Annotated in this window: 44 protein-coding genes and 1 tRNA gene (1 of these 45 cut by a window edge); 27 read left to right on the top strand and 18 right to left on the bottom strand. The window is 69.0% G+C overall.

Translation table 11 applies throughout. The features are described from left to right. The 4 genes in view from bamA to lysS are tightly spaced (at most 7 nt apart) and all read right to left on the bottom strand, a layout consistent with a single transcriptional unit that may run on beyond the window. A protein-coding gene (bamA, locus tag Q1K70_RS21495) for an outer membrane protein assembly factor BamA (RefSeq protein ID WP_300164605.1) crosses the window boundary here: on the bottom strand, positions 1–1,939 show its 5' portion. The gene continues 674 nt to the left of window position 1, outside the view; 1,939 of the gene's 2,613 nt are visible here — the first part of the coding sequence; its start codon is at positions 1,937–1,939; its stop codon lies beyond the left edge, outside the window. 7 nt (positions 1,940–1,946) lie between these two features. Then, on the bottom strand, positions 1,947–2,645 hold the full coding sequence (locus Q1K70_RS21490) for an ABC transporter ATP-binding protein (RefSeq protein WP_300164601.1): 699 nt from the start codon (positions 2,643–2,645) through the stop codon (positions 1,947–1,949). After that, on the bottom strand, positions 2,638–3,867 hold the full coding sequence (locus Q1K70_RS21485) for a lipoprotein-releasing ABC transporter permease subunit (protein ID WP_300164598.1): 1,230 nt from the start codon (positions 3,865–3,867) through the stop codon (positions 2,638–2,640). The genes Q1K70_RS21490 and Q1K70_RS21485 overlap by 8 nt, the downstream gene beginning before the upstream one ends. Further along, on the bottom strand, positions 3,864–5,453 hold the full coding sequence (gene lysS, locus Q1K70_RS21480) for a lysine--tRNA ligase (protein WP_300164595.1): 1,590 nt from the start codon (positions 5,451–5,453) through the stop codon (positions 3,864–3,866). The genes Q1K70_RS21485 and lysS overlap by 4 nt, the downstream gene beginning before the upstream one ends. Positions 5,454–5,637: 184 nt before the next feature. On the opposite strand from lysS, the gene Q1K70_RS21475 reads away from it, so the two are divergent. Further along, a tRNA-Asn gene (locus Q1K70_RS21475) sits at positions 5,638–5,713 on the top strand. A 128-nt stretch (positions 5,714–5,841) separates the two neighbouring features. On the opposite strand, the gene Q1K70_RS21470 is transcribed toward Q1K70_RS21475, so the two are convergent. Together Q1K70_RS21470 and Q1K70_RS21465 are read right to left on the bottom strand one after the other, a co-directional pair. Continuing rightward, entirely contained in the window at positions 5,842–7,020 is a 1,179-nt protein-coding gene (locus Q1K70_RS21470; RefSeq protein ID WP_300164592.1) for a BMP family ABC transporter substrate-binding protein, read from the bottom strand. A 75-nt stretch (positions 7,021–7,095) separates the two neighbouring features. After that, the gene (locus tag Q1K70_RS21465) at positions 7,096–8,178 is read right to left on the bottom strand and encodes a heparan-alpha-glucosaminide N-acetyltransferase domain-containing protein (protein WP_300164589.1); all 1,083 of its coding nucleotides are present in this window, start codon (positions 8,176–8,178) and stop codon (positions 7,096–7,098) included. 342 nt (positions 8,179–8,520) lie between these two features. Here Q1K70_RS21465 and Q1K70_RS21460 point away from each other — a divergent pair, with 342 nt between their 5' ends. Together Q1K70_RS21460 and Q1K70_RS21455 are read left to right on the top strand one after the other, a co-directional pair. Further along, a complete protein-coding gene (locus Q1K70_RS21460; RefSeq protein ID WP_300164586.1) occupies positions 8,521–9,312 on the top strand; it encodes a class I SAM-dependent methyltransferase in 792 nt (263 codons plus the stop codon). A gap of 371 nt (positions 9,313–9,683) precedes the next feature. After that, on the top strand, positions 9,684–9,929 hold the full coding sequence (locus Q1K70_RS21455; protein ID WP_300164583.1) for a hypothetical protein: 246 nt from the start codon (positions 9,684–9,686) through the stop codon (positions 9,927–9,929). Positions 9,930–10,014: 85 nt separating this feature from the next. Here the strand turns inward: Q1K70_RS21455 and Q1K70_RS21450 are convergent, their stop codons facing one another. Beyond that, positions 10,015–11,304, bottom strand: coding sequence for an Nramp family divalent metal transporter (locus Q1K70_RS21450; protein WP_300164580.1), 1,290 nt, complete (start codon positions 11,302–11,304; stop codon positions 10,015–10,017). Between the two features lie 155 nt (positions 11,305–11,459). Here Q1K70_RS21450 and Q1K70_RS21445 point away from each other — a divergent pair, with 155 nt between their 5' ends. The 5 genes from Q1K70_RS21445 to Q1K70_RS21425 all read left to right on the top strand — a co-directional run bounded on the left by Q1K70_RS21445 (position 11,460) and on the right by Q1K70_RS21425 (position 17,224). Next, positions 11,460–11,918 (top strand): MarR family transcriptional regulator, encoded by a 459-nt coding sequence (locus Q1K70_RS21445; protein ID WP_300164577.1) that lies wholly within the window; start codon positions 11,460–11,462, stop codon positions 11,916–11,918. Positions 11,919–11,927: 9 nt separating this feature from the next. After that, a complete protein-coding gene (locus Q1K70_RS21440; RefSeq protein WP_300164574.1) occupies positions 11,928–13,136 on the top strand; it encodes an HlyD family secretion protein in 1,209 nt (402 codons plus the stop codon). A 214-nt stretch (positions 13,137–13,350) separates the two neighbouring features. Next, a complete protein-coding gene (locus Q1K70_RS21435) occupies positions 13,351–14,907 on the top strand; it encodes a DHA2 family efflux MFS transporter permease subunit (RefSeq protein WP_300164571.1) in 1,557 nt (518 codons plus the stop codon). A 322-nt stretch (positions 14,908–15,229) separates the two neighbouring features. After that, positions 15,230–15,721 carry a hypothetical protein gene (locus Q1K70_RS21430; RefSeq protein WP_300164568.1) on the top strand — a complete coding sequence of 164 codons (492 nt, stop codon included), beginning with the start codon at positions 15,230–15,232 and terminating at the stop codon, positions 15,719–15,721. A 303-nt stretch (positions 15,722–16,024) separates the two neighbouring features. Then, positions 16,025–17,224: an iron-containing alcohol dehydrogenase gene (locus Q1K70_RS21425; RefSeq protein ID WP_300164565.1), complete on the top strand. Its 1,200-nt coding sequence runs from the start codon at positions 16,025–16,027 to the stop codon at positions 17,222–17,224. 30 nt (positions 17,225–17,254) lie between these two features. Here the strand turns inward: Q1K70_RS21425 and Q1K70_RS21420 are convergent, their stop codons facing one another. Continuing rightward, positions 17,255–17,689 carry a hypothetical protein gene (locus tag Q1K70_RS21420; RefSeq protein WP_300164562.1) on the bottom strand — a complete coding sequence of 145 codons (435 nt, stop codon included), beginning with the start codon at positions 17,687–17,689 and terminating at the stop codon, positions 17,255–17,257. A gap of 178 nt (positions 17,690–17,867) precedes the next feature. Further along, on the bottom strand, positions 17,868–19,244 hold the full coding sequence (locus Q1K70_RS21415) for an SH3 domain-containing C40 family peptidase (RefSeq protein WP_300164559.1): 1,377 nt from the start codon (positions 19,242–19,244) through the stop codon (positions 17,868–17,870). A gap of 130 nt (positions 19,245–19,374) precedes the next feature. On the opposite strand from Q1K70_RS21415, the gene Q1K70_RS21410 reads away from it, so the two are divergent. After that, a complete protein-coding gene (locus tag Q1K70_RS21410) occupies positions 19,375–20,169 on the top strand; it encodes a SprT family zinc-dependent metalloprotease (protein ID WP_300164556.1) in 795 nt (264 codons plus the stop codon). Here the strand turns inward: Q1K70_RS21410 and Q1K70_RS21405 are convergent. Further along, the gene (locus Q1K70_RS21405; RefSeq protein WP_300164553.1) at positions 20,150–20,500 is read right to left on the bottom strand and encodes a hypothetical protein; all 351 of its coding nucleotides are present in this window, start codon (positions 20,498–20,500) and stop codon (positions 20,150–20,152) included. The genes Q1K70_RS21410 and Q1K70_RS21405 overlap by 20 nt on opposite strands. 123 nt (positions 20,501–20,623) lie before the next feature. Here Q1K70_RS21405 and rnr point away from each other — a divergent pair, with 123 nt between their 5' ends. Genes rnr through Q1K70_RS21385 form a run of 4 tightly spaced genes read left to right on the top strand, consistent with a single transcriptional unit; the run spans position 20,624 to position 26,322 of the window. After that, positions 20,624–22,846, top strand: coding sequence for a ribonuclease R (gene rnr, locus Q1K70_RS21400; RefSeq protein WP_300164550.1), 2,223 nt, complete (start codon positions 20,624–20,626; stop codon positions 22,844–22,846). Between the two features lie 5 nt (positions 22,847–22,851). Beyond that, the gene (locus tag Q1K70_RS21395; RefSeq protein ID WP_300164547.1) at positions 22,852–23,262 is read left to right on the top strand and encodes a hypothetical protein; all 411 of its coding nucleotides are present in this window, start codon (positions 22,852–22,854) and stop codon (positions 23,260–23,262) included. Beyond that, on the top strand, positions 23,259–24,113 hold the full coding sequence (locus Q1K70_RS21390; RefSeq protein WP_300164545.1) for a substrate-binding domain-containing protein: 855 nt from the start codon (positions 23,259–23,261) through the stop codon (positions 24,111–24,113). The genes Q1K70_RS21395 and Q1K70_RS21390 overlap by 4 nt, the downstream gene beginning before the upstream one ends. Positions 24,114–24,117: 4 nt before the next feature. Continuing rightward, entirely contained in the window at positions 24,118–26,322 is a 2,205-nt protein-coding gene (locus Q1K70_RS21385; RefSeq protein ID WP_300164542.1) for an ATP-binding protein, read from the top strand. Between the two features lie 120 nt (positions 26,323–26,442). Here the strand turns inward: Q1K70_RS21385 and Q1K70_RS21380 are convergent, their stop codons facing one another. Next, positions 26,443–27,732, bottom strand: a complete 1,290-nt coding sequence (locus tag Q1K70_RS21380; protein WP_300164539.1) for an ABC transporter substrate-binding protein — start codon at positions 27,730–27,732, stop codon at positions 26,443–26,445. A 201-nt stretch (positions 27,733–27,933) separates the two neighbouring features. Here Q1K70_RS21380 and Q1K70_RS21375 point away from each other — a divergent pair, with 201 nt between their 5' ends. From Q1K70_RS21375 to Q1K70_RS21355, 5 genes are all read left to right on the top strand, one after another. Then, positions 27,934–30,441 carry an ATP-binding protein gene (locus Q1K70_RS21375; protein ID WP_300164537.1) on the top strand — a complete coding sequence of 836 codons (2,508 nt, stop codon included), beginning with the start codon at positions 27,934–27,936 and terminating at the stop codon, positions 30,439–30,441. Between the two features lie 145 nt (positions 30,442–30,586). Continuing rightward, positions 30,587–31,264: a response regulator transcription factor gene (locus Q1K70_RS21370; protein WP_300164534.1), complete on the top strand. Its 678-nt coding sequence runs from the start codon at positions 30,587–30,589 to the stop codon at positions 31,262–31,264. Continuing rightward, positions 31,251–32,624, top strand: coding sequence for a HAMP domain-containing sensor histidine kinase (locus Q1K70_RS21365; RefSeq protein WP_300164531.1), 1,374 nt, complete (start codon positions 31,251–31,253; stop codon positions 32,622–32,624). The genes Q1K70_RS21370 and Q1K70_RS21365 overlap by 14 nt, the downstream gene beginning before the upstream one ends. A gap of 787 nt (positions 32,625–33,411) precedes the next feature. Continuing rightward, complete coding sequence (locus Q1K70_RS21360) at positions 33,412–33,666, top strand: type II toxin-antitoxin system HicA family toxin (protein WP_300164528.1); 255 nt, start codon at positions 33,412–33,414, stop codon at positions 33,664–33,666. Continuing rightward, a complete protein-coding gene (locus Q1K70_RS21355) occupies positions 33,663–34,010 on the top strand; it encodes a type II toxin-antitoxin system HicB family antitoxin (RefSeq protein ID WP_300164526.1) in 348 nt (115 codons plus the stop codon). The genes Q1K70_RS21360 and Q1K70_RS21355 overlap by 4 nt, the downstream gene beginning before the upstream one ends. A gap of 42 nt (positions 34,011–34,052) precedes the next feature. Here Q1K70_RS21355 and Q1K70_RS21350 read toward each other — a convergent pair whose 3' ends face one another. From Q1K70_RS21350 to Q1K70_RS21340, 3 genes are all read right to left on the bottom strand, one after another. After that, on the bottom strand, positions 34,053–34,667 hold the full coding sequence (locus Q1K70_RS21350; protein WP_300164523.1) for a class I SAM-dependent methyltransferase: 615 nt from the start codon (positions 34,665–34,667) through the stop codon (positions 34,053–34,055). A gap of 32 nt (positions 34,668–34,699) precedes the next feature. Then, positions 34,700–35,227, bottom strand: coding sequence for a YchJ family metal-binding protein (locus Q1K70_RS21345; RefSeq protein WP_300164520.1), 528 nt, complete (start codon positions 35,225–35,227; stop codon positions 34,700–34,702). A gap of 67 nt (positions 35,228–35,294) precedes the next feature. Continuing rightward, entirely contained in the window at positions 35,295–36,632 is a 1,338-nt protein-coding gene (locus Q1K70_RS21340; RefSeq protein ID WP_300164517.1) for a glutamine synthetase family protein, read from the bottom strand. A gap of 260 nt (positions 36,633–36,892) precedes the next feature. Here Q1K70_RS21340 and Q1K70_RS21335 point away from each other — a divergent pair, with 260 nt between their 5' ends. The 6 genes from Q1K70_RS21335 to Q1K70_RS21310 all read left to right on the top strand — a co-directional run bounded on the left by Q1K70_RS21335 (position 36,893) and on the right by Q1K70_RS21310 (position 50,610). Next, positions 36,893–39,226 (top strand): tetratricopeptide repeat protein, encoded by a 2,334-nt coding sequence (locus tag Q1K70_RS21335; RefSeq protein WP_300164514.1) that lies wholly within the window; start codon positions 36,893–36,895, stop codon positions 39,224–39,226. A 94-nt stretch (positions 39,227–39,320) separates the two neighbouring features. Beyond that, positions 39,321–42,788 (top strand): tetratricopeptide repeat protein, encoded by a 3,468-nt coding sequence (locus Q1K70_RS21330; protein WP_300164511.1) that lies wholly within the window; start codon positions 39,321–39,323, stop codon positions 42,786–42,788. Between the two features lie 627 nt (positions 42,789–43,415). Next, positions 43,416–45,422, top strand: coding sequence for an adenylate/guanylate cyclase domain-containing protein (locus tag Q1K70_RS21325; RefSeq protein ID WP_300164508.1), 2,007 nt, complete (start codon positions 43,416–43,418; stop codon positions 45,420–45,422). A gap of 73 nt (positions 45,423–45,495) precedes the next feature. Then, on the top strand, positions 45,496–46,245 hold the full coding sequence (locus Q1K70_RS21320) for a hypothetical protein (protein WP_300164505.1): 750 nt from the start codon (positions 45,496–45,498) through the stop codon (positions 46,243–46,245). Between the two features lie 129 nt (positions 46,246–46,374). Beyond that, positions 46,375–48,699, top strand: coding sequence for a bifunctional diguanylate cyclase/phosphodiesterase (locus Q1K70_RS21315; protein ID WP_300164501.1), 2,325 nt, complete (start codon positions 46,375–46,377; stop codon positions 48,697–48,699). Between the two features lie 87 nt (positions 48,700–48,786). After that, complete coding sequence (locus Q1K70_RS21310; protein ID WP_300164498.1) at positions 48,787–50,610, top strand: 6-hydroxymethylpterin diphosphokinase MptE-like protein; 1,824 nt, start codon at positions 48,787–48,789, stop codon at positions 50,608–50,610. Here the strand turns inward: Q1K70_RS21310 and Q1K70_RS21305 are convergent. From Q1K70_RS21305 to Q1K70_RS21290, 4 genes are all read right to left on the bottom strand, one after another. Continuing rightward, entirely contained in the window at positions 50,592–51,548 is a 957-nt protein-coding gene (locus Q1K70_RS21305) for a glycosyltransferase family 1 protein (protein WP_300164495.1), read from the bottom strand. The genes Q1K70_RS21310 and Q1K70_RS21305 overlap by 19 nt on opposite strands. Before the next feature lie 43 nt (positions 51,549–51,591). Then, complete coding sequence (locus Q1K70_RS21300; protein WP_300164492.1) at positions 51,592–52,731, bottom strand: N-acetylneuraminate synthase family protein; 1,140 nt, start codon at positions 52,729–52,731, stop codon at positions 51,592–51,594. Then, positions 52,728–53,357 (bottom strand): winged helix-turn-helix transcriptional regulator, encoded by a 630-nt coding sequence (locus tag Q1K70_RS21295; protein ID WP_300164489.1) that lies wholly within the window; start codon positions 53,355–53,357, stop codon positions 52,728–52,730. The genes Q1K70_RS21300 and Q1K70_RS21295 overlap by 4 nt, the downstream gene beginning before the upstream one ends. A gap of 168 nt (positions 53,358–53,525) precedes the next feature. Then, positions 53,526–54,908, bottom strand: coding sequence for an FAD-binding protein (locus Q1K70_RS21290; protein ID WP_300164486.1), 1,383 nt, complete (start codon positions 54,906–54,908; stop codon positions 53,526–53,528). Between the two features lie 102 nt (positions 54,909–55,010). On the opposite strand from Q1K70_RS21290, the gene Q1K70_RS21285 reads away from it, so the two are divergent. The 3 genes from Q1K70_RS21285 to ribH form a co-directional block, all read left to right on the top strand. Beyond that, positions 55,011–55,442 carry a DUF4019 domain-containing protein gene (locus Q1K70_RS21285; RefSeq protein WP_300164483.1) on the top strand — a complete coding sequence of 144 codons (432 nt, stop codon included), beginning with the start codon at positions 55,011–55,013 and terminating at the stop codon, positions 55,440–55,442. 308 nt (positions 55,443–55,750) lie between these two features. Continuing rightward, positions 55,751–56,962, top strand: coding sequence for a bifunctional 3,4-dihydroxy-2-butanone-4-phosphate synthase/GTP cyclohydrolase II (locus tag Q1K70_RS21280; RefSeq protein WP_300164480.1), 1,212 nt, complete (start codon positions 55,751–55,753; stop codon positions 56,960–56,962). Positions 56,963–56,972: 10 nt separating this feature from the next. Then, positions 56,973–57,274, top strand: a 302-nt coding sequence (gene ribH, locus Q1K70_RS21275; protein ID WP_300164477.1) for a 6,7-dimethyl-8-ribityllumazine synthase, incomplete at its 3' end; no start/stop codon positions are given.

Here is a 57,274-nt window from a genome sequence, read left to right as displayed (position 1 = left end):
CCAGGCGGTAATCCCAGGACAGCACCGTGTACTCGCCCAGGGGATAGGCGAAGCGCACCTTGCCGCCGGAGGTGCTCTTGCGGAAGTCGTCGTAGGCCTTGTAGATCTGGTAGACGTCCGCGCCGACGGCCAGGTTGGAGTCGTAGAGCCTGGGGTTGGTGAAGGACAGGATGCCCCGGCTGGACTTGCCGCTGAACATGCCCTGGAACTTGGCGTGGTAGCCCTTGCCGAAGAGGTTCTTCTCCTCGACCGAGCCACCGAAGAAGACGCTGTCCGAGGTGGAGTAGCCCGCACCCAGGCTGATGGAGCCGGTGTTCTTGTCCTTGACCTTGACCTTGATGTCCACTTCGCCGGGGTTGTCCGTGGGCACGGTCTCGACGTCGACCTTCTCGAAGTATTCGAGCTTGTCCAGACGTTCGTTGGACCGGCGCAGCTTGGAGCCGGAGAACAGGTCGCCGTCGGCCAGCTTGACCTCGCGGCGCACGACGTTGTCGCGGGTCTTCTCGTTGCCTTCGATGGACACCCGGCGCACGTAGACCTTGCGGCCCTTGTTGACGACGTAGGTCAGGTCGATGACCTTGGTGTCGGGGTGCTTTTGCATGTCCACGTCGGCCTCGGCGAAGGCGTAGCCGTCGTCGGCGTAGAGCTCGGCCAGGGAGTTGAGGTCGTCGCGCACCACGGAGCGGTTGAAATAGCTGCCCTTGGCCGCCAGGTCGTCGAGCTTGACGCGCTCGAGGAGCTTGGGCTCGTCGTAGAGCAGGTCGCCGGAGAAGGCCACGGAGCCGATCTTGTAGCGCTCGCCTTCCTCCACCCGGAAGACCACGGTGATGCCGTCGTCGCCGTAGACGACGTCGGGCTGGCCGACCTTGGCGTCCACGAAGCCGCGGTTGGCGTAGTAGGCCTCGATGGCGGCGGCGTCGCGCTCGAGCATCTCTTCCTTGAGCACGCCGGAGCCGGTGATCCAGGACCAGAAGTGGCGGGTGGACGTGGCCAGCTCGGATTCGATGTCGCCGGCGGGAATCTGCTTGGCGCCCTCGATCTTGACTTCCTTGATGTAGAGCTTCTTGGGCTCCTTCACGATGATGTTGAGCCGGGCCACCCGGGGGTCGGTCTGTTCGAGCTCGTAGGTGACTTCGGTCTTGTAGTAGCCCTTCTTGCTGTAGAGTTCGCGGATCTTGCCGAGGTCGTCGGCCAGGACCTTGAGGTTCAGGACGCCGCCGGCCTTGGTGCTCATGGCCTCGAGAATGTCGTCCTTTTTCACGTCCCCGTTGCCGGTGACGCCGATGGCCTGGATGCGCGGCTTCTCCTTGACCACGAAGGTCAGGCGCTTGCCGCCGGGCACGTTGTCCAGGCGCACCTGGACATCGTCGAAATAGCCCATGTCGAAAAGTTTCTTGATGTCGTCGTTGACGGCCTTGGGATCGTATTCCTGGTTGACCTGGCTTCTGATCTTTAAGAGGACGACTTCCTTGTCGAGGATGGAGTTGCCCTCCACATCGACTTCGACGACGCGGCTCGAAGCCCCCGAGGCCGAAACGCGCGGGACGATCTTCTGGGCCAGCTCGGCCGCGGCGGCGTCCAGGGCCATGGCGCTCTTGGCCGAGGCGAAGACGGTCTCAGGCGTGCCGCCGGAGGTGCGGGCGATCCGGGCGTCGAGGCTCAGGCCCTCGCCCACCTTGGAGATGCTGCCGAACACGACGTAGTCGGCCCGGGCCCCGGCGGCCAGCTTGCGGGCGGCGGCCACGTCGGTGATCGCCTTGCCGCCCTCGGCCGAGGCGGACACGCCGCCGGCCTTGAGCTTGTCGGCCAGCATGTGGGGCAGGCTTCCCTGGACGGACTGCAAGGCGTCAGCCGCATTGACCTCAAAGGGCAGCACCAGCACCTTGCCGGACTGGGCCAGGGCCTGGCCCGCCAGCATGGCGAGGCAGGCGGCAAGCATAAGCCCCCTAAGAGCGTGACGTTTCATTGCGCGCATAGAGTTCTCCACCCTGCAGCTCCAGTCTCCGGCCCATGAGAGCGGCCAGGTTATGGTTGTGGGTGACCACAACCAAGGTCATGCCAAGCTCGGCATTGAGTCGGGCGAGCATGTCGCCCACCTTCGCGCCGGTGGCTTCGTCAAGATTGCCGGTGGGTTCGTCGGCCAGAAGCGCCGCAGGCCGCAACAAAACGGCCCGGGCTATGGCGGCCCTCTGTCTCTCTCCCCCGGAAAGCGTTGTTACCCTGTGTTCTACCCTTTCATCAAGCCCCACAAGCGACAAAGATTCCCTGGCCCGCGCAAAAGCCTCTCGACGGGGGATCCCGGCGATGAGCGCGGGCATGGCCACGTTTTCCAGGGTGGTGAATTCCGGCAGCAGGTGGTGGAACTGAAAGACGAAGCCGATGTCGCGGTTGCGCACCCGGGCCGCCTCGACCGGGGCCAGGGAGGCCAGGTCCCGCCCCTTGAAGCGGATTTCCCCGGCCGTGGGCCGGTCGAGAGCCCCAAGCAGGTGCAGGAGCGAGGATTTCCCCGAGCCCGAGGCCCCGAGGATGGCCATGGAATCCCCGGCCGGGATGTCGAAATCGAGGCCCCGCAGCACCACGACTTCCTCCGCCGGCCCCTGGTGGACCTTGCGCAGCCCCCGCAGGGCGTAGAGCGGCTCAGTCATGACGCAGCGCCTCCGTGGGCTGCAGTCGCGCCGCCTGCCGGGCCGGGTACAACGTGGCCAAGAAACACAGGGCCAGGGCCGTCACGCCGATGACCACCATGTCCGGCCAATCCAGGCGCACGGGCAGGTGGTCCATGGGGTAGACGTCGCCGGGAATCTTGATGAACTGGTATTTTTCCAGGGCCAGGGCCACGCCCAGGCCCAGCACGTAGCCGAGCGCCGTGCCCACCAGGCCGATGATGGCCCCCTGGAGCATGAAGATGTCGCGGATGTTTTTCGCCGTCGCGCCCATGGACATGAGGATGGCGATGTCGCGGGTCTTTTCCATGACCAGCATGACCAGTGTGGTGATGATGGAAAAGGAGCCCACCAGCACGATCATGACCAGGATGACGAACATGGCCGTCTTTTCCAGACGCAGGGCCTTGAACAGGTTGCCGTTCATGTCGATCCAGGTGCGCACGTAGACCGGCGGCCCGCCCAGCGCCTGGCGCACCTTGGCGGCCAGGGCGTCCACGGCGTCCACGTCCGCGACCTTGAGCTCGATGCCCGTGGCGATGTCGCGCTTGAATCCCAGCAGGTCCTGGGCGGCCGGGATGGAGACGTAGGCCAGGGTGGAGTCGTATTCGTACATGCCGGTCCGAAAGAACCCGCGCACGGCGAAGGTCTTGACCTTGGGCGAGAACCCGGCGGCGCTCTCCTTGCCGGCCGGCGACATCAGATTCAGCGAGTCGCCGAGCGACAGCCCCAGGCGGTCGGCCAGCTCCCGGCCGACGATGATGCCCGGGAAAAGGCCCGGCGCGGCCAGGTCGTCCAGGCTGCCGGCGGTCATCTCGCCGGGCAGGGCCAGCACCTTGCCGGCCGTGGCCGGATCGACGCCGCGCAGCACCACGCCCTTGACCCCGCGGGGACTCGACAGCATGACCTCGGTGTAGACGAAGGGCGTGGCCCCGAGCACGCCGGGCACGGCCTCGGCCTTTTCCATGTCGGCCCGGTAGTCGTGCAGCGCCCCGCCGGCCACGGCCGCCACCATGTGAGCGTTGATGCCGAGGATCTTGTCGCGCAGTTCGGAGGAAAAGCCGTGCATCACCCCGACCACGACGATGAGCGAGGCCACGCCGAGTCCCACCCCGAGCACGGAGATGAGCGAGATGACCGAGATGAAGGCCTGCTTCTGGCGGGCCAGGAGGTAGCGTTTGGCGATGAAGTATTGGAAACTCATGAACCGGGCGAGCCCTCGGGCCGCAGCAGGGGAAACAGGATCACCTCGCGGATGGAGGCCTGGTCGGTCAGCAGCATGACGAGCCTGTCGATGCCGATGCCCTCCCCCGCCGCCGGCGGCATGCCGTACTCCAGGGCCCGGACGTAGTCGTCGTCCATCTGATGGGCCTCGTCGTCGCCGGCTTCCTTCTCGCGGACCTGCTCCTCGAAGCGCAGGCGCTGGTCCACGGGGTCGTTGAGTTCGGAAAAGGCGTTGGCCATCTCCCGCCCGACGATGAAGAGCTCGAAGCGGTCGGTGATGGTCGCGTCCTCGGTGTTCTTGCGCGACAGCGGCGAGATCTCCGTGGGATAATGGTAGATGAAGTGCGGCTGAATCAGCTTTGGCTCGACGAAGATGTCGAAGAGCTTGGCCTGGACCTTGCCGAGCTTTTCGCCCTTGAGCACCTTCTCGCCGCTTTTCTCCACCAGCGCCTTGGCCGCGTCGAAATCATTATATACGGCCGGCGAGATGCCGCCGATGGTCTCCAGGGAGTCGTGGAAGCGCACCCGGGCCCAGCCCTCGCCGAGCCGGATCTCCTGGCCCTGGTAGCTGACCGTGTCCGAGCCGGTCACGGTGCGGGCGAGGTGGGCGAAGAGGCGCTCGGTCAGGTCCATGAGGTCGGTGTACCGGGCGAAGGCCCAGTAGAACTCGCACATGGTGAATTCGGGGTTGTGCCGGGTGGAGACGCCTTCGTTCCTGAATTGGCGCCCCACCTCGTAGACCTTCTCGAAGCCGCCCACAAGCAGGCGCTTCAAGTAGAGCTCCGGAGCGATGCGCATGTACAGGTCCATGTCGAGCGCATTGTGGTGGGTGACGAAGGGCTTGGCCGTGGCCCCGCCGGGGATGGCCTGCATCATGGGGGTCTCGACCTCCATGAAGCCGGCCTCGTCCAGGAAGGCCCGCAGTTCGCGCACGATGGCCGTGCGCGCCTTAAATATCTCCACGGCGCGGGGCGTGACGATCAGATCCACGTAGCGCTGGCGGTAGCGCGTCTCCACGTCTTTCAGGCCATGGTACTTCTCGGGCAGGGGCCGCATGGACTTGGTCAGGAGCTTGACCGAGACGGCATGGAGGGTGAGTTCGCCGGTCTTGGTGCGAAAAAGCCGGCCCGTGACGCCGACGATGTCGCCGATGTCGTATTTCTTGAAGGTGGCGTAGGCCTCCTGGCCGAGGGTCTCGCGCTCGGCGAAGACCTGCAGCCGGCCCGAGGCGTCCTGTATGGTGAAAAACGTCACCTTGCCGAAGGAGCGCAGGGACACGATGCGTCCGGCCAGGCAGAAGGCGGTCTCCACCTTGGCCAGGGCCTCCTCGTCCAGGGGCTCGTGGGCGGCGGCCACGACGCCGATGTCGTCGGCCTTGACGAAGTCGTTGGGGTAAAGGGGCACGCCCTCGTCAAGGAGCTGAACGGCCTTGGCGATGCGGTTCTTGAAGACTTCATTGAGTTCGTCCCGGGCGTCGAGGCTTTCGAGCAGGGGGCGGAAGTCTTCCACCCGCTTGGACTTGACCGGGAGCTTGTATTCTTTTTTGCGTGGCGCGTCGGTGCCCACGGGGATTCTCCGTTTCTTGGGGCGTGTTGGCTCGTCATAGCGGGCAAGCGCATTTGGGTACGAGAAATGCGGCACGCCGTCAAGAATTGCCCGCGCCCGCCCCGGGGTCGCAAAATCCCCCGGACCGGAAAAACCCCTTGACGGACCGGCCGCCCCGGTATAGATGGCTTCCTCGCTTCGATGTTCCCCGGTAGCTCAATTGGCAGAGCGGGTGGCTGTTAACCACTAGGTTGGCGGTTCGAGTCCGTCCCGGGGAGCCAGGAAATTCAGGGCGTCGGCCGCAAGGCCGACGCCCTTTTTCTTTGCCGGCCTCGCCTTCGCCTTTTTCCGCGAAGATCGCGGACTGCCCTTGCCGCAAGCCCCCTTGGGCGAAGCCGGCTTCGCCGCCCTACTTGGCCGCGCTGTTCCCCTCCATGCCGCGCAGGAGCTGCGGGCAAAACCACTGCTCCCTGTCCGTGGCCGTGCGGCCGGCCGGCACGAAGACCGTGCCGTCCTGGTAGAAAAGCGGCCCGGCGTAGAGGTCGGCCGCGCCCGAGCCCAGGTCGGCCGTGAAACGGTCCAAGGCTTTCCTGTTCTCTGCCGACAGGCCCTCCCCGGCCTCGAAGCCGACCGGGCTCTTGTCCGGGTCGTTCAGGGCCGCGAACTCCGGGGAAAGCCAGACAAAGGACGGTTTCCAGGTCCCGGCCGCCACTTCCCTGGCCATGTCCAGAAACGGCGGGCCCCAGTTGAAGTAGGGGACGCCGAGGCAGGCCTGCGGGGCCAGCCGGCAGGCCGGCCGGTACACGTAGGGCAGGGCGTGGACGTCGGCCCCGGCCTTCCGGCGGGCGGCGGCCACGATGAGCGCCTCCGGGGCGTCCAGGCCGGAGATCACCACGTCGAAGCCCTGGTCGAAAAACGCCCCGGCCATCTGGTTTGGGTCGGCCGTCACCCCGGGGATGTTGAACCAGAAGCCGATCCAGCCGACCTTGAACACCAGGTCCTCGGGCTTTTGGCCGCGCACCTTCTCCCAGGCGTAGCGCGCGCCGAGAAAGGCGGCGTTGGCCACCCGGCGGGTCTCGGCGTTGACCAGCGGCCCCAGGTAGCCGATCTTGCCGGTCTTGGTGGTCATGGCCGCGGCGAAGCCGGCCATCATCTTGGCGTACTCGATCTTGGCGAAGAGGTTCCCCAGGTTCTTCGGGGCCTTGCCCGTCAGCACGTCCTCGCCCAAGACGTGCACGAAGGCGATCTCCGGATGCTGGGCCGCGGCCTCCAGAATGCCGTCGCGCATGTCGTCGGAGCCGGCCAGGATGAGCCTGGCCCCCTTGGCCGCCATGTCGTCCACGGCCTGGGAGATGGTCATGCCCGGCCGGTCGGCCGGATTGACCTTGTCGAGGTAGAGCATCCTCGCACCCGGCAGATGGGCCTCGGCGTACTTGCCGCCCTCGTACTGGGCCTGGCTGTAGCCCTTGTCGTTGTACGGCCCGACAAGCAGCAGCCCGAAGACCAGCGGCTTTTCGGCGGCAAGGGCGGCCAGGGGAAGGCACAGGCACAGGAAGGCGACGGCCAGGAGGCGACGGATGCGGCGCATGGGAATCTCCTTGGGCTTGCGGAAACGTCCAAGGACTGTAGGACAAGCGGCCCCGAAGCACCACAAGGACGACGGTCAGGCCCTGATGGCGATGCCTCGCTTGGCCAGGGCCCAGGCCACGAGCCAGGCGAGCGCCAGAAAAAGCACGCCCCAGGCCACGGAGGCGAGAAACGGATCGGGCCAGCCGCCGAAAAGCGCCTGGAAGAGTCGTTGCTGGGCGCTCACCCGCGCGCCGGAAGGGCCGGGAAACGTCGCCAGGCGCAGGATCGAGGCCCCAAGGGAGGCCGCGACGTAGACGGTCAAGGCGTTTTGCCCCAGCGCCCGCAGGGGCGCGGACCAGAGGCGCGGTCCGGCGTCGTCCAGCAGCCCGTGGGCCACGGCCAGAAGCGCCAGGCCGATGCCGCCGGTAAAAAGCACGAAGGAGCTCGTGCACAGGGACTTGTTGAGGGGAAAGACCATGCCCCAGGCCAGGCCCAGCCCGATCATGGCCAGGCCCAGGGCGGCCCCGGCAGCGGGCCCCAGGCCGCCGGCGCGCAGCCGCCGCCCGACCAGGACGCCGATCAGGCCCAGGGCGGCGGCCGGCAGGGTGGAAAGCAGGCCTTCGGGATCCCAGGCCGTGCCGGCCTTCCAGATGTGCCGACCGAGCACGAGTTGGTCGAGCCAACTTTCGAGGTTGACCGCCTTGTCCAGGCTCGGCCGCCCGAGGCCGGGCACCGGGACCAGGGCAAGCAGGAGCCAGTAGCCGAGGAGCGTCGCCACAACGGTCAAGGCCAGTCCCCGGTCCGTGCGCAGGCGCACGTGCAGCCAGACCGCCACGAGGTAGACCACGGCGATGCGCTGGAGCACGCCGGGCAGGCGCAGCTCGGCCAGGCTCAGGTGCAGCCAGGCGTTTTCCGCCAGCCCCAGCAGGAAAAGGACGCAGGCCCGGCGCAGGACGCGCGGCCAGAACCCCGGGGCCAGGCCGTCGCGAATCCTGTACCCGTCCACGGCCAGGGCCACGCTGACGCCGACGAGAAAAAGGAACAGCGGAAACACGAGATCCGCCAGAGTGCAGCCGTCCCAGGCGGCATGGCGCAGCATCGCGTAAACGTGGTCGCGGTCCCCCGGATTGTTGGCCAGGATCATGCCGGCCACGGCCAGTCCGCGCAGGCAGTCCACCGAGGGCAATCGCCTTCCCGTTGGCGGCGTCGCGCGCAGTCCTCCCCGCATCATCGCCCTCCCCGTTCGACGGACCAAGTCCAACACGGTCCGCGCCCCGACGGCAAGTTGCCACAAGTTTCATTTCCCTCGCGCAAAAGCCCAGGCAGCGCAAGTCCGTCACCCGACCCATACCGAAATCCTTGAAGCACAAGCAGTCGTGCGAGACCTACCAAAGGCTGCGCAACACCCCCGTCGCGCAGTGACGACCACCCGTGCGGCCGCCCTCTCCCGGGCATGACTTTGAGGCCGCTTCCTGCTAGGCACGCCCGGTGCGAAACCAACTTCCGGCAACGAGGCGTCATGGACAGCTGGTTTGAAAGCCACTTCCGCCACGCCGCCCGCATCGTCCACGGCTTCCTGGCCGAACGCATGCCGCTCCACGGCGCGCGCCTGCTCGATTTCGGCTGCGGCGACGGCATCACCGGCCTGGGGCTGACGCAACTTGGCGTCGGCGCGGTGGTGGGCGTGGACATCAACCCCTCCTTCCGGCACCTGCCGGGCCTGGCCGCGGACAACTGCGGCCTGGAGGTGCTGCCCGAAAACCTGTCCTTCGTGCGCGTGGGCGCGGATTGCGCCCTGCCTTTCGCCGACGCCAGCTTCGACGCGGCCTATTCCTGGTCGGTGTTCGAACACCTGCGGGACGTGCCCGCCGCCCTGGCCGCCATCCGGCGGGTGCTCAAACCGGGGGGACATTGCCTGATCCAGATCGACCCGCTCTATTATTCGCCCTTCGGCTCCCACCTGCAGCGGCTGGTGCCCACGCCCTGGGGCCATCTGCTGGAAAGCGCAGCCGCGTTCGTGGAAAGAGCCCGGGCCGCCGACGACGGGGCCGGGGACGTGGACAAGGGCGACCTGCTCTATGCCAGAAACGATTTCGACGGCTACAAAAAGCACCTCGTCGAACAATTCCTGGACCTCAACCGCCTGACGGCGCGCCAGTTGCTCTACCATGCCCAGGCCTCGGGCCTGGCCGTGCTGGCCGCCCTGCCGGTGCGGGTGCCGGGCGAGTTCGTCCCGCCGCCGCAGCTGGCCTGCACCTATCCTGCCGACGATCTGCTGACGAGCACCATTTACCTGGTGCTGCGCAATTGATTGGCAGTCCCTGGAATACGGGCAAAATTTTCCCGATGCGCGCCGCAAGAATCCGGGAATGGTCTGGCCGAACCCAGGCAAACGCGCCGCACGCGAGACACGATACAGACCAGGGTGTCGCTTGGCCGCCGCAACATTTCCGTGCATTACATTTGATTCACATCCCGAAAATTGCACGCTGCGCAAACGCCCCATGACTCGCCTCCTCGATCTTACCCTACAGCATTCAGGCGGACCCCATGACCGTCCTTCCTCTTCGCAAAGTCGCCCCGGCGCGCGAACGCGATCTTTTCTTTTCGCGCCGCCCTTGCTTGCACTCCCCCCGAGACCGTTATATGCACCTGAAAAAGTTCCGTTCGAGGAGGGAACCCATGAAAAAGTGCATCGTTTTGGCTGCCGCGCTCGCCATCGCCCTGTCCGCCGCCCCGGCCTTCGCCAAAGGCAAGAAGGCCGCCGCCAAGAAGGCCCCCAAGGCCACCTGGGAATGCAACGTCGGCGGCAAGACCTCCATGGTCGCCACCGTCAACGAATGCATGAAGATGGGCGGCATGGTCGCCAACTACCCCGGCCCGGACAAGGCCGCCCCGGTCAAGGCCAAGAAGGGCAAAAAGAAGTAGCTTTCGGTTTGCATGAGGGGAGAACGCCGTCGCCCGGACCTGTCCGGACGACGGCGTTTTTTCGTTGCGCGGGCCGCAGCCGGCCTCAGCCGCCCAGGGTCTCGACAAGCAGCATGACGTTGAGCGTGATCACCACCAGCGCCACCACGGCCAGCACGCCCGTGGTGAAGGGCCGGTTGACGTAGGGGCCCATGACCGTCCGGCGCGAGGTCAGCCCGATCTGGAGCAGGATGGTGATGGGCAGCTGAATGGAAAGCGCGATCTGGGACCAGATGAGCCCCTTGAGGGGATCGCCGACGAAGAGGATGGCCACGGCCGCGCCCACCAGGGTGATGACCACGCCCAGGCGCGAATGGCTGTCGCGGATGTCGTAGGGCTCGCCGAACATGCCGGCGAAGATGCTGCCCCCGGCCATGCCCGCCGTCACGGACGAGGCCACGCCGGCGAGCAGCAGGCTCACGGCGAACACCAGCCCCGCCGCCGGCCCCACCAGCGGCGTGAGCAGCTCCTTGGCCTGATCCAGTTCCGAAACGGACGTGCCGTTGACAAAAAAGGCGGCCGCCGCCAGCAGAATCATGGCGCTGTTGATGCAAAAACCCACCAGCATGGAAAAAAGCGTGTCCAGGTACTCGTACTTGAGCTGGCGGCGGATCATCTCCGGCTTGTCCAGGTTCCACTGCCGGCTCTGGATGACCTCGGAATGCAGGAAGAGGTTGTGGGGCATGACCACCGCCCCGAGCACGCTCATGACCACGGGCAGCGCCCCGTCGGGCAGGCGCGGCGTCACCCAGCCGGCCACGGCCTGGCCCCAGTCCACATGCACCAGGGACAGCTCGAAGATGAACGACAGGCCGATGAGCGACACGAAGCCGATGATGTATTTTTCGAGCTTTCGGTAGGAATTGGAAAAAAGCATCCACAGCACCAAGGCCAGGACAAGAAACGTCCCCACGGGAAGCGGCAGGCCGAAGAGCATGCGCAAGGCGATGGCCCCGCCGAGCAGCTCGGCCAGGGCCGTGGACACCGCCGCCGCCACCGCCGTGGAAAGCGCCGCGGCCGAGACCGGGCGCGGCAAGTGCTTCACCGCCGCCTCGGACAGGCACAGCCCGGTGGCGATGCCGAGGTGGGCCGCGTTGTGCTGCAGCACGATGAGCATCACCGTGGACAGCGTGACCATCCACAGCAACTTGTAGCCGAAGTCCGAGCCGGCGGCCACGTTGGAGGCCCAGTTGCCCGGATCGATGAAGCCCACCGTGACGAGCAGCCCCGGGCCCACGTACTTGAAGATCTCCAGGGCCGTCAGCCGGGGCCTGGCATGGTCCCGGAACCGGACCATGTCGCCCACGGCCCGGGCCAGTCGCGTAAACGGTTCCATCGAGCGCCCCCTCCGACTCTTGTCCGCTACCTTGACAGAAGCGCCCTGGCCCGGCAACCCGTCGCGCGCTCCGCGCCCAGGGCATGGCGGGGACCAGCTTGACAGGGAAAGTTGTCATACTTATTTTCCGCGCGACAACCATTCCGGAAACCGACATGGAAGACCCTTTTTTCTTCGACATGGACAACGCCGTGGGCTATGCCGTCGGGCACGCCGCCGCCCGGCTCAAGATCGGGCTGCGGCGGACGTTTCTGGCCGCCGGCCACGACGTCACCCCGGAGCAGTGGGTGGTCCTCTACCGGCTCTACGAGACCCAGGGCCTGACCCAGGCCGAGCTCGGCGACCGCTCGGTCAAGGACAAGACCACCATCACCCGCATCCTGGACCGGTTGGAGGCCAAAGGCCTGGCCGCGCGACGCCGCGACGCAAAGGACCGCCGCAGCCAGCGCATCTTTCTGACCGAGGCGGGCACAAGCCTGGTCGAGTGTCTCGTGCCCCTGGTGCGGGCCTACGCAGCCGAAGCCTTCGCCGACGTGCCCCCCGAGGACAGCGACGCCCTGCGCCGCATCCTCGGCAACATCGAATCGCGCCTGGACGCCATGCTCGAACCCTAAGGACCCCGCATGAAGCCGATTTTCCGCAGCAAGCACAAGCCCGAGGGCCCGCCCTCCAAGCGCAAGCGCCTGGCCCTGGCCGCCGCTGCCGTGGCGGTCCTGGCCGGCTTCGGCTACTACCTCTATACCCGGGGTCTGATCTCCACGGACGACGCCTTCGTGGACGGCCGGGTCCATCCCATCACCCCGCGCGTGGCCGGCTACGTCAACGAGGTGCCGGTGACCGACAACCAGCTGGTGGCCCCGGGCGACGTGCTCGTGGCGCTGGACCCCACGGACTACGCCGTGGCCCTGGCCCAGGCCAGGGCCGACCTGGCCGCGGCCGAAGCCCAGCTGGCCGCCCAGGACCTGGGCGTGCCCCTGCAGCTCTCCCAGACCACCTCGCGGGTGGATTCGGCCAAGGCCCAGCTGGAAAGCCAGCAACGGGGCCTCGAACAGGCCGTCAAGGAGCGCGACGCCGCCGATCAGCTGACGGCCCAGATCCAGGCCCAACTCGACCAGGACAAGCTCGATTACGCCCGCATCAGCCAGCTGCGCCACAAGGACGTGGTGGCCCAGTCCGACCTCGACAACATCGAGAACAAGCGCCGGGGCCACGAGGCCGAGCTGCGCGCCGCCCAGGCCAAGGCCGCGGCCGCGGCCCGGGGCGTCGAATCCATCATGGCCGACATCAAGCGCCTGCGGTCCCAGATCGACCTGGCCAGGACCGGCGAGGACCAGGCCGTCATCCAGACCAAGGAGGTGGCGGCGCAGCGGGCCAAGGTCGAGCTGGCCAGGGAAAAGGTCCGCCAGGCCGAGCTCAACCTGGACTACACCCGCATCGTCGCCCCGGTGGCCGGCCACGTGACGAAGAAGCAGATCGAGTCCGGCCGGCTGGTGGCCGCCGGCCAGGCGCTCATGACCGTGGTGCCCCTGGACGCCGACGAGTTGTGGGTCACGGCCAACTACAAGGAAACCCAACTCAAAAACGTCCACCCCGGCCAGCGCGTGACCATGGAGGTGGACACCTACCCGGGCCGCGAGATCGCAGGCAAGGTCGATTCCATCATGGCCGGTACGGGCGCGGTCTTCTCGCTTTTCCCCACGGAAAACGCCACGGGCAACTACGTCAAGATCGTGCAGCGCATCCCGGTCAAGATCGTCTTCGACAAGGAGAACGGCGAGCGGCCCAAGCTGCGCCTGGGCATGAGCGTGGAGCCGACGATCCACGCCGACTAGTGTCGCGTCCGCGAAATGCGTGCATGTGCATTCGTCGGACAACATGCTTTAGTTGCACTATTTTTCTGTAAAAATACTATCGTATTTTTACAGGGACGCAACACTAGGGCGGCGTCCCTGAAAATACGTCGGGATTTTCAGGGAAACAGCATTTTTTCCGCATGCCTTCCGCAGGGCCTGCGCAACCGCTTCCCGAGGACAAGACCGTACGCCCATGAGCGAGCGCGCCCCCAACAAGTGGCTCATCACCCTGGCGGTGATGGTGCCGACGCTCATCGAGATCCTCGACACCTCCATCGCCAACGTGGCCCTGGGGCACATCCAGGGGAGCCTCTCGGCCGGCCAGGACGAAGTGACCTGGGTGCTCACCTCCTACCTGGTCTCCAACGCCATCGTCATCCCCATCAGCGGCTTCCTCTCGAAGGTGTTCGGCCGGCGCAACTACCTGCTGCTGTCCGTGGTGGTTTTCACGGTCGCCTCCATGCTCTGCGGGCTGTCCACCAGCCTCGGCATGCTCGTGACCTTCCGCATCATCCAGGGCATCGGCGGCGGCGGGCTGCAACCCATGTCCCAGGCCATCCTGCTCGAGGCCTACCCGCCGCGCGAGCGCGGCCTGGCCATGGCCATCTTCGCCATGGGCGCGGTGCTCGGCCCCATCCTCGGGCCGCTTTTAGGCGGCTACATCACGGACAACTATTCCTGGCGCTGGATCTTCAACATCAACGTGCCCGTGGGGCTGCTGGCCCTGGGGCTCATCTGGCTCTACATCAAGGACCCGGACTACCTGGAGCGCCGCAAGAAGGGCGATTCCGTGGATTACGTGGGCCTGGCGCTTCTGAGCCTGGGCCTGGGGTGCCTGCAGATCGTGCTCGACAAGGGCCAGCAGGACGACTGGTTCAACGACGACTTCATCCTGACCCTGTCGGTGGTGGCCGCCGTGTGCCTGACCGCCTTCGTGGTCTGGGAGCTGCGGGTCAAGGAGCCCATCGTGGACCTCAGGGTCTTCTCGGACCGCAGCTTCGCCACGGGCAACGTGGTCATGTTCTTCGGCTTCTTCGCCTTTTTCGGCTCCATCGTGCTGTTGCCGCTGTACCTGCAAAACCTCATGGGCTACACGGCCTTTCTTTCCGGCGTGGTGCTCGGCCCGGGCGGACTCATCATGCTGGTCATCCTGCCCGTGGTCGGCAAGCTGACCCAGCGGATCGACGCGCGCTACATCCTGTGCGTGGGGCTTCTGGTCAGCGCCTATTCGCTTTTCAACATGTCCGGCTTCAGCCTGGGCATCGACCTCGGCACGGCCGTGACCGCCCGCAACATCCAGGCCGTGGGCATCGCGTTTTTCTTCGTGCCGCTGTCCTACCTGACCATGGCCTACATCCCCAGGCAGGGTATGAACAACGCCTCGGCGGTGTTCAACCTGCTGCGAAACCTGGGCGGCTCCTTCGGCGTGGCCTTCGTCACCACCCTGCTCGCCCGCCGGGCCCAGTTCCACCAGGCCCGCCTGATCGAGAACCTCACGCCCTACGACCTGGCCTACCAGTCGACCTACGACCAGATCAAAGCCTACCTCGAGGCCAAGTTCCTGGGCGTCAACGACGCGGCGCAGATGGCCGCGGCCGCCATGTACAAGCTCCTGCTCCAGCAGGCCAACGCCATGGCCTTCTGCGACGTCTTCCACGCCCAGGGCCAGATGTTTCTGGGACTGGCCGTGCTCATGTGGATCATGAAGAAGCCGCCCATGGGGTCCAAGATGCCGGAAGGCATGCACTAGCCCGGGCCCGGCGTCCCGGACACGACCGTCCGTGGCGGCGCGGACGTCGCGCCGCCGCCGAAATGCCGGCAATCCGCCGAGCGTTCACGGCCGTGCCGAAATCCGCGCCGCCCGTCTTCCCGCCGCCACGGCGGCCGGGACGGGGGCGTCGCGCCAACCTCTCCCCGGCATTCCCCTTTTCGCCATCGCCCCGGTCGGACGTTCGGGCCGACTCCCGCGCCTTTTCCCTGGCACGGCCCTGGCAAATGCCGTAGGCATGGAATCCTCGCGCCCCCGGCGCGTCCCGCCACCCAAGCCGCGCCAAACCCGCAGGAGATGCCCCATGAACGTATCGCGCACGGCCGCCGTCCTGGCCCTGACCCTCGGCTTGCACCTGGCCCTCGCCGCCCCCGGCGAGGCGTTCAAACGCAAAAGCACGGTCACCGGGCCCGGCGACCGCACCGTGACCAACGAGGCGACCACCGTCCGGACCCCGGGCGGCTACAACCGCAGCGCCACCACCACCGGGCCGGGGAACAACGCCGTCACCCGCAATTCCGCCGGCCGCTACGACCCGGCCAGCCAGTCCTTCAGCAGCGGCAGCACCGCCACCGGACCCGGCGGCGCGACCACTTCCCGGGCCGCCACCACCAGGCGCACGCCCGGCGGCTACAACCGCAGCGCCACCTACACCGGCCCCAACCAGAACTCCGTCAACCGCTCCTCCCAGGGGCAGTGGGACCCGGCCACCAAAACCTGGAACAACACCACCACCTACACCGGCCCCCAGGGCAACAGCGCCGACGTCAACCGCTCCACCACGGTCGGCCCGTAGGCCGGCCGGGACGGGCAATGTTCATAGGGAAAACTATTTCGGGTCAGATATTCCCACCCGGCTCTGGCCTTGTTTCATTTTTACCCGCACCCGCCAGCCCCCGCCAGGGGCCGCTCGACGCCCCCCCCGCCCGGCCCCGGCGCGCCCGGCCGGGCCGCCGGCGGGGTCATATGGCCCGACCATAACGCACACTTTGATATAATACATCGATATAACATGCTTTTTTATATGGCATGGGAATTGATGCACCTGACCCGGCAAGCCGTGTACCGACCCGCACGGACCCGAACCGGGAGGCACGACATGGGCGGCTGGGAAGCCAAGATCGACATTCGCAAGGTATTTCTGCTCCAGGCCACGCGGCCAAAGACCTACTTCGGCGTCGGGGCGCTGGGACACCTCGACGGCATCCTCCAGGAAATGGCCGCCGCGGGCCTCGACAGGCTGCTCGTGGTCACGGACGCCGTGGGATACAAGGCCAGCGGAGCCTGGAACGCCATTTTGCCCATGCTCTCGCGCCACGTGGCCTTCGAGCATTTCGACGGGGTGCGGTCCAATCCCACCTACGCCAACGGCGAGACCGCGGCCAAGCTCGGCCGGACCCTGGGGGCCAAGGCCGTGCTCGGCATCGGCGGCGGCAGCGCCCTGGACACGGCCAAGACGGCCGCGGCCCTGCTGCGCCACCCCGTGCGCAAAGCTTCGGATTTCTACGAGAAAGGCGTGCCCATCAGCGCCGCGCTGCCCATCGTCGCCGTCAACACCACCCACGGCTCGGGCTCGGAATGCGACTGCTTCGCCGTGGCCCAGGCCGACGGCGAGGACAAGCCGGCCCTGCGCTCGCCGCACCTCTACCCGACCCACGCCATCGAGGATCCGAGCCTCATGACGTCCCTGCCGCCGCGCCAGACCGCGCACACGACCTTCGACGCCTTAAGCCACGCCGTCGAGGCGGCCACGGCCGTGACGGCCTCGCCCTACTCCATCGTCCTGGCCAGGGAGTCGGTGCGCCTCATCGCCGCCTGGCTGCCCACGGCCCTGGCCCAGCCCGAGAGCCTGGCCGCGCGCTACTGGCTGCTCTACGCCTCGGCCATCGCCGGCATGAGCTACGACCGGGGCATGCTCCACCTGGCCCACGCCCTGGAGCACTCCATGAGCGCGCTCAACGCCGACATCAGCCACGGCGAGGGTCTGGGCATCCTCATGCCCTCGGTGTTGCGGGAGATCTATCCGGCCGCGCCCGAGGCCCTGGCCGAGGTGCTGTCCCCCATCGTGCCGGAGCTGCAGGGGGTGCCGGGCGAGGCCGAACGGGCCGAGCGGGGACTGCGCGAATGGTTCGCCGCGGTCGGTCAGCCGGCGCGCATGACCACCTACTTCACCGGGGCCGACGTGCCGGCGCTCACCCGCATGACGCTTCGCTCGTCGCTGTCCCGGATGCTCTTGCCTCTGGCCCCCCTGCGCGTGGACGCGGGCGTGGTGGAGCGCATCTTCCAGCGGGCGCTGTAGCCGGGGCGGATTCGCCGGGAAAGGGCCGCTCTAGCGCAGGCGCGGATAGCCCTTGGGCGCGTCGTCGGCCAGGACCAGCCAGAAGGCCGCCGCCCAGCCCCAGACCGCGTTGTCCGCGGCCACCACGAGCGGGGTGAGGTCGCCGAGCCCCATGCCCCACATGCCGGCGGCCGGATCGCTCGGGAAGACCGCCAGCAGTTGGACCAGGGTCGGCCCCAGGCTGACCAGCAGCCCCCGCCAGAACACGGAATCCGGCATGAAGCGCGGCGTGAGCAAAAGCCCCCAGAGGCCGCCCAGGACGAGTCGCGGACAGAGCCAGGCCAGGGTCCATTCCGGAGCCAGCTTCACGTTCATGGCCGCGGTCCAGCCGTACTGCCCGGCCATCCACAGCAGCACGCCGCCGACCAGCCCCCCGACCAGGCCGGCGGTGAAGCAGAGACTTATCCAGCCGAAGAAATTACGCATCCTCACCTCCCTCGTCAGCCGCGGCGCGGTCGCCCGCGCCCGTCCCGGGCGGCCCTCCCCCTCCCGGGCGCGGCGGTTCACGCCAAATCGCGATCAAAGCCGCATTCCGTGTCCGCCCCTCGCGGCCCGCAAAAACGCGGCGTCCCCCGGCCGCGCGACCCGGCCGCGCGGCCCGGCGTCAGTTCGGCCGTGCCAGGATGGACATGGACCGCACGCGGTTGAGCAGAATATGGGTCGGTCCCACGGCCGGGATCTCCTCCCCGGCCCGAAGCGTCGTCACTACGGCCCGGCCGAGCACCAGCCGGCCGTCCCGGCCGCCTTCGCCGAAGGTCCGCAGCCCCCAGATGTCGTGGTAGACCACCGGCCTCCCCTTGTACTGGCCCACGTAGACGAGGATGTGTCCCTGCATCCACACCAGGGTGGCGAAGGGCACGCCCTGGCCGACGATGGCCGCCTCCTTCTGGTCGTTCGGGAGGTCGCCGAGGGGGATGGAGCCGCCGTAGGAGGCCTGGCTGGCGGAATTGCGCGGCAGGTAGATGCCGAAGGGCACGTACAGGTCGTGGGTCAGCGCCGAGCAGTCGCGTTTGCCGTCGATGCCGCCCCAGCCGTAGACCTTGCCCATGAACTGGTTGCCCACGGCCGCCACGTTGCGCGGGGTCATGGGCATGGGCATGGGGACGGCCGCGCCGGCCGGCAGGCGCACGCGGCGCAGCTCGGCCGCGCCCGAGGCGGCGCGCACGGGCACGAGGGCCGTCAGTCCCGAGGCGTCCGGCGGCCCGGCCAGGGCGAAGACCGCGCCCACGTCCACGGTGATGCCGACCTCCGGCAGGGCGGTCTGGTCCCTGACCACGGCGGCGAGCCTGGTGGTGGCCATGGCGGCCATGGCCGCCTCGTCCACGTAGGCCACGTCCGTGGCCGGCAGCCAGCCGAAGGTCAGGGCGGATTCGGCCAGCAGCCACGAGCCGTCGCGGCTGGCGTGGGTGACCAGCACGGGCGTTCCCGGCGGCAGGGCGGTGTGCTGGAGATAGTCGAAGGGGTAGCCTTCGCCGGGCAGGCTCGGGTCGGCGAAGCGGGGGCTGGCCGTGGGCATGCCGCGCAGGTTGGTGTTGCGCACGGTCACGGCCTTGCGCACCACGTTGGGATAGCTGTTCAGGCCGGCGGCGGCGTGCAGGGAGGCGGCGAGCTCCGGCCCGTTGCGCTGGCCGTTCGCGCCGAATCCCGGCGCTTTCTCGAAGCGGCGGAAGATCTCCTCCACGGCCTTGCGGGCGTAGCCGGGCTTGGCCATGCGCCAGGGCGCGGACCATTCCTGGACGAAATTCTCCAGGCGAAGCCCGATCTGCTCCTGGGGATAGAGCGGCTTGTCCGCGGTGTCCGGGCGCAGGTAGGCGGCGAGGTCCTGGGGCAGGACACGCAGGTCCTCGACCTCGCCCTTGCCCAGGGGCCGGGTCGGCGGGGCCAGGGGGCCGGACGGCGGCGGCGGCTTGGCGCAGCCGAAGGCCAGAAGGGCGGCAAGGACCAGCAGCGGGAAAAGGCGCAGGCGCAACGGGCGGTGCATGGCGGAAAAGCTCCCTTGGCCGGCTTGACGGCCGGCGCGGCCACCGACTATCCGGTTGCCGGGAAGGTAGACGTTGGCGCAATCGAAGACAAGCCCGATCCGGGCTGCAGGGGCCTGAAAGGTTATGGCAATGCGTCGTCAGAGGCCGTTCGACGCGGCGGAGACGGCCCGGTTGATGGGCCTCGGCCTGCCGCCGGCCCTGCCGGTGTCGGTGCGCGTAAGCGCCCGGGCCCGGGGCATCGTGCTGCGCATGCTGCCCGGCCGGGGGCTCGAGGTGGTCTCGCCGCCGGGGGTGGCCCCGGCCTTTCTGCTCCAGGCCGTGGAGGCCCGGCGGGAGTGGATCTCCCGGACATTTTCGCGCCTGGCCGCCGAGGGCGGCTTCTCGCCCCGGCCGGCGGCGGCGACGCGGCCGGGGCGGCTCGTGCTCACGGCCTTTTCCCGGCAATGGCGGCTCGACTACCTGGCCAAGGACCGCCAGGGCTGCGCCGTGACGTCGCGCGGTCCGGGGGAACTGGTCGTTTCCGGCGCGGTGGGGGACCCGGCGGCCCTGGCCGCGGCCCTGGGCGCGTTTTGCCGCGACCGCGCCGGGGAACTCCTGCGCCCGGCCCTTAAGCAGGTCTCGTGCGAAACCGGCCTGTCCTACGCCGGGCTCACCATCCGGGCCCAGCGCACCCGCTGGGGAAGCTGCACGGCCAGGGGGCGCGTGAGCCTCAACTACACCATCGCCTTCCTGCCCTGGGAGCTGTGCCGGCTGGTCATGGTCCACGAGCTGTGCCACACGGTGGAACTCAACCATTCGCCGCGCTTCTGGGACGTGGTGGAGCGTTTCGTCCCGGGCTGCCGCGAGCTCGACGCCCGGCTCAACACCGCCCGGCACTACCTGCCCCTGTGGCTCGAGGCCGCGCCTACGGCCGCTCGACCGTGACCTCGTCGATCGCCTCGCCGCTGAAATAGAAGACCGAGATCGCCTCCTGCGCGCCGCGAACGACCACCAGACGCCCGAGCGGCCCGTCGTCGGCCAGGGCGAGCAGCGCCTCGCACACGGCCGCCGCCTCCTCGGCCGGGCAGGCCTGGCAAACCGCCTCGAAGCGCAGCGACTCCGGGCCGGGCGTCACCTCCAGGAGCGACACCTCGAGCCCGGCCAAGGCCCCGGCCAGAACCTCGCCGGCCTCGGTCTCGATCTCCCCCACCCGTTCGTAGGAATATTCTTCGGGATAGCGTATTTCGCCGAGCAACAGACAAGGCGCGTCCCGCATAACGGCTCCCAAACTTTTTTTTCGACAAATACCATGACCGTAATGGCCCGGCAACGCGCCTGCGGGCTTGTGCCCCGCCCCCGGGGGCGGTAGGAGACTGGGAGCGCCACATCCGGAGGATACATGGGAGCCAGGAGAAAACGGGGGAAATCCCCCAAGGGACAGGGCGCGACCCTCGACGCAGCCGTCGTGCTGCGCATATTTCGTGAAAGCGGCAAGCCTTTGTCGGACAAGGAGGTGGCGCGAGGCCTCAAGGGAGTTGTTTTCAAATTCCACGATCTGCGCCACCTGCTCGAGGAACTGCGCGAGGCCGGCAAGCTCATCCGCGTCCAGAAGGGCTGGGGACTGGTGGAAAGCATGCGCCTGGTCACGGGCGTGCTCGAGATCAGCCGCTCGGGCGTGGGCTACGTCATCCCCGACGACAAGCGCCGCAAGGACATCTTCATCCACCCGAAGGACATCGGCAACGCCTGGCACGGCGACCGGGTGGCCGTCGCCGTCACCCGCGAGCGCAAGGACAAGAACCACGAAGGCCGGGTGGCCCGGATCATCGAGCGCGGCATCACCCGGCTCCCCTGCCGGGTGATCAAGCGCCTGGCCCCGGACCTGTTCCTGTGCCGCCCCACGGACGCCCGGCACACCATGAGCTTCATGGTGGACTACCTGCCGCCGCACCCCGGCGATCCCGAACCCGTGCCGGACGACATCATCAGCGTCGGCATCGGCGAGGAGATCGAATACAAGCTCTACTCCGGCAAGGGCCTGGAGCTGCTCGGCGCCCAGGGCGACGTGGCCGTGCAGGAACGGCTGGTCAAGCTCAACCACGACATCCCCGGCCCCTTTCCGGCCGCGGCCCTGGCCGAGGCCGAGGCCCTGCCCGAGGTCCCGGGCGAAGCCGACTTCGCCGGCCGCAAGGACCTGCGCGATCTGCCCTTCGTCACCATCGACGGGGCCAAGGCCAGGGACTTCGACGACGCCGTCTACGTGAAAAAGCGCGGCCGCGGCTACACCCTGTGGGTGGCCATCGCCGACGTGTCCCATTACGTGCCCGAAGGCAGCGCCCTGGACGAAGAGGCGCTTACGCGCGGCAACTCCTACTACTTCCCCCAGTCCGTGGAGCCCATGCTGCCCGAGCGCATCTCCAACGGATTGTGCAGCCTCAACCCCAACGTGCCCCGCCTGGCCATGGTGGCGGAGATCGACTTCACGGCCAAGGGCCTGCCCGGGCGCACGGACTTCTACCCGGCGGTCATCGAGTCCAAGGCGCGGCTGACCTACGCCCAGGTCAACCGGGCCTTGCTCCTCGGCGACGAGCAGGAGCGCCAGAACATCGCCGCCGTGCTGCCCATGCTGACCACGGCCGAAACCCTGGCCCGGGCGATAAACGCCGTGCGCGCCGCGCGCGGCAGCCTGGACTTCGACCTGCCCGAGCCGGAGATCCTCTTCAACTTCCAGGGCGAGACCCAGGACATCCGGCCCAAGGTGCGCCACTTCGGCCACCAGATCGTGGAGGAGTTCATGGTCGCGGCCAACGAGGCCGTGGCCCGGTTCCTGACGGAAAAGGGCGCGCCCGTGCTCTACCGCGTGCACCCCGAGTCCGACCCGACCAAGGTCGAGGCCCTCTTCAAGCTGCTGGCCACCACCGACCTGGCCACCAAACTGCCGCCCGCCCCGGGGCCGGGCGACCTGCCCATGGTCCTGCGCGAGGCCTCGGGCTCGGACCTGGACTTCCTGGTCAGCCGGCTGGCGCTGCGCACCATGATGCAGGCCTCCTACTCGCCCAAGCTCGAAGGGCATTTCGGCCTGGCCTCCACCTGCTACTGCCACTTCACCTCGCCGATCCGCCGCTACGCCGACCTGGTGGTCCACCGCTCGCTCAAAAACGTCTTCGCGGGCAAGCCCGTTTCGGAAAAGCGGGCGGCGCGGCTGGCCAAGGTGGCCGAGCACATCAGCCGCCGCGAGCGGGTGGCCATGGAGGCCGAGCGCGAGATCTTAAAACGCGTGACCGTGCACTTCCTGTCCGACAAGGTCGGCCGGCGCTTCACCGGGGTCATCGGCTCCATCGCCGACTTCGGCTTCTGGGTGGAGCTCAAGGAGGTCATGGCCGAGGGCATGGTGCGCCTGTCGTCGCTGTCCGACGACTACTACACCTACTTCCCCGAGCGCCACGAACTCATCGGCGAGCGCACGGGACGCCGCTTCCGCCTGGGCCAGCCGGTGGAGGTGGAACTGACGGGCGCGGACATGGGCCGCCTCTCCGTGGACCTGGGCCTGGTCGAGGGCGGCGAATCGCCCCTGGCCCTGCCGACGCAAAAGCGCAAGTCCTCGCGGCGGCGCAGGAAATAGCGGCCGTGGGAGCCTGGCGCGACGGGATCTACGCGGCCCTGGCCGCCGGTTGGCTGTGCGTGGCCGCCGGCACGGCCATAAGCGACTGGCCGACCCCGGCCAAGCTCTCGCGGGAGCGTCTGCGCCTGGCCCTTTTGTGGGCCAACGCCCTGGACAAGGACCTGCGTCCGTACGACACGCCCATCGGCCCGGATCCCGACGCCCAGTACCAGGAGCTGGTGGCCGACTACACGGCCCGCTTCGGCGACCGTTTCGACATCGGGTTCGTGGCGCGGCGGCACGCCGACGCCCTGGCCGGCATGGACCGGGAACGGGCGGGCGTCGCCGCCTTCGCCCTGGCCTCCACGGCGGCGGTGTGGGGGCTTCTGGCGACGATACGCAAACTGCTGGGCCACCCCAGAGCGGAGGACGCATGAACGCCAAAGCTCCCCGGGCCGCGCGCGCCCTGGCGGTCCTGGCGGCCGCCCTGCTCCTTTTGTGCCTCGCCCTTCCGGCCCGGGCCGCGGCCCCCGTGGTGCTCGCCATCCCCGGCACCGGCGACAGCGAGGAACTCCTGCGTACGTTGGCCGCGCGCCACATGCGCGAGAACCCGGACGTGCGCATCGAAGCGCCCGATTCCATCGGCTCCACGGGCGGCATCAAGGCCGTGCTCGCGGGCAAGGCCGAGCTGGCCCGCACGGCCAGGCCGCTTCGCGACGAGGAAAAGGCCCAGGGTCTCGTGGAGGTCGTCTTCGCCAAAGCCCCGGTGCTCTTCGCCGTCAATCCCTCGGTCACGGGCGTGGAATCCCTCACCAAGGCCCAGGCCCTGGACGTCTTTTCCGGGAAGCTGACGGACTGGGCGACCCTCGGCGGCCCGGCCGGCCCCATCCGCAAGATCTGCCGGGAGACGCCGGAAACCAGCCGCGAGGTCCTCAACGCGGCCATCCCCGGCTTCGAGGCCCTGGGCTGCGTGGACCAGGCCGTGGCCTACTCCACGCCCGAGGCCGTGTCCCTGGCGGCCGGCCACGCCGGGGCCATCGGCTACTTCTCCAGACCGGCCATGGCCGCGAGCCAACTCAAGCCCCTGGCCCTGGACGGGATCGCGCCCACCCCCGAAAACGTCAGCCGCGGCACCTACACGCTCTTCATCCCCTTCGCCCTGGTCTACAAGCCGCCGTTGTCCCCGGCGGCGGCCGACTTCCTCGCCGCCCTGGGCCTGCCCGACGCCCGAACGGCCATGGCCAACTACGGCTGCCTGCCCCTGCCGGTCAAAGCCGCCACGCCCTGAGCCCATGCTGCGCTCCTTCAGGAACCAGATGCTCCTGGGCCAGTTCGTGCTGGTGGCCCTCCTGACTCTGGCCCTGGGCGCCGGCGTGTTCCATGTCGCCGCCTCCATCCTGGAGGACAAGGAGCGGGAGAAGATCCGCCTGCTGGCCGAATCCCTGGCCCGGGAGACGGCGCTGACGGCCGGGCAGTGCGAGCGCATCATGCGCCTGCTCGTTTCCAGCCAGCAGTTCGAGGACTTCCACGGCAGCCACAACTACCATCTGCTCCAGTCGCTTTTCGACCGCTACCGGGCGGACTTCGTTTCCCTGTCCTACTTCAGCCCCCGGGGCGAGCGGGAATACGCCGCCTCGGGCCAGGGCTACACCGACAGGGTCGAGCCGCAGGCGGCCGAGCCCGTGGCGGCCGCCGCCCTGGCCGCCCCGGGGACCATGGCCCACGCCGTGCGCCCGGCCGGCCCGGGCGGGGGCCCGACCCTGATCCTGGCCCTGGCCCGGCGCTCGCCCTTCGGCGAGGACATGGGCGCGATCCTGGCCGCCGTGCCCGTTTCCTCCATCGCCCGGGGGGTGCTCGTGCTGCACATGGCCCAGGGGGGCGGCGCGGTCCTGGCCGACGCCGAGGGCCGGCTGCTCTTCACCGAGGGCCTGGCCGCCCTGCCCGACAAGGTGGCCCCGGGCTCCCCCCTGGGACGCGCCCTGGCCGGCCAGGAAGAGGTCGTGCGCCAGGACGTCTTCGAAGGGCAGCCGCATCTCGTGGCCGCCGCCCCCGTGGGCAAGTACGGCCTGTCGGCCGTGGTGGCCCTGCCGCGCCGCACGGCCATCGACGAGGAGCTGGGGCGGCTGCGCCTGCTCGTGGCCGCGGTGGCCGCGGCGGCGGCCTTCCTGTCCACCACGGCGGCCATGTGGTGGACGGGCGGCCTGTCCCGGCCCATGGCCCGGCTGGCCGAGGCGGCCAGGCAAGCCTCGGGCGGCGATTTGTCCGTGCGCGCCCCGGTGGGCGGCCCCCAAGAGGCGCGCGAGGTCGCCCTGGCGTTCAACGCCATGACCGAGGGCCTGGCCGCCTCGCAAGACGCCCTCACCCAGGCCAAGCGCTCCCTGGAGGGCATCCTGGCCAACATGAACGAGGCGATTTTGGTGGTGGACCGGGAAGGCCGGCTGACCATGCTCAACCGGGCCGGTCGGGAGATGCTGGGCTACGCGCCGGGCGAGGCCGAAGGCCAGCCCGGGGCGGCGTTTTTGCCGCCGGGCGATCCCCTGCGCACCTTCCTGGACAACGCCGACAGCCAGGACCTGCTCGCCGCCGGCGGCGTGACCGGCATCGAGAAGACCCTCGTGCGCAAGGACGGCCGCAGCGTGCCGGTGCTGGTGTCCTTGGCCCTGCTGCGGGGCCAGGGGGACCGGGAGGAGGGGGTGGTGTGCCTGGCCATGGACATCACCGAGCGGCGGCGGGCCGAGGACCTGGCCCGCGCCCGCAAGGCGGCCGAGGCCGTCAGCCGGGCCAAGACGGAATTTCTGGCCGTGGTCTCCCACGAGATGCGCACGCCGCTCAACATCGTGCTCGGCATCCTGGAGCACCTGCGCGACCTGCCCCTGCCGCCCCTGTCGCTGGCCGGCCTGGACCAGGCCCTGGCTTCCGGGCGGACCCTGCACGAGGTCATCGAGGCCATGCTCGACTACGCCAGCCTGGAGGCCGGGCGCGTGCTCCTGCGCCGCCAGCCCTTCGACCCGCGCCGGCTGGCCGCCGGCACGGCCGACCGGTTCGCCGCCGCGGCCAGGCTGCGCGAGGTCGCCCTGACCGTGGTCGTGGACCCGGACATGCCGGCGCGGCTCGTGGGCGATCCGGCCCGCCTGGACCAGGTGCTGGCCAACCTCGTGTCCAACGCCGTGCGCTTCACCCGGAACGGCCGGGCCACGGCGCGCCTGTTCCTGTCCCCAGCCAGGGAGCATCTGCGGCCGGGGGCCAGGCCCCGCCTGGTGATCAACGTGCGGGATACGGGCATCGGCGTGGCCGACGCCAAGCTGGAGGCGATCTTCGAGCCCTTCACCCAGCAGGACGCCAGCTCCACCCGACGCTTCGGCGGCCTGGGCCTGGGCCTGGCCATCACCCGCCGGCTGCTGGCCCTCATGGAGGGGAACCTGTGCCTGGACAGCCGGGACGGCGAAGGCACGGACGTGTGGGTCAGCCTGCCGGCCGAGGAGCTTCCCCCGGCCTGAGCCCGCCGGCGTCGCCTCGACGACTCCGCGGTATTTTTCAAGGCAACAAAACGGGCAGGCGCTGTCGTCTTCGACGCGGCCGGGCCGGCCGCGCGGCGTCCGCGGCCGGCCCGGGCGGGATCACTTCTTGCCGGAGCCCAGGAACAGCTCCTTGGCCGTGCCCGGCTCGAACTGGTAGCGGGCCACCTTCTGCCAGAAATACTTGCCGTCCTCGTTGCCGAGCGCCCAGAAATCGAAATCCCAGTCCTCGCGCCGGTCGCCGTGCTCGTTTAAGGCCAGCCAGCCCGTGACGCCGTACATGCGCTCGCACACCTGCGGCAGCATCTGCTTGAACCGGGCGAAATCCCCGGACCCGCCCACGGCCTGGGCCGTGAAGAAAAGCGCCCAGGCCGCGTCGTAGGCCGCCGACGCCTGGGTGTCGGGGAACACGTCGGTCTTGTCCTGGATGCGCTTTTCCGTGAGCGAATAGACGTTGGCCCCGCCCTCGCCGTAGCGCGGGCTGGCCAGGCGCACCTTCATGGCGAAGGCCGCGCTTTCCGGGTCCTTGGCGATGGGGTCGTACATGGCCGTGCCGTCGCAGCCGTACCAGGGCACGGCCGTCAGTTCCGGCCGCTTGGAAGCCGCCTTGAGGATGGGCACGATCTCCTCGCCGCCGGCGAAATAGACCGCCGCCTTGCCGCCCTTGCCGCTTTTGGCGGCCTGGGCCAGCTGTCTGGCCAGGTCGTCGAGGATGGGGGCGAAGTCCTTGCGGTCCGGGGAATAACGCGAGCCGGGCTGGACCGCGCCGCCGAGCTGCTTGAACCGGGCCTTGACGTGCACCGTCAGGTCGTCGCCCATGTGGTCGGCGCGCCACAGGGGCACGACCACGCCCACGCCCTCCTGGCGCATGAGGCTCGTCACGGCCTCGGCCTGGTAGGTGTCCGACGGCGACACGCGAAAGAGGTTGTCGCCTTTTTTGGCCAGCGACGGCCGGGAACTGCCTTGGCTCACGAGCAGGATGTTGTTCTTGTCCGCGAAGTCCAGGCAGGCCTCGACCTCGTCGTCGCCGTAGGGACCGATCACCACCCGGATGCCCTTGCCGGCCAGGGCCTTGAGCTTTTCCAGGGCCTGTTCCGGGGAGCTGCCGGTGTTTTCCACGGCGAAGCTCATCTGTCCGCCGTAGCCGGAAGCGGCCAGGTAGGCGTTGATGTCGGCCTGGGCCAGATCCAGGGCGACCTTGGAGGTCTTGCCCCGCTCGGACAGGGGGCCGGACAGGGGAAGCAGCGCGCCGAAGGCGTAGCCGCCCGCCTTTTGCGCCCTGGCCGCGCCGCAAAGGGCCAGAAGAAGCGCCAGGGCCGCGCAGGCCGCGGCGAGGCCGCGCCCGGCGCGTGGGCCGCGGCGCGCATGGTCGTCCTTTCTTCGCAGGTTCATGTCCGCTCCTTGCTCCCGGGCGCCCGGCCCGGGCAGGCGCATGACGCGCCTTTGTGCCCATACCCCCAAAGCCGGCAAAAGAAAACCGGACGCCCCCCCTCCACGCCGCTCCCGAACTCTTTCCAAGGCCCCCGGCTTGTTTTATGGAAAAGCAAGGGCGTTCCTTCCAAGCACACGCACCCAGCGCCCGGAGGATTCCGCATGGCCGACGCCTCCAGCCCCGACGAGAGCGACGCCCGCCCGCTGCGCGACGCCGCATCCACGCCCGCCGACGCGCCGTCCCCGGACGGACGCACGGACGACGTCCCGGAGGAGACGGCCCGGCTCATCGACGAACTGCGCCGCAACCAGGCCGAACTGCAACGGCACAACGAGGAGCTGCGCCGCACCCAGGCCGAACTGGCCGAGGCGCGCGACCGCTATGCCAACCTCTACGATTTCGCGCCCGTGGGCTACTTCACCCTGAACAAGCGGGGCGTGATCCTGGAGGCCAACCTCAAGGGCGCGGCCATGCTCGGCCAGCAGCGCCCGGACCTGGTCGGCAGGCCCTTCCTGGAGTCCATGCCCCGGGGGGAGCAGGCCGCCTTTCGCGGCCGCCTGGCCCGCATCCTCGAATCGGGCCGGCCGGAAACCCTGGAACTGCGCCTCGGCCGCCGCGACGGCAGCCGGTTCCAGGCCGAGATCATCGCCGAGCCGCAGGCCGCCTCCGTCGATCCCCTCGTTTCGCCGAACGTGCGCATCGCCGTGACCGACGTCACCGCCCGGCGCGACTCCGACGAAGCCATGCGCCTGGCCAACCGCATCCTCGAGGCCAGCCCGGCCTACGTCATCCGCTACCTGGTCAAGGGCGGCGAACCCGGCCCGGTGGAATACGTCTCCTCCAACATCGACCGTTTCGGCTTCTCCCGCGAGAAGCTCCTGGCCGGGGCCGTCTCCCCCCGGGATCTGGTCCATCCCGACGACCTGCCCCGGGTCGAGGCGGCCGTGCGGGAAAATGCCGCCGCCGGCGTGGACGCCTTCGGCCTGGCCTACCGCCTGCGGACCCGGGACGGACAGGTGCGCCACGTCACGGACCGCGTCCGGCTGCTGCGCGGCCAAAGCGGACGCCTGCGCGCCGTGGAAGGGCTCATCCTGGACGTGACCGAGGAGACGCAAGCCCGCAAGGACCTGGAAGCCGTGCTCGACAGCGCGCCCATCCCCATCGTCAAGGTGCGCGTGGCCCCGGACGGCGACCGGATCCTGGCCTACCAGAACCCCGCCGCCGCGGACCTGTTCGGTCCGGAGGCCGTGGGGGCCTCGTGCAAGAGCTACCTGTGCAACAAGGAGGCCTGCCCGGCCCTGGCCTCGGACACCGGGCTGGTGCGCGACCGTGAAAGCGCCGTCATGACGCGCTCGGGCCGGCGCATCATGTACAAGACCGCCTGCAAGCTGCCCGAGGAGCCGGCCATCATCGAGGCCATGGTGGACGTCACGGAGCTCATGCGCACCCGCGAGCGCCTCACCCGGGCCATGGAGGCGGCCGAGTCCGCCAACCGGGCCAAGTCCGAGTTCCTGGCCACCATGAGCCACGAGATCCGCACGCCGATAAACGGCATCATGGGCATGACCGAGCTGGCCCTGCAGACGGAGCTGACCCCCGACCAGCGCGAATATCTCGACCTGGCCCGCCAGTCCGCCCTGTCGCTGCTCGACATCATCAACGACATCCTGGATTTCTCCCGCATCGAGGCCGGGCGCATGGAGCTGGCCGGCGAGCGCTTCTCCCTGTCCCACATCCTGGGCCGGTGCCTGCGGCTTTTCGGCCCCCAGGCGGCGCGCCACAACGACGTCCTGTCCCTGTCCATCGCGCCGGACGTGCCCGACGCCCTGGTCGGCGACCCGGGCCGGCTGCTCCAGATCGTGGGCAACCTGGTGTCCAACGGCATCAAGTTCTCCAAGGACGGCGCCGTGCGCGTCTCCGTGGAAACCACCCCGCCGGTCCAGTGCCCCCTGGGCAAGGCCGTGGAGAATCCCGTTACCCTGCTTTTCGCCGTGGCGGACGAAGGCATCGGCATCGCGCCCGACAAGCAGGAGCGCATCTTCGAGGCCTTCACCCAGCTCGACGGCAGCCTCACCCGCGACTTCGGCGGCACGGGACTGGGGCTTTCCATCTGCAAGAGCCTGGTCGCCCTCATGGGCGGCCGGATGTGGGTCGAATCCGCGCCCGGGGCGGGCAGCACGTTCTTCTTCACCGCCGTCATGGGCCAGGCCTGCCGGCCGGCCCCGGCCGAGACGGCCGCCCCGTCGCCGGCGAACGAGGCCCTGCCCGCCCTCGACATCCTGCTCGTGGAGGACAACTGCATCAACCAGATCGTGGCCAAGCGGCTGCTGGAGCGGCGCGGGCACCGGGTCACGGCCGTGGATTCGGGCCGGGCCGCCCTGGAAAAGCTCGGCGAAACGGCCTATGACTGCGTGCTGCTGGACGTGGAGATGCCGGAGCTCAACGGGCTCGAGACCGTGGCCAGGCTGCGCGACGCCGCGGTGTTCGGCCAGGCGGCCTCCGTGCCCGTGGTGGCGCTCACCGCCCACGCGGTCAAGGGCTACCGGGAGCGGCTGCTGGCCTCGGGCTTCGACGACTACGTGTCCAAGCCCATCGACATGCGCGAACTGGCCGCCGCCCTGCGCCGGGCGGCGGCCAAGCGGGCCGCGCCCACCGGCGGCGCAGTCTAGCGGGGCGTTCGCTCACAAACACGGCGATATTTGTTAGCGAAAAACACTTATTACAAAATATTGCTCTCAAAATTCGTTTGCTCGAATTTCGGGAACGCGACCCTAGGGCCCGCATCCGCCCGAAGCGGCGTCAAAGGAGGCCGGCATGCGCCTTTTGATCGTCGAGGACGACCTGGAAGCCGCCGCCTACATGGTCAAGGGGCTCAAGGAATCCGGCTACGTCGCCGACCACGTGGCCGACGGCCGCGAGGCTCTGTACCGGGTGGCGGCGGAAAGCTACGACGCGGTCATCGTGGACCGCATGCTGCCGAGCGTGGACGGGCTCACCATCGTGCGCACCATGCGCACGGCCGGCAACCACGCCCCGGTGCTCATTCTTTCGGCGCTCGGCGACGTGGACGACCGGGTCAAGGGGCTGCGGGCCGGGGGCGACGACTACCTGGTCAAGCCCTACGCCTTCGCCGAGCTCCTGGCCCGCCTGGAGGCCCTGCTGCGTCGGGGCCGGGCCGACCCGCCGGACACCACCCTGAAGGTGGCGGACCTGGAGATGGACCTGGTGGCGCGCACGGTCAAGCGCGCCGGCAAGCCCATCGAACTCAAGCCCAAGGAATTCGCCCTGCTCGAATACCTCATGCGCCATGCCGGGCACGTGGTCACCCGGACCATGCTGCTGGAAAACGTCTGGGACTACTCCTTCGACCCCCAGACCAACGTCATCGACGTGCACATCAGCCGGCTGCGCCAGAAGATCGACAAGGGCCACGACAAACCCCTGCTCGCCACCATCCGGGGCGCGGGATACAGCCTGCGTGATTCCAACTAAGCTCCTGCGTTCTTCCACGCTTCGCCTGTCCATCATCCACATGGCCGCCTTCGGCCTGTCGGTGCTGGTGCTTTTGTGGTTCATCTACACCTCCACCGCCGGCTTCATGGAACGCCAGACCGACGAGACCATAAACGCCGAGATCCAGGGCCTGGCCGAGCAGTACAGCCAGCTCGGGCTCACGGGCCTGATTCGCGTCATCAAGTCCCGGGTGGCCAAGGACAAGGCCGGGTCGAGCGTCTACCTGCTCACGGACTGGAAGTTCAACCCCCTGGCCGGCAACCTGCCCGAGTGGCCCAAGTTCAAGGACACGGGTTCGGGCTGGTTCGACGCCACCCTGGAGGACACGGAAAATTTCGAGCCCCGGCGCGTGCGCATGCGCTACTTCCTTTTGCCCGGCAACTTCCACCTGGTGGTGGGGCGCGACGTGTCCCAGCGCCTCAAGATGGACCGGCTCATCATGGACGCCCTCATCTGGGGCCTGGGGCTCACGCTGGTGCTCGGCGGCGTGGGGGGCCTGCTGACCAGCCGCTGGATGCTCAAGCGCATCGACGTCATCAACAAGGCCAGCCGGGAGATCATGGCCGGCGACCTGACGCGGCGCATCCCCAGCCGGGGGGCGGGGGACGAGTTCGACCGCCTGGCCGGAAACTTAAACGCCATGCTGGACCAGATCACCAAGCTCATGGACGGGGTCAAGCAGGTGTCCAACAACATCGCCCACGACCTGCGCGGCCCCCTCAACCGCATCCGGGCCGGGCTCGAGATTTCCCTGGCCAAGAGCCGCACGCCCGAGGAGTACCAGGCCGTGCTCGAGGCGACCGTCACCGAGATCGACAACCTGCTCATGACCTTCAACGCCCTGCTCACCATCGCCCAGGCCGAATCCGGAGCCCGCCGCCAGGACTTCACGGACATCGACCTGGCCAGCCTGGCCGCCGACGCGGCCGAACTCTACGACCCCCTGGCCGAGGAAAAGGGCCTGGCCCTGCACCTGTCCCTGGCCCCGGGCGTGACCGTGGCCGGCAACCGCCACCTGCTCTCCCAGGCCCTGGCCAACCTCCTGGACAACGCCGTGAAGTACACCCCGTCCGGCGGCTCGGTCTCCCTTATGGTGAGCTCCGCCCCCGGCGGGCCGGAACTCACCGTGGCCGACACCGGGCCGGGCGTGCCGGCCGAGCACCGGGAACTCGTGCTCGAGCGCTTCGCCCGCCTGGAATCGAGCCGCAACACCCCGGGCAGCGGCCTGGGATTGTCGCTGGTGGCGGCCGTGGCCGGGCTGCACCGGGCCACCCTCACCCTGTCGGACAACGCTCCGGGCCTTCGCGTCACCGTGGCCTTCCCCCGGGCCGGGAAGTAGCCGGGCGGGATGCCGCCACGGAAAGATGAACTTTCGTTCATGTGACGGTAATCTCCCCTCCATCCCGGCATTCTATCCGATAGTCGTCGGTGTTGGCGAGTTCGCCCCGCCGGCCCCGAGTAGCCCAAAACAAACCCTCTGTTTTGCCGTGCCAGGCGGTTGGCCCCTCCCTTCCGCAATGGCCCATGGTCGCTCTCCCCTCCTTACGAAAGCCCCCGCTCCCCGGCGGGGGCTTTCGTTTGGCCGAGGCGCCGCTTCCGGGCGGGTCGATTCCTAACCAGAATTCATGTTTCAGCCATGCCGGGTCCATGGGCCGGGCCTAGGTTGTCCTCGACGGCGCAAACGGCTTCCCCTCTCCGGCCAGCGCCGTCGTTCATTGCCGCGAAACACCATGGCGGGCGTCCCCCCCCTCCCGCCCAAGCCGTGGCAGCCTCTCCCTCCTCACACGAAGCCCCCGCCTCCCCACGGCGGGGGCTTCCTTTTGCAAGCCTACTCAAAGTTCATGCACAGGCCATTCGCCCTCCATGATCCATTGTTACTTCATACTCGACGGCGACTGGACACCCCTCTGACCGGGACGCCGTCCGAGGCGAACCGGGCGTGCACCACGCCCGAGCGCCCCGAAGACAGACTCTCTCCTCCCTCCTTAAGCAGGCCCCCGCATCCCCGGCGGGGGTCTGTGTTTTTCGGAGGGTTCGGTCTTGAGTCGGGGAATTCCATGCCCGGCCTTCCCGAACGCTCCATTCGCCTGGCTTGACATGATACCAAGCAATACTCCTATTGACGCATGAACGCCAAACAGGCCAGGACGCTGGAGGCCATCTTCGCCGACCCGGTACGTTCCGGCCCGTATTGGCGCGACATCCTCGCCTTGTTCAAAGCCCCCGGAGCCGAGGTGCGGCAAGGAGACGGCTCCCGTATACGGGTGCGCCTCAACGGCGTGCGGGCGATGTTTCACGAGCCGCACCCCGAAAAGACGACGGGCAAGGGCGCGGTGAAATCGGTGCGGCTCTTTCTGGAGAGCGTGGGGATAACGCCATGAATGCGCTGAGCTACAAAGGATACGTGGGGATTTTCGACTATGCCCCCGGCGACGAGGCCTTTCACGGGCATGTCATCGGCATGCGCGACATGATCCATTTCTCGGGAGCTTCCATCGAAGCCTTGCGGGCCAGCCTGGCCGCCGGGATCGAGGACTACCTGGGCATGTGCGCCGAGGACGGCGTGTCGCCGGAAAAACCGTATTCGGGGAAAATCGGGCTTCGCCTCGGCCCGGACCTGCACCGGCTGGCCGCGACGGCGGCCAGGGCCGAGGGTAAAAGCCTCAACACCTGGATCAGCGAAGCCGTGGAGCGGCAGGCCAAGGCCGCCATCGCGGAGAAGTAAGGGAAAAACGGCCGCGGGCGGCCGAGCAGGACTCCGCCGCCTTCATCCCGCGCCGGACTCCGGACGACAGGCTGGCGTCCTCGCCGCCGTCCCCTCCACCAGATAGGCGACGATGGGGTCGCCGGGCTTGTTGACGAGCTCGTAGCGGGCCGCGCGCCAGGCGGCGAAATCGAGCCCCCGGCAGAAGGCGTCCACGGCCGCGGCCTCCTCGGGGCCGCCTTCATGGCCCGTGTAGCAGACCACGGCCGCCAGCCCGTCCGGGGCCAGGACCGCCAGGGCGGCGTCGAGGGCGGCCAGGGTGGTGTCCGGGCGGGTGACGACCGAACGGTCCCCGCCCGGGCGAAAGCCCAGGTTGAAGACCACGGCCCGCACCCGGCCGTGGTCCCCGGCCGGCAGCGCCTGGCCAAGGCCCTCGTGGCCCACGGCGTGAAGCCTCGCCGCCCCGGCCAGTCCCGCCCCGGCCAGTAGCCGGTTGGTGCGTTCCAGGGCCTCGGCCTGGACGTCGAAACAGTGCACCACCCCGCCCGGGGCCGTGCGGCGGGCCAGGAACAACGCGTCGTGGCCGTTGCCCGCCGTGGCGTCCACGGTCACGTCGCCCGGGCGCAAAAGCCCGGCCAGGCGCGACTGGGCGAAGGTCAGCGCGGCGGTGGTCAGCATGAAGCGGCGCGAAGCGACGGGCCGGGCATGGGTCAGGCCCCGCAGCAGCGTTTGTATTTCCTGCCGCTGCCGCAGGGACAGGGGCTGTTGCGACCCGCCGCTTTCGCCCGCGTCCCGGGCCCGGGCGGAGGCGACTCCTGCCCTCCTTCCTCCGTGGCCCCACCGCCGGGAGCGCCGTCCACGTAGTACCAGCACCCGGCCTTTTTCCTGAAGCGGCTGACTTCGTGGAGTTCCTGGGGTTCGCCGGCCTTTTCGTAGGCGGCCACGAACGCCACCACCCCGGTCTCGTCGTCCGGGCCGCCGTCCGTGGCGGCCAGCACGGTCAGGCCCTTCCAGACGACGTCGGCGCAAAAGGCCCGGGCGGCCACGAGGTCGAAGGCGTCGCGCCGGCGCGGCCAAAGCGTTCTCTTGAGGTAGGCGAAGTCGCCGCGCGCGTAGGCCGTGTAGCGCGAGCGCATGAGGGCTTCGGCCATGGGCGCGGCCAGACCCCGGTCGAGGTACGGGCCGCAACAGGCGGCATAGGGCCGGCCCGAGCCGCAGGCACAGGCTTCGTCGGTCATGACGGGCTCCTTGAAACAGGCAAGGGGCCGCCCAAGGACGGCCCCCCGGAAAACGCCTCGCGGGCGGCTACAGGATCGGCAGGTAGCGCTCGATCTCCCATTCCGTGACTTGCGTGCGGTAGGCGTCCCATTCGGCCTTCTTGTTGTCGAGCAGGGCCGTGTGCAGGTGGTCGCCCAGGATCTCGCGCATGAGCTCGCTTTTCTCCAGATTGTCCACGGCCTCGCTCAGGCTGCCGGGCAGGGAGGCGATGCCCTTCTCGGCCATCTCGGCGTCGGTCATCTTGAAGATGTTCTCCTCGATGGGCGGGGCCAACTCGTAGCCTTCCTCGATGCCCTTGAGCCCCGCGCCGAGCATGGCCGCGAAGCACAGGTACAGGTTGCAGGCCGGGTCGGGGCTGCGCAGCTCGATGCGGGTGGCCGCCTCCTTGCCGGGCTTGTACATGGGCACCCGCACCAGCGACGACCGGTTGCGCCGGGCCCAGGCGATGTAGACCGGGGCCTCGTAGCCCGGCACCAGCCGCTTGTAGGAGTTGACCCACTGGTTGGTGACCAGGGCGAATTCCGGGGCGTGGCGCAGAAGTCCGGCGATGTAGCTCTTGGCCTCGCTCGAGAGGTGGTAGGTGTCGGAGGCGTCGTAGAAGGCGTTTTTCGAGCCCCGGAACAGCGACTGGTGGCAGTGCATGCCCGAGCCGTTCTCCCCGAACAGGGGCTTGGGCATGAAGGTGGCGTAGCAGCCGTGCTTGCGGGCGATCTCCTTGACCACCACCCGGTAGGTCTGGGCGTAGTCGGCCATGATCAGGCCTTCCTGGTAGCGCAGGTCGATCTCGTGCTGGCTGGGCGCCACCTCGTGGTGGCTGTATTCCACGGCCACGCCCATGGATTCCAGGGCGAAGTTGATGTCGCGGCGCACGTCGTTGGCGAGATCGCGGGGCGGGGCGTCGAAATAGCCGCCGCGGTCGAGGATCTGCGGCTGGGAGGAATTGGCGAACAGGAAAAATTCCAGCTCCGGGCCGACGTAGTAGGTGAATCCCAGGTCGGCGGCCTTTTTGAGCATGCGCTTGAGCACGTAGCGGGAGTCGGCCGCGAACGGCGTGCCGTCGGGATTCTTCACGTCGCAAAAAAGCCTGGCCACCGGACGGTCGGAGGGCCGCCAGGCCACCAACTGGAAGGTGGAGGGGTCGGGAAAGGCCACCATGTCCGATTCCTGGATCTTGGTGAACCCGGTGATGGAGGAGCCGTCGAAGCCCATGCCCTCCTCGAAGGCGTTCTCGAGCTCCCGGGGGGTGATCTGGAAGCTTTTGAGCACCCCGAGCACGTCGATGAACCAGAACTGAATGAAGGAGACGTTGTAGTCCTTGACGGCCCGCAGGACGTCGTCCGCGTTTTTGCAGTGGAAAACCGCCATGCCTGTTTCCTCCTGTATGGGTTTCAAACCTCGTAGCCCCTTGCGCTTCGGAAAACGCCGCCCGGCCGCACGGCGGGCCCAAAGGACCGCGACGGCGCGCCAGACCAGCCAGCGCCGACCACACCCCATTTCCCTGGGTAGCCCACTCCCCTTCACGCGTAAAGCCCCGATCCGGGGAAACGGAAAACGCCTTGGTTCGGCACGCGACTTCTGATAACCGTGACCGTAATCTCCCCAATCCCTCAGCCAGGACGGCAGCCATGCGCGCACATCCCGAAACGGCGGACACGGACCTTTCCGGCGACCCCAAAGAGGCCATCGTCGCTCTCGTGCGCGCCGGCCGCGACCGGGAGGCCGAGGACAGGGCCCGGGACTGGGCCGGGACGCATCCCGGGGAAGCCTTCGGCCATGCGGTGCTCGGGTCGCTGCTCCTGGGGCGCGGCCTGGCCGGGGAGGCCCTGCCGCACCTGGCCCTGGCGGCGCGGCTCGCGCCCCGGGCGGCCGAAGTGCAGGTCAACCACGGCCTGGCCCTGGCCGAGACCGGCGACCCACAGGCGGCCCTGGCCTGCTACGACCGGGCCCTGGAACTTTCCCCGAGCTGCCTGCCGGCCCTGACCAACCGGGGCGGGGCGCTGGAGGCCCTGGGCCGGCCGGAGGAAGCGCTTGAAAGCTACGACACGGCCCTGGCCCTGTGCCCGGACCACGCCAAGGCCCTGTACAACCGGGGCAACGCCCTGCGGGACCTGGGCCGACAGGAAGAGGCTCTCGGCAGCTACGCCAGGGCGCTGGCCCTGGCCCCGGACTACGCCTTCGCCCGCGTCAACCGGGGCATCGTCCTGGCCGACCTCGGCCGTTCGGGCGAGGCCGAGGCCGAAGCCCGCCAGGCCCTGGCGGCGGCCCCGGGCCTGCCGCAGGCCCTGGACCTCGTGGCCCGCTGCCTGCTGGCCCGAAACGCCGATCCGGCCGAGGCCATGGCCCTGGTGGAGCGCTCCCTGGCCCTGGACGACGGGGTCGAAGCCAAGCGGCTTTTCGTGGCCTGCGCCACGCGCCTGCCGGCGCGGGCCTTGGCCGGCGGTCTCGCCGGGCACCTGACCCGAGCCCTGGCCGAACCCTGGGACCGCCCGGAGCGGCTGGCGGCCACGGCCGCCCTGGTCCTGGAGAGCGACCCCGTGGTCGGCCCCTGCCTGGACAGGGCCGTGGCCGCCTGGCCGGCGGACATCGACGCGGCGACGCTCTTCGGGCCGGCCGGGCCGGCTCCCCTTGGCGCGCAACAACTTTTGACCGCCTTGCTCGAATCCGGGCCGGTCTGCGCCGTGCCCCTGGAGCGGCTGTGCACCCTGGCCCGCCGGGCGCTGCTCGCCCTGGCCGAGGCCGGGGACGCGGGCGTGACGGCCGATCCCGACGCCCTGCGCTTTTTCGCCGCCCTGGCCGTGCAGTGCCACGTCAACGAATACGCCTTCGCCGCGACCGATGACGAGGAACGGCGGGCGGCGGCCCTGGCCGCCGGGCTCGGCGAGGCCGGGACGTCCGTCCTTTCCCTGCTGGCCGCGGCCGCCTACCTGCCCCTGGCTGACCTGCCGGACGCGTCCGCCCTGGCCGAGGCCCCCTGGCCGCCGGCCGCCCGCCACGTGCTGGCCGTGCAGGTGCGCGAGGTCCTGGCCGAGCGGGCCCTTCGCCGGACCATGCCCCGGCTCACCCCCATCGAGGACGAGGTGTCGCTGCGCGTGCGCCGCCAGTACGAGGAGCACCCCTACCCGCGCTGGACCCGCACCGCGCCGGCCGACGCGCCCCAGGGCCTCGACGGCTTCCTGCGCCGCCGTTTTCCCCGCGCGCCTCTCGCGCCCCGCGGCGGGTCCGGCCGGCTCGACGTGCTGGTGGCCGGCTGCGGCTCGGGCCGCCACACCCTGGAAACGGCCCGGCGCTTTCGCGGGGCCGAGGTGCTGGCCGTGGACTTGAGCCTGGCGAGCCTGGCCTACGCCAAGCGCAAGGCCGCCGAGGCCGGGGCGGCCAACATCCGCTTCGCCCAGGCCGACATCCTGGCCCTCGGGTCCCTCGACCGCCGTTTCGACCTGATCGAGTCCTCGGGCGTGCTGCACCACCTGGCCGACCCACACGCCGGCTGGCGCACCCTCGCCGGACTGTTGCGCCCGGGCGGCGTCATGCGACTGGGCTTTTACAGCGCCCTGGCCCGGCGCGACATCCCCCGGGCCAGGGTGCTACTCCAGATGCGGGGCTACGCCCCGACCACGCCCTCCCTGCGCCGCTGCCGCCAGGAGTTGCTGTCGCTTCCCCAGGGCGATCCGTTGCGCCGCCTGCTCATGCAGGACGTCTTCACCATAAGCGGCTGCCGCGACCTGTTCTTCCACGTCAGCGAGCATACCGTCACATTGCCGGACATTGCGGATTTCCTGGCGCGACACGGGCTGACCTTTCTTGGCTTCGACATCGAACCGGAAACGCTGGCCGATTACATGCGCCGTTTTCCGGACGATCCGGCCGCCACGGACCTCGGCCACTGGCACGACTACGAAACGGAACACCAAGATACGTTCCTGGAAATGTATCAATTCTGGATACAAAAGAATCCTTATTGATTTTTCTTGCCGCGAGCGTGGATTTCCTCCGGCGCATCGGCTAGGCTTCGGCCACGCCTTGCCGTTGCACCATACCCGTCGTCGGAGGGCCGTCATGCGCCGCAGTCCCGTCGCCCGCAGCCTCCTTCTCGTCGCAGTGCTCCTTACGCTGGTTCCCCTGGCCGCCCTGGCCGCGCCGGACCCGGTGGGCCGGCTCATCGACGCGCGGGGGCAGGTGCGCCTGCGTCCGGCCGGCTCTTCGGACTGGCGCGAGGCCGCCCCGGGCAGCGACCTGTATCCCGGCGACGCCCTCCAGACCGGCCAGGCCTCCCGGGCGGCCATCCTTTGCGCCGACGAATCGCAGATCAAGCTCAACGAAAACACCGTGCTGGTGCTCAAGTCCGCCGCCGCCTCGGCCCGGCTGGCCGGGGGCGGGTTCGTGCCGGCCAGGGCGGCCGGCGGCCGGGAAGCCAGCTTCTACGAGGTGCCCCAAGGCGAGGTCTGGCTCAAAAACGAAGCCGAACGCTTCCGGTTCGAGATGGCCACCCCGGCCCTGACCGCCGCCATTCGCGGCACGGAGTTCGTGCTGCGCGTGGCCTCCGACGGCTACACCTCCGTGGCCCTTCTCGGCGGGGCGCTCACGCTCTTCAACCTCCAGGGCGAACTGGCCCTGGCCGCCGGGGAGATGGGCTCGGCCCGGCCGGGCCAGGCCCCGACCAAGCAGGTGCTGGTCAATCCGGAAAACGCCGTCCAGTGGACCCTGTACTATCCGGCCGTGGCCGACCCGGCCACGCTCCTCGCCGGCGCGGGAAGCGGCCAGGCCGACCGGCTGGCCCGGCAGGCCCTGGAGGCTGCCGGGGCGGGCGACGTGTCCGGGGCCTTCGCCGCCCTGCGCCGGGACCTCGACCCCGGCGCGGCCGACGCCCCGGCGCTTTGCGCCGGGGCCTACGTGGCGCTCATGGCCGGCGAGCCGGGCGCGGCCCGGCGCTGGCTGGACCAGGCCCTTTCGCGCGACCCCGGCAGCCTGCCCGCCCAGGCCCTGGCCGCCCAGATCGCCCTTTTCGAGAACCGCCGCCAGGACGCCGCGAAGACGGCCGACGCCCTGGCGGAAAAGGCCCCGGACAGCGCCCTGGCGCAAGTCACGGCCGGCCTGGCCGCCATGGCCGGCTTCGACCTGCCCGGAGCCAAGGCCCGCTTCGTCAGGGCCCTGGCCCTCGATCCCGCCTTCGTGGCCGCCGCCGTGTACCTGGCCCGCATCGAGCTCGGGTCCGACGAGCTGGAAGCGGCCCGGCGCACCATCGACAAGGCCCTGGCCGCCGCCCCGGACGAGGCCGTGGTCCTGGCCACGGCCGGGTTCGTGCGCCTGGGCTTTCGCGACTTCGCCCAGGCCGAGACGTTCTTCGAAAAAGCCCGGGAGCGCGACCGGGGCCTGGGCGACGCCTGGCTGGGACTGGGCTACGTGGCCTTTTCCCGGGGCAAAAAGGCCCTCGGGCTCGAACGCATGCTCGCGGCCACGCTCCTTTCCCCGCGCCTGTCGCTTCTCCAGTCGTCGCTCGGCAAGGCGCTCTACCAGAACCGCGACTTCGAAAAGGCCCTGGCCACCTACGACTACGCCGCGCGCCTCGACCCGCGCGACCCCACGCCGCACCTCTACAAGGGCATCGCGCTCACCGACCTCAACCGTCCAGGCGAGGCGGTGCGGGAAATAAACGCCTCCATCGCCAAAAACGGCAACCAGGCCGTCTTCCGCTCGCGCCTGACGCTCGACCGCGACCTGGCCGTGCGCAACGTCGACCTGGCCCGCTCCTTCATCCTGCTCGGCCTTGGCGACTGGGCCTATTCGAAAGCCGTTACGGCGGTCAAAAACGATCCGCTGAACCCCTCGGCCCACCTGTTCATGAGCAACGCCTACATGGCCACCCGCCAGCGCACCGGGGCCTCGGGCACGGAACTGCTCCTCTACCGCCTGCTCTCCCCGGCCAACCAGAACAGCTTCACCCTCTACAACGACTACACGCCCATGTTCGAGATGCCCTACCTGCGGCTGCAGACCGTGGGCAGCGCCGGGTTCTGGAGCAACGGCAAGCCCGTCTGGTCCGCCTCGGCCGAGGCCTACGGCGGCGTGCCGGGCGTGGCCGGAGACGTCTACGGTTCCTGGAACGCCGACGAGGGCATGCGGGAGAAAAACAGCGGCTCCCGTTCGCTCTACGGCTTCGGCCAGCTCAAGTGGGAACCCACCGTGCGCGACGCGGTGCTGGCCGCGGTCACCTCCAACAACACCTGGGCCGGCGACAACACGAGCCTCAACGACTGGCGTTACGCCAATTCGCCCGACCAGCGGCAGTTCTTCGACTACAAGACCGCCGAGCTGGGCTACGTGCGCCGCTTCGGCCCGGGCGCGACCTTCATCGGCTACGCCGCCACGGCGAACAACCTCTGGGACTGGAAGGACCGCAGCTATTCCTACGCCACGCCCGAGGGCGGCGACGCGCCCCTGGTGGAGTCCTACGCCCAGTACCGGCGCACCCGGCAGCAGTTCTCGAGCTTCCAGGCCCAGCAGCAGCTCGTGCTCGGCGACCACACCCTCCTGGCCGGCGGCGACTACTTCACCGGCGAGCTGGACTACCTGCGCAAATCCCGGGACATCTTCGCCTATTACGGCCAGATCGCCGAGGACGCCGCCAACCGCTACCACTACAACCCGGCCAACCGCTCCGGCAGCGTCTACGCCATGGACTACTGGAAGCTGGCCCCGGGCCTGATCGCGGAGATCGGCCTCGGCTACGACGCCGTGGACTCGCCCCGGTACGGCTGGCCCGACCCCATCCACAGGGAGCTCGTGAGCCCCCGCCTGGGCCTCGACTGGCAGGTCGCCGCAGACCACACCCTGCGCCTGGCCTTCCAGCGCTACCTGAACACCCACACGCTCTTTCAGTCCGTGATCCAGCCCTCGGAAGTCGCCGGCTTTCCCGGCCGGCTCAACGCCGACGACGGCTCCACGGTCACGGAACTCGGGGCCGGCTGGGAAGCCCAATGGGACGCCGACACCTTCACCGTGGCCAAGCTCACCTACCACAACGTCGTCAATCCCCAGTACGACCCCTACGCCAGCGGCAACCGGGAGGTGGACGTGACCGTCAGCCGGTACATGGCCACCCTCGGCGTCAACCGCATCCTGACCCCGTCCCTGGGGCTTTCGGCCTTCGGCGTGGCCAAGCGGCTCCTGCCCACGGAGGTCACGGCCCGGCGCTATCCCGAAAACGACTTCTTCGAGGCCGACGGCGTGCTGGCGCTCAATTACCTCCACGAGTCGGGCCTGGGCGCGGGCATCTCCGGCACGGCCGTCCACCAGTACTACTTCGACGACCGCTATAGGAACGTCTATGGCGAACGGCGCACGGAAACGCTCTTCGGCCTGCTGAGCGCCCAGCTCTCCTACCAGTTCCCGGGCAAGCGCGGCTTCGCCTCCGTGACCGGAACCAACCTCACCGGCACGCGCTTCACCTACCAGCGCGAGGCCGTGGCCCTGGACGCCTTCTATCCCGACCGCCAGATCGTGTTCAAGCTGGGCTGGTATTTTTAGAATGTGCCGACATTTGTTCGGATTCATGCTCTTTTTCTTGTCAAGTAAAATGCAATGCCAACAGCCAAACTGACGGCCTATCGGAAAATCAAAACAACAAAAATGAGCTTGCCAAATGAATACTGAAAATTCATCATTTTATTACAATCCTGCGTATGACAGCATCAAAAACAAGCGGCATGATGACGCCATTCAGCAACTAACTCTTGCCATAAGCGAAAATCCTTCTTTTGCGGAAAATTAATTTGCGCGAGGCGCTTGCTATCACATTACCAACAAAAACGACCTTGCCATTAAAGACATGACGCAAGCATCGCAACTAGGACTAGAAAAAGCTTGCAATACCTAGAGTCCCTTCATTTGAGCCAGACAGATACGCGACGGCGGGTGGATACTGTTAACTCTGAAACTCGAACTGCTGAAAAGAATATGATGGAAATACTTACAGAATTGTTTCTCAATATTTGACAAAATGAAAAACATAAAATTTACCTAACCAAATTACAACCTGATACGACAGACTAGCCATCGCGACCTCGTCGTTTCTGCATGGGGCGATATTAACTGTCTGGCTCAAATATTATGTCGCCACAACCTAGACGCGCTCCTGCGGCGCAAGGAGCGGACATGGCCGGCGAATCGGCAGGGGAGAAGGGGCAGCGGCTGCGGGCGGCGCTTCTGGGCGTCGCGGTCGGAGCCAGCCTGTGGGGGTTGGCCGTCCTGGCCGGCGGCACACCCCAGGGGCGCTCCCTGGAGGACATGGCCCTGGACGCGGCCTGGCTGCTGCGCGCCCGTGACCGCCCCCCGGCGGACATCCTGGTGGTGGCCGTGGACGAGCCCTCCTTCCAGGAGATCGGCCTGCCCTGGCCCTGGCCCAGGCGGCTGCACGCCCGGCTCCTGGACCGGCTGACCCGGGCCGGAGCCCGGGCCGTGGTCCTGGACATGGTCTTCGCCGAGCCCTCGACCCCGGCCGACGACGCGGCCCTGGAAGCCGCCCTGGAAGCCTCCGGACGGGTCGTGCTGGCCAGCGCCCTGGAAACCGTGGACGACCCGGCCTTCGCCCGGCAGGTGCGCATCGATCCCCTGCCGCTTTTCGCCCGGGCCGCCGCCGGAACGGGGCTGGCCGTGCTGACGCCCGACCCGGACGGGGCCGTGCGCCGCTTCTCCGGCCGCCTGGCCGGCCTGCCCACCCTGGCCGGGGCGGCGGCCGCCCTGGTTTCCGGGCGGAGCGACGCGCCGGACGCGGCCGGGCTCATCGACTACCCCGGCCCGCCGCGCACCATCGACACGGTCTCCTACGTCGACGTCCTGGACCCGGACCATCCCCTGCCCGAGGGGCGCATCCGGGGGCGTGTCGTGGTGGTCGGCCGGGCCATGGCCGCCTCGGCCGCGCCGCTGGGGCAGGCCGACGCCTTCGCCACGCCCTTCACCCGGGCCACGGGCCTCCCGGCCTTCGGCCCGGAGGTCCACGCCGCCATCCTGGCCACGCTCCTCGGCGGCGGCCCGGGAGGCGAATGGCCGCCCCTGGCCGCCCTGTCGCGCCTGGGCCTCGTCCTGCCCCTGGCCGGGGCGCTTTTCTTCCGCCTGCGCCCCGCCGCGGCGGCGGCCGGGGCCGTGGGCCTGGCCGCCGGACTGCTCGCGCTCTCGGCCGGGCTGTTCGTCCGGCGCTTCTTCTGGCTGCCGCCGACGCTGCTCGCGGGCGGGCTCGTCGCCTGCGGCGCGGCGGCCACGCTCTACCGGGGACTGGTGGAATCGCGGGAGAAGCGCTTCCTGGCCCGGGCCTTCTCCCGCTACCTCTCGCCCGTGGTGGTGCGCGATCTGGTGCGCCGGCCCGAGCGGCTGGAGCTTGGCGGCGAGGAGGCCGTGGTCACGGTGCTTTTTTCCGACTTGGCCGGGTTCACCAGCTTTTCCGAGACGCTCTCGCCCAAGGAACTCATCGGCGTACTCAATGCCTGGTTCACCCCGGCCACGGACGTCATCCTGGCCGCCGGCGGCACCCTGGACAAGTTCATCGGCGACGCGGTCATGGCCTTCTGGGGCGCGCCGCTGCCCGACGAGGCCCAGGCGGCCAAGGCCCTGGGCGCGGCCCTGGCCATGGAAGCGGCCCTGGCCGGACTGGCCGAGACCTTCGCCGCCCGGGGCCTGCCGCCCCTTCGCGCCCGCATCGGCCTGCACCGGGGCCCGGCCGTGGTCGGCAACGTGGGCTCGCGCGAGCGCTTCAACTACACCATCCTCGGCGACACGGTGAACCTGGCCTCGCGCCTGGAATCCCTCAACAAGCAGTACGGGACCACGGTGCTGGCCAGCGCGGCCGCGATCGAAGCGGCGGGCGGCGGCTTTCCCCGCCGGCGCGTGGACCTGGTGCGCGTGGCCGGCCGGGCGGCGGCGGTGGAGGTCTTCGAGCCCCTGGGCCCGGCCGGCGCGCCCCTGCCCGACTGGGCGGCGCTTTTCGCCGCCGCCCGCGAGGACTACGACGCCCGGCGCTTCGAGGCGGCCCTGGCCGGTTTTCTGGCCGCCGACGCGGCCCGTGGCGTCGATCCCCCCTCGCGGGTCCTGGCCGGGCGCTGCCGGCGCTTCCTGGCCGCGCCCCCGCCCGAGGACTGGGACGGCGTGTTCGTGCCTACTGGGAAATGATCTCCGCCCTCTTGTGGGCGACGGCGAAAGGTCGTAGTCGTTACGGTGAAAATCCAACCACGGAAGGCGCGACATGGCCCAAGGCATCTCCTCGACGGTCTACGCCGGCGAAAGCGGCAACCTGCTCATCGACTCCCTGGTCTATGAAGGCCTGCCCCTGTGGACCGAGGAAACGCCCTCCCCGGGCCTCACCGTCACCTACGCCTTCATGACCACGCCCCTGGTTCCGGCGGACAACGAGGAGCCCATCAACGACTTCGCGCCGCTAAACGCCACCCAGCAGGCGGCCGTGCGCCTGATCTACGCCACCTCCCAGCCCCTGACCGGCCTCAACATGGTGGAAACGGCCGACCCCCTGACCGCGGACGTCGCCTTCGGCACGGCCGACCTGACCGATCCCGACGTCATGGCCGTCACCATGACCGGGGCGACGTATTCCAAGAACGCCGACGGCCAGACCGTCATCGACCGCCAGGACTACGTCTACCTCGACAACGCGGAATACGGCGAGGCGCTCTCCAACCCCCTGCCCGGGACGCTCGGCTACGAGACCATCCTGCACGAGACCGGCCACACCCTGGGCCTCGACGACACGGCCTACACCCGGACCCTGCCGGCGGTCCTGGACAACACCGACTTCACGGTCATGTCCTACAACGAGACCGACACCTACAAGGCGACCTTCTCGGTGCTCGACATCCAGACGCTCCAGTATCTCTACGCGGACACGGGCACCATCCGCTCCTTCGGGGTCATCCCGGTGGCCACCTGGCCGGGCGTCTCCGGCGCAACGACCGCGGGCGCGACCCTGGCCGCCGGCTGAGCGCCGCCGCCGCGACACGCAATCGTCAAGCAAACGTCACCGTTCCGTTCCCCGACCGTCGGGAGAAAAGCCGGCCCCTGGGCTTGACTGCCAAGCGCGGGCCCGAGCCTCGGGCTTCGCGGAGGCGGCATGGAACCGACGCGCATCACGTCCTCCATCATGTTCAAGCACATGCTGGAGCAAAACAGGGTCCTGGCCGGCAAGGCCGGTCGGGGACGGCCCCACGTGGCGTCGCTGCTCGACGCCGCTCCCGTGACCCGGGACGATCGCCTGGCCATCCTGACCTTCGAGGCGGCGGAATTTCACCTGAAGTTCGCCGGCATCGGCGTGGAGGCGGGCCGGGCCTGCCTGCGCGCCTGCCTGGACGCGGCCGTGGAGCGTTTCGCCCAGGGCTTCCCGGGCTGCGACCTGCTGTTCATCCAGGAAGCCTCGCCCGGGGAAGCGGTCTTCGTCTTCGAGCACGAAACCGACGACCAGAGCGAGCTCTTCTACTGGTACCTGGCCTACCGGGCGGCCGTGCTGCGGGCCGTGGCCGAGGGGCCGGGCCGCACGGCCGGCGGCGACCTGGACCTGCGCGTCGGCTTCGCCTGCCTGGAGCGGAACGGGGACCTGCCCGCCGCCGAAGCGCTCTTCGGGGCGGTGTGCAAGGCCAAGCGCCTCTCGCGCCAGAGCATCGACGCCGCCGCCGTCCCGTCCCGGGCGGAACTGGCCAGCCTTTTCGCCAAGGGACTGGCCGGCGTGGTCTACCAGCCCATCGCCGACCTGGCCACGGGCGTGGTCCTCGGCTGGGAAGCCTACGCCCGCAGCCCTTCGGGCATCCCCATCCAGGACGCGCTGCGCCTGTTCGAGATGATCGGCTCCTCGGACAAGGCCCTGGAGGTCGAGCTGGGCCTGTGGCAGCTGGCCCTGGCCGGCGTGGGCGGGCTTTCCCCGCGCCAGAAGCTCTTCCTCAACGTCGGACCGGCCTGCCTGTGCGCCCGCGACAGCCAGGCCGGGGCCTTCTCCCGCCTGGTAGAGGCGCACGGGCTGGCCCCGGGCCAGGTGGTGCTGGAATTTTCCGAACGTTTGAGCCCCGGCGAACTGGCCGCCCTGCCCGAGCGCCTGGACGACTACCGCTCCAGGGGATTTCTCATCGCCATCGACGACGTGGGCGCGGGCCATTCCAACATGATGCTCCTGGCCAGGCTGCGCCCGGACTTCTTCAAGGCCGACCTGGCGCTCACCCGCGACGTGGCCAACAACCCCTTCAAGCGGGTCATGATCGAGACGCTGGTGCTGGTGGCCGACAAGATCGGGGCCAAGGTCATCGCCGAAGGCGTGGAATCGGAGCTGGCGCTCACCTCCCTCGTGTCCATGGGCGTGCACGCCGGCCAGGGCTACCACCTGGGCGTACCGGCTTTCCCCAAGCCCGAGGGCGGCCGGGTCATGCCGCCCAAGGCCGGCTACGGCCAGGTGGCGGCCGGCGACTGGAAGTGCGCCTCGCCCGTGGGCGACCTCATCGAGCCCTGCCTGGCCGTGGACACCGGGCGCAGCATCGGCGAACTCAAGGAGATGCTGGCCGACAAGCCGGTCATGTGCTCGGCGGTGGTGGTGGAAGGCGACGCGCCGGCGGGCCTGGTCATGAACTACAACCTGGACAAGGCCCTGAGCTCCAAGTTCGGCGTGGACCTCTACCACAGGAAGCGCGTGACCCGGCTCATGGACGCGAGTCCCCTGTGCGTGGAGCACGACACGCCCATCGAGGAGGCGGCGCGCCAAGCCATGAACCGCGCCCCGGCCAAGATCTACGACGACATCGTGGTCACCCGCGACGGGCTGCTGGCCGGCACCGTGTCCGTGCAGAAGATGCTCGACACCCTGGCCAAGGTGCAGGTGGAGCTGGCCAAGGGGTCCAACCCCCTGACCGGCCTGCCCGGCAACGTGGCCATCGAGCGGGAATTCTCCCGCCGCGACCGGGAGCGGCAGGCCTCGTGCCTGATGTACGTGGACCTGGACAACTTCAAGGTCTACAATGACGTGTACGGCTTCAGCCAGGGCGACCGGGTCATCCTGCTCACGGCCCGGTCCCTGCGCGAGGCCGTGGCCAAGGAGGGCGCGCCCGGGGACTTCATCGGCCACGTGGGCGGGGACGACTTCGTGGTCATCGCCGCGCCCGAGGCCGCCGACGCCATCGCCGGGACCACCGTGGCCCTGTTCGCGGCCGAGGTCCCCTCCCTGTACACCCCCGAGGACCGCGAGCGCGGCTCCATCCGGGGCAAGGACCGCGAGGGCCGGCAGCGGGAATTTCCGCTCATCACCCTGTCCATCGGCATCCTGGAATGCCTGTTCGAGGCGAGCGTCACCTTCGAGGACCTGAGCCACCGCGTGGCCTCGGTGAAAAAGCTGGCCAAGGCGCGGCCCGGCAATTCCGTGGTGCGCGACCGGCGCGCCCCCCTGGGCGCGGCCGCCTGCTGAGCCCCGCCCCTGGCCACGGCGGGCAGGCTTGCGGCACGGCGGCAAGCGCCCTATCGTGCCGCCACATTTCAGGACAAGGATGCCCCCATGCCCGTTCCCGTGTTCACGGCCGTCACCGATGTCGTTCCCGAATTGACGGAAGAATTCCTGGTCTGCCTCGGCCGGCCCGACCGCTTGCCCCAGCGCGACGATGCCCTCGTCTACGTGGCCGAAACCGTCACGGACCAGGTCCTTCGGGAACTGGCCGCCCTCGATCCGGCGCGCATGTCCGGGGGACTCGTGGTGGCGACCGCCTCCCGGGAGCATGCCGCCCGGCCGGCCGAAACGCTCCAGGCCCAAAAGCTCCTGGCCCTGCTCTTCACGAAATACGTATACATGCCGGCCCTGACCACCCGGGTGCCCGACCCGCTGGGCCTGCGGCCCCAGGACACGCCGCCGGAATACCTGCACGACCTCGACATGCTGCGCAACACGCCCCTGCACCTGCGCCACAGTCTGGTGGACAAGCTCGAAAAACAGCAGGTGGGGCTGCCCTGCCTGCTGCTGCTCCCCGGCCCTTCCCTGGCCCTGCTCGCGCCGCACATCAAGGAACTCGCCCGTCGCCACCTCACGGTGACCATCTCCCGGGCGCTGCCTTTCCTGCGACGCCACGGCGTCGACCCGGACGTGCTGCTCCAACTCGACACCGTGCCCATCCAGACGCATTTCCACCATCCTTCCGACCGTTTTCCCGAATCCGTGCTCCTGGCCCTGTCCATGGCGCCGATCCAGTCCTTCGCCGCGCACTTTCGCCGGGTCTTCTTCATCGACAGCTTCAACCTCGGCGTCCTGCCCAACAAAGCCCGCATCCGGGAATCGTGGCTCAGTTCGCTTTTGCCCTGCCTGGGCTGCGCCGAGGCGCTCCACGCCCCGCGCGTGCTTCTGGCCGGAGCCGACCTGCGTCTGCTTGGCCGGGACGTCTACTACAACGAAGCCGCAGCGAGCCCGGAAGCGGCCCTGCCGGACCACCACGCCCCGCTGGCCAGCGGCCCGGACGGCACGTTGCTGCTTCCCGACGCCGCCGGAAAGCAGGCGCGCACCACGCTGCAGTACTTCGCCACGGCGGCCGAGGCCGAATTTTTCGCCCAGGCCATCCAGGCCGCCCAGGGCACGGCCTTCGGCAACCTTTCGGACACGAGCCTCCTCGATCCGGGCCTGTTCGCGCCGACCTCCATGGAAACGGCCCTCGACGCCCCGGTCCTCGACAAGAGCGCCTTCCTGGCCAAGGCCGACGCCGCCGACGCCGACAAGGAAGAAGTCTCCCTGCGCGCCCTGCGCGCCCAGTACGCCCGTCGCCTGGACGAAGCCCGCCGCGACCGCGACCTCATGGCCTGCATGCGTCTGGCCGACCGCGAAAAGGTCACGCACCACCCCTGCTTCCGCTACGTGGCCGCCAACCTGCCCTGGTTTCGCCCCGTCAACGAGGAAAGCCGCTTCGACCTGGCCGCCAACCTGGCCGAGGAGCTTTTCCAGGCCGCCCGCTTCGCCCGCAACGTCGCGACGCTGCACCTGCTGGCGGACAAGGGCCGTCCCGTGCCCGTGCTGGCCACGGCGGCGGAGGAGAAGCGGCTGCGCCGGCTGCTCTCCCTATGGCGGCCGGGCTGGAACTGGCTTTTTCGCGGCATCGAGGCCATGGGCTACGAGGAGCCCATGCCCTCCGGCGGCGGCCTGGCGCTGGCGGCCGTCGGCGACTGGATGCTCCATCAGGAGGCGGTGATCCTCGGCGCGGACTGCGCCAGGGAGTTCCGCTACGCCTTGTCGCTCATGGCCTTCGACAACGTGGTGGCCGCGGACGCACTGCTGGCCTTCCGGCCATTGGCGTTGGAGGAGGAAAGCGAAGCGGAGGGCGGCGATCAGGCGAGATTTTCGTAGAAGCGGACCAGGTCGGCGGTCAGGCGCGCCTCGGTCCAGACGGTTTCCATGAACCGGCGGGAAGCCGCCCCGAGGGCGGCGCGCTCGTGCGGGTCGAGGACCAGCCGGCGCACGGCCGCGGCCAGGGCCTCGCGGTCGCGGGCCACCACCCAGGGCAGGGCGTCGCAGGAGAAGTAGCCGCGGATGGTCGCGATGTTCCAGTCGTCGAGGCCGGCGATGGTCGGCAGCCCCTGGGACAGGGCCTCCAGGGAGGCCATGCCGTAGTAGCCCTGCATGTGGTCGAAGGCCAGGTCGCAGGCCTGCTTGCGGGCCAGGCACTCCACGTGGGGCACGTCGTCGATGAGCTCGAGCTCGAGCATGGGCAGGGCCGGGGCGAGGTCGCGGCACACGGCCAACAGGTCGTCGGTGTTTTTGAGGTCCTTGCGCGTGGGCGAATGGGCCAGGCGCACCTTGCCGTCGGGCCGGCGTGGCGCGGGCTTGTAGGCGGGCAGGTGTTCCGGCACGAGGTTGGGCTGCCAGCGCGCGCCGGGGAGTTTTTTAAGCAGATCCGGCGTGCTCACGAGCAGGTTGCGCCGGCCGAGGTCGCGGTACTTCTTCTGGAACATCTCCGGATTGGCCCGAAAGACGTGGTGCCCGTGATGGTGGTGCACGATGGCCTTGCCGGAAAGAAACGGCGCGGCCGTCACCTCCCCGAGCGGCATGTGCTCGTCGGCGAGCATGTGGAAATGCAGGATGTCGGCGGATTCGAGGACCGCCGTCAGCTCCTCGCGGCCGGCCGCGTCCAGGTCCGGCACGTGCAGGTCCTTTTCCCAGGCGTGGGTGTAGCGCGTCTGGGTGGTGACCAGCCGGCAGACGTGGTCCGTATGGCGGTGCAGGGCGTTTCGCAGCAGCGACCCCACGCCGGCCGGATCGTTCTCCGCGATCATCACGATGCGCATGCCGTGTTCCCGTGCCGCCGAATCTTCCCGCCGCCGTCCGGCATCAGGACCGTTCGCCCGCCGCTTCCTTGCGCCGCCGGCCCTTGGGCGTCCCCGGCACGGCGGCGGCCTCGGCGGCCGGGTCGGAAAGCAGCAGCGAGTTCCAGTCCACGAGCTCCTCGCAGGCGACGCTGCGGGTCAGCCGCGCCCCGAGCACCTCGTCCCAATGCACGGGCGAGATGCCGTTGCCCGGGCATTTGACCGTGACGTCGGCCGGGGTCAGCACGTGGCCGGCCGGCAGGTCCCGGGCGAAGACGATGCTCTTGCGCAGCTTGCCGGCCGAGGCCAGTTCCGCCGGGCAAAGCTGCTTTTCGGTGAGCAGCATGGCGGCCTCGGCCTCGCGGATCATGGAGCGCATGGCGGCGAAGGCGGCCGGCTCCAGGGAAGCCTGATGGTCCGTGCCGCGCTGGGTGCGGTCCAGGGTGAAATGGCGCTCCACCACGCAGGCGCCGAGGACGGCCGCGGCCACGCTCGGCCCGAGGCCGGCCTCGTGGCCGGAGTAGCCGACCGGCAGCCCGTAGCGCCGGGCCAGGGCGTGCATGACCGGCAGCCCCACCAGTTCGTCCGGGCAGGGGTAGGAGCTGTTGCAATGCAGGAGCACGATGCGTTCGTGGTAGCGGCGCATCTCGGCCACGGCCACGTCGATGTCCGGCCAGAGGCTCATGCCCGTGGACATGACCACCGGCACGCCGGCCTCGCCGACCAGGCGCAGCATGGGGATGTTGACCACGTCGGCCGAGCAGACCTTGAAAAGCTCCATGCCGAGTTCGAGCATCTCCCGGGCGCTGACCGCGTCCCAGGCCGAGGCGAAAAAGACCAGCCCCAAGGATTCGGACAGGGCCTTGAGCTCGGCCATGTCGTCCAGGGAAAGCTCCAGGGCCAGGCGGTGCTCGCCGTAGGTGGGGCCGAAGCTGTTGGCCCCGCCGTAGGGGGCGGACAGGCCGGCCTGGGTGAAAAGGGCGTCCATGTCGCGCTTCTGGAACTTGACGGCGTCGGCTCCGGCCTCGGCCGCGGCATGCACCATTTCCCGGGCCCGGGCCAGCTCGCCCTGGTGGTTGTTGCCTATTTCCGCGACGAGAAAGCAGGGTTCACCGTGTCCGATACGCCGGCCGGAAGCCAGGCGGATGCTTTGCTCAGTGCTCATAGGCTCACCATCTCCATCCCCCGGGCGCGACACAGGGGCTCTAGTTGTTGACGAATCTCGTCCCGCCGCCCGAACGACGTGATGAGTACGGCCTGGCAATCCACCATCTCGAGGACATGCGGAGGAGACACGACGTAGCCGTGAAAGATCGAGCCCTGCTTGTCCGGGTCGTTGTCCACCATGGCCACGACCTTGACCGGCATGGCCGCCAAAACGGACAGGGCGACCTCGCAGGTTTCCGAGGCGCCGAACAGGGCGATGCGTTCGATGTCGCGATGCGCCAGTTCCTTGAGGCGGTCGCCCACCTGGCGCTTGAGGGCGGAATAGATGCGGATGGCCTCGCTGGAAAACCCCCGGGCCATTTCGGCGTGGACGTCCTCGCCTTCCTGGGTGGGGATGTAGCGGTAGCTCTTGCCGTTTCGCGCTTCGAAGCGGATGAGCCCGCGCTCCTGGAGTTCGCGCAGGTGCTGGTTGACCACCGCGCCGCTTAAACCGAGGCGCCGGGCCAGGTCGCGCTGGGAAAGCCCGCTGTCGTGGCGCAGGGCGTCCAGGATGGCCAGCACCCAGGCGTCGCGGCTGGGGGCGAAATACTGGGTGGCCAGGGGAAGCGCCGGCAAACTGCTCATAACTCGATCATTTTGTTGCACATGCGTGTTCCTATCAGGGACATTCCCCCAGCACAACCCATGGACAAAAATCCCGCCGCCTCACGACTCCACGGCCTTCGCCCCGGAAAGCGCCGCTTCCCGACCGTTCGCCGTCAAAACAATTATCGGCGCGCGCGGCGAAAAACTTTACCGTGCCAGACTGGCGAGCCTGAGCCGGGACGGACGGTCCCGCGTCTGCCCCAGGCGTTGCCGGAGAAGTCGCCAAACGGCTGTCGCGTCAGGGTTCCGACGCGGTGATGCATGCTTTTGCAAGGTTCGGGCCAACCAGGAAACAACCTCCCGCTCCTCTTCCCGGTCGCGTCCGAACCCCTCCAGGCAGGCCGCCAAGCCCCGGGCCAGGGCCGGGGCTTCGGGCCGCCAAGCCTCGCGGGCGGCCGTTTCCCCGGCTCTGGCCCCGAACACCAGGCAGGCCGCCACCATGGCCCCGCCGATCCGGTTGGCCCCGTGCATGCCCGTGGCGCACTCGCCGGCGGCAAAAAGCGCCGGCACGTCCGTGCGGCCCCGGGCGTCGACCACCGCCCCGCCGTTGGCGGCGTGGGCAAAAAGCGCCACCTCCAGGCGCTCCCCGCCCCGGGTCACGACCACGACGCCGTCCGCGTCGGCCCGCTGCGCCAGCCACAGGTCCAGGGCGGCGTCCTCCAGGCCGTGGCCCAGGGGGCAATGCCCCTCCCTCCCGACGGCGGCCCGGGCCACCTCCCCGGGCAGGGGCGCGCCGGCCACGGCCGTGCCGTCCAGCAGGCTCCACACCGGCCAGAAGCGGCGGTCGGCCAGGCCCGCCCACATCCATTGCAGGTATTCGGCATTGGCCAGGCGCGCCCCGGCTTCGGCCAGCAGGCCGTGGCCGAAGCCGGGGTTGCCGCCGCCGGCCTGGTGCCGGAGAAAAAGCGGGGCCGTGCCGCCCATGGCCGCCACCGTCGCCCCGGCCGGCTGCAAAAGAAGGCTTCCCGACGCGTCCTCCAGAAGCGCCCCGAGGACGGCCCCGCCAGGCTCGCGCGCCAGGGAAAGCGCGGTCGTCCCGGCAAGGCTGCGGCCGCCGGCCGCCTTGATGCGCCGCCAAAGGAGCCGCCGCAGGCCCGGCAGATCGACGAGCAGGGCGGCGCGGCGCGAATCCGGGCTGAAGCAGGAACCGTACAGGCGCAGCCGGCCGTCCGGTTCGCGATCGAAGGCCGCGCCCAGGGCCTCGAGTTCGAGACGGCGCGGCAAGGCCTCGGCGGCCAGCACGGCCGTCAGTTCGGGCACGACCAGCCCCGGCCCGGCCACGGCCAGGGCCTCGCGGCAAAAGGCCTCGCGCGCCGCGTCGGTTTCCGGGGCGTGCAGGCCCAGCCGGCCGTTTAGGTTGACGAAGGACGAGCCGGACGGCCCGGCCAGGGGCGCGGCCACGGCCACCGCCGCCCCGGGCGCGGCTTCCAGGGCGGCCAGGGCGGCCCGCAGCCCGGCCAGGCCGGCCCCGAGGACCAGCACGTCCACGGGGGGCAGAAAAGCGACAGGGGGAGAGGTATTCGGGTCCATGGGCCACCATCCCGCAACCGGCCCTGGCGGGCAAGGCCCGGACCTGGACGGCCGAAGGCCGCCGGGGCATAATCCCGGAAACCCGCCTTTTCCGGAGGTTCCATGAAGATCCTGTCCGCCGTGCTGCTGTGCGTCCTGATGCTCCTGCCGGCCCTGGCCCTGGCCGAGGAGGCCGCGCCCATCGCCGACGACCAGAAGCCGGCCGTGGAGGCGGCCAAAACCTGGCTGGCCGGCATCGATGCCGGGGCCTATGCCAAGAGCTGGCCCGAGGCCTCGGCCTTCTTCAAGGGCACGGTCACGCAAAAGGATTGGGAAACGGCCCTGACCGCCTTTCGCAAGCCCCTGGGAACGCTCGTTTCCCGGCAGGTCACCAAGGCCAAGAGCCTTCCGAGCCTGCCCGGCGCGCCGGACGGGGCCTACGTGGTCATGGAATTCGCCACCGGCTTTTCCAACAAGAAGGAAGCCTTCGAAACGGTCGCCTTTTCTCGCGAGCCCGACGGCGTCTGGCGCGCCGCCGGCTACTTCATCCGGTAGCGCCGGCGGCCACGATGCCGCCGCCGGAATTCGTTCGGGCGGCCCTGGCCGCCTGAGGGGCTCCCGGCCGGGGAAACCTCGCGCCCTTGTCTTGCCAACCCCCCTGACGTAGACTATTTCCCCCTTGGACCCGGTCCGCCCGGGTCTTTGGTCTTTTCCACAAGGGCCGCAGCAAGTGTTGCTTCCTTAAAAAATACGTCAGTATTTTTTAAGATAAAAGTAAGTTGTTCAAAGGTGTTATCACGAGGCTACGCATGCACGGACCTCGTGGATGCGACACGAGCCGTCCAAACGAGGGATATTCACTTATGCGCATCAGCCCCATCGAGGAAGCCATCGAGGAAATCCGTTCCGGACGCATGGTCATCCTCGTCGACGACGAAGACCGCGAAAACGAAGGCGACCTCACCGTCGCCGCCGAAAAGGTCACCCCGGAACTCATCAACTTCATGGCCACCCACGGCCGGGGACTCATCTGCCTGTCGCTTGCCCCGGACATCGTGGACCAGCTCAAGCTGCCCATGATGACCACGGACAACAAGTCCCCCTTCGGCACCGGGTTCACCGTCTCCATCGAGGCCAAGGTAGGGGTGTCCACGGGCATCTCCGCCTTCGACCGCGCCACCACCATCCTGGCCGCCGTGGCCGACGGCGCGACCCCGGACGACCTCGTCACCCCGGGGCACATCTTTCCGTTGCGGGCCAAGGAAGGCGGCGTGCTCGACCGCGCCGGCCAGACCGAGGGCTCGGTGGACCTGGCGCGCCTGGCCGGGCTCAAGCCCGCCGCCGTCATCTGCGAGATCATGCGCGAGGACGGCAACATGGCCCGCATGCCGGACCTCGTGGAATTCGCCGAGAAGCACGGCATCAAGATCGCGACCGTGGCCGACCTCATCCGCTACCGCCTGAAGTTCGGCCGCCTGGCCGTGACCAAGGTGGCCGAGGCCGGCCTGCCCACGGCCTTCGGCACCTTCCGCGCCGTGGCCTTCACCGCCAGCGAGGACAACAAGACCCACATCGCCCTGGTCAAGGGCGACATCCATCCCGACCAGCCCGTGCTCGTGCGCGTGCACAGCGAGTGCCTGACCGGCGACGTGTTCGGGTCGCTGCGCTGCGACTGCGGCAACCAGCTCCACGAAGCCATGCGCATGATCGAGACCGAGGGCAAGGGCGTCATCCTTTATATGCGCCAGGAAGGCCGGGGCATCGGCCTGGCCAACAAGATCAAGGCCTACGCCCTCCAGGAGCAGGGCCTCGACACCGTGGACGCCAACCTGCGCCTGGGATTCAAGGCCGACCTGCGCGAATACGGCACCGGAGCCCAGATTCTGGTCGCCCTGGGCGTGTCCAAGATGCGGCTCATGACCAACAACCCGAAAAAGATCGTCGGCCTCGAAGGCTACGGCCTCGAAGTGGTGGAGCGCGTGCCCATCGAGATGAACGCCTGCGAGCAGAACATCGACTATCTGCTCACCAAGAAAGAAAAGATGGGCCACATGCACAACCTTGAGAACAAGTAAGGATACAGCCATGCACCACATTCGCACCGTCGAAGGCCAGATGACGGCCAAGGGCCTCTCCTTCGCCATCCTGGCCGCCCGTTTCAACGACACCATCGTGGACCGCCTGGTGGGCGGCGCGGTGGACTACCTGCTGCGCCACGGCGCCGAGCGCGAGAACCTGACCATCGTGCGCGTGCCCGGAGCCTTCGAGATGCCCCTGGCCGCCAAGAAGCTGGCCGCCTCGGGCAAGTACGCCGCCGTGATCTGCCTGGGCGCGGTGGTGCGCGGCCACACCCCGCACTTCGACTTCGTGGCGGGCGAGTGCACCAA

Source organism: Solidesulfovibrio sp., from assembly GCF_029978005.1.
Classification (GTDB): Bacteria; Desulfobacterota; Desulfovibrionia; order Desulfovibrionales; family Desulfovibrionaceae; genus Solidesulfovibrio.
This window is presented reverse-complemented; position numbering and strand designations above follow the sequence as displayed.

Bases quoted from the DNA above. Each gene is read 5' to 3' on its own strand.
- Q1K70_RS21490 (WP_300164601.1), bottom strand. From the start codon at position 2,645: ATGACTGAGCCGCTCTACGCCCTGCGGGGGCTGCGCAAGGTCCACCAG.
- Q1K70_RS21485 (WP_300164598.1), bottom strand. From the start codon at position 3,867: ATGAGTTTCCAATACTTCATCGCCAAACGCTACCTCCTGGCCCGCCAG.
- Q1K70_RS21470 (WP_300164592.1), bottom strand. From the start codon at position 7,020: ATGCGCCGCATCCGTCGCCTCCTGGCCGTCGCCTTCCTGTGCCTGTGC.
- Q1K70_RS21460 (WP_300164586.1), top strand. From the start codon at position 8,521: ATGGACAGCTGGTTTGAAAGCCACTTCCGCCACGCCGCCCGCATCGTC.
- Q1K70_RS21455 (WP_300164583.1), top strand. From the start codon at position 9,684: ATGAAAAAGTGCATCGTTTTGGCTGCCGCGCTCGCCATCGCCCTGTCC.
- Q1K70_RS21450 (WP_300164580.1), bottom strand. From the start codon at position 11,304: ATGGAACCGTTTACGCGACTGGCCCGGGCCGTGGGCGACATGGTCCGG.
- Q1K70_RS21445 (WP_300164577.1), top strand. From the start codon at position 11,460: ATGGAAGACCCTTTTTTCTTCGACATGGACAACGCCGTGGGCTATGCC.
- Q1K70_RS21440 (WP_300164574.1), top strand. From the start codon at position 11,928: ATGAAGCCGATTTTCCGCAGCAAGCACAAGCCCGAGGGCCCGCCCTCC.
- Q1K70_RS21435 (WP_300164571.1), top strand. From the start codon at position 13,351: ATGAGCGAGCGCGCCCCCAACAAGTGGCTCATCACCCTGGCGGTGATG.
- Q1K70_RS21430 (WP_300164568.1), top strand. From the start codon at position 15,230: ATGAACGTATCGCGCACGGCCGCCGTCCTGGCCCTGACCCTCGGCTTG.
- Q1K70_RS21425 (WP_300164565.1), top strand. From the start codon at position 16,025: ATGGGCGGCTGGGAAGCCAAGATCGACATTCGCAAGGTATTTCTGCTC.
- Q1K70_RS21420 (WP_300164562.1), bottom strand. From the start codon at position 17,689: ATGCGTAATTTCTTCGGCTGGATAAGTCTCTGCTTCACCGCCGGCCTG.
- Q1K70_RS21415 (WP_300164559.1), bottom strand. From the start codon at position 19,244: ATGCACCGCCCGTTGCGCCTGCGCCTTTTCCCGCTGCTGGTCCTTGCC.
- Q1K70_RS21410 (WP_300164556.1), top strand. From the start codon at position 19,375: ATGCGTCGTCAGAGGCCGTTCGACGCGGCGGAGACGGCCCGGTTGATG.
- Q1K70_RS21405 (WP_300164553.1), bottom strand. From the start codon at position 20,500: ATGCGGGACGCGCCTTGTCTGTTGCTCGGCGAAATACGCTATCCCGAA.
- rnr (WP_300164550.1), top strand. From the start codon at position 20,624: ATGGGAGCCAGGAGAAAACGGGGGAAATCCCCCAAGGGACAGGGCGCG.
- Q1K70_RS21390 (WP_300164545.1), top strand. From the start codon at position 23,259: ATGAACGCCAAAGCTCCCCGGGCCGCGCGCGCCCTGGCGGTCCTGGCG.
- Q1K70_RS21385 (WP_300164542.1), top strand. From the start codon at position 24,118: ATGCTGCGCTCCTTCAGGAACCAGATGCTCCTGGGCCAGTTCGTGCTG.
- Q1K70_RS21380 (WP_300164539.1), bottom strand. From the start codon at position 27,732: ATGAACCTGCGAAGAAAGGACGACCATGCGCGCCGCGGCCCACGCGCC.
- Q1K70_RS21375 (WP_300164537.1), top strand. From the start codon at position 27,934: ATGGCCGACGCCTCCAGCCCCGACGAGAGCGACGCCCGCCCGCTGCGC.
- Q1K70_RS21370 (WP_300164534.1), top strand. From the start codon at position 30,587: ATGCGCCTTTTGATCGTCGAGGACGACCTGGAAGCCGCCGCCTACATG.
- Q1K70_RS21360 (WP_300164528.1), top strand. From the start codon at position 33,412: ATGAACGCCAAACAGGCCAGGACGCTGGAGGCCATCTTCGCCGACCCG.
- Q1K70_RS21355 (WP_300164526.1), top strand. From the start codon at position 33,663: ATGAATGCGCTGAGCTACAAAGGATACGTGGGGATTTTCGACTATGCC.
- Q1K70_RS21350 (WP_300164523.1), bottom strand. From the start codon at position 34,667: ATGCTGACCACCGCCGCGCTGACCTTCGCCCAGTCGCGCCTGGCCGGG.
- Q1K70_RS21345 (WP_300164520.1), bottom strand. From the start codon at position 35,227: ATGACCGACGAAGCCTGTGCCTGCGGCTCGGGCCGGCCCTATGCCGCC.
- Q1K70_RS21340 (WP_300164517.1), bottom strand. From the start codon at position 36,632: ATGGCGGTTTTCCACTGCAAAAACGCGGACGACGTCCTGCGGGCCGTC.
- Q1K70_RS21335 (WP_300164514.1), top strand. From the start codon at position 36,893: ATGCGCGCACATCCCGAAACGGCGGACACGGACCTTTCCGGCGACCCC.
- Q1K70_RS21330 (WP_300164511.1), top strand. From the start codon at position 39,321: ATGCGCCGCAGTCCCGTCGCCCGCAGCCTCCTTCTCGTCGCAGTGCTC.
- Q1K70_RS21325 (WP_300164508.1), top strand. From the start codon at position 43,416: ATGGCCGGCGAATCGGCAGGGGAGAAGGGGCAGCGGCTGCGGGCGGCG.
- Q1K70_RS21320 (WP_300164505.1), top strand. From the start codon at position 45,496: ATGGCCCAAGGCATCTCCTCGACGGTCTACGCCGGCGAAAGCGGCAAC.
- Q1K70_RS21315 (WP_300164501.1), top strand. From the start codon at position 46,375: ATGGAACCGACGCGCATCACGTCCTCCATCATGTTCAAGCACATGCTG.
- Q1K70_RS21310 (WP_300164498.1), top strand. From the start codon at position 48,787: ATGCCCGTTCCCGTGTTCACGGCCGTCACCGATGTCGTTCCCGAATTG.
- Q1K70_RS21305 (WP_300164495.1), bottom strand. From the start codon at position 51,548: ATGCGCATCGTGATGATCGCGGAGAACGATCCGGCCGGCGTGGGGTCG.
- Q1K70_RS21300 (WP_300164492.1), bottom strand. From the start codon at position 52,731: ATGAGCACTGAGCAAAGCATCCGCCTGGCTTCCGGCCGGCGTATCGGA.
- Q1K70_RS21295 (WP_300164489.1), bottom strand. From the start codon at position 53,357: ATGAGCAGTTTGCCGGCGCTTCCCCTGGCCACCCAGTATTTCGCCCCC.
- Q1K70_RS21290 (WP_300164486.1), bottom strand. From the start codon at position 54,908: ATGGACCCGAATACCTCTCCCCCTGTCGCTTTTCTGCCCCCCGTGGAC.
- Q1K70_RS21285 (WP_300164483.1), top strand. From the start codon at position 55,011: ATGAAGATCCTGTCCGCCGTGCTGCTGTGCGTCCTGATGCTCCTGCCG.
- Q1K70_RS21280 (WP_300164480.1), top strand. From the start codon at position 55,751: ATGCGCATCAGCCCCATCGAGGAAGCCATCGAGGAAATCCGTTCCGGA.